General features: G+C 36.6%; 42 protein-coding genes, 1 pseudogene and 1 riboswitch (1 of these 44 cut by a window edge). Of the genes and pseudogenes, 24 read left to right on the forward strand and 19 right to left on the reverse strand.

Annotated elements, in window-relative coordinates; all coding sequences use genetic code 11:
* The 4 genes from AB8P06_RS11570 to AB8P06_RS11585 form a co-directional block, all read left to right on the forward strand.
* Positions 1-340, forward strand: the 3' end of a protein-coding gene (locus AB8P06_RS11570) for a phage tail-like protein (protein WP_369841807.1). Its footprint begins 473 nt before the window's first position; 340 of the gene's 813 nt are visible here — the last part of the coding sequence; the start codon falls outside the window, past its left edge; the stop codon is at positions 338-340.
* Between the two features lie 18 nt (positions 341-358).
* Positions 359-1,222: a hypothetical protein gene (locus AB8P06_RS11575; protein WP_369841810.1), complete on the forward strand. Its 864-nt coding sequence runs from the start codon at positions 359-361 to the stop codon at positions 1,220-1,222.
* Positions 1,223-1,246: 24 nt separating this feature from the next.
* On the forward strand, positions 1,247-2,011 hold the full coding sequence (locus AB8P06_RS11580; RefSeq protein ID WP_369841813.1) for a hypothetical protein: 765 nt from the start codon (positions 1,247-1,249) through the stop codon (positions 2,009-2,011).
* Between the two features lie 143 nt (positions 2,012-2,154).
* Entirely contained in the window at positions 2,155-2,910 is a 756-nt protein-coding gene (locus AB8P06_RS11585; RefSeq protein WP_369841815.1) for an SDR family oxidoreductase, read from the forward strand.
* A 104-nt stretch (positions 2,911-3,014) separates the two neighbouring features.
* Here the strand turns inward: AB8P06_RS11585 and AB8P06_RS11590 are convergent, their stop codons facing one another.
* Positions 3,015-4,313, reverse strand: a complete 1,299-nt coding sequence (locus AB8P06_RS11590; RefSeq protein WP_369841817.1) for a T9SS type A sorting domain-containing protein — start codon at positions 4,311-4,313, stop codon at positions 3,015-3,017.
* A gap of 85 nt (positions 4,314-4,398) precedes the next feature.
* The gene (locus tag AB8P06_RS11595; protein ID WP_369841820.1) at positions 4,399-5,991 is read right to left on the reverse strand and encodes a tetratricopeptide repeat protein; all 1,593 of its coding nucleotides are present in this window, start codon (positions 5,989-5,991) and stop codon (positions 4,399-4,401) included.
* 456 nt (positions 5,992-6,447) lie between these two features.
* Here AB8P06_RS11595 and AB8P06_RS11600 point away from each other — a divergent pair, with 456 nt between their 5' ends.
* The 3 genes from AB8P06_RS11600 to AB8P06_RS11610 all read left to right on the forward strand — a co-directional run bounded on the left by AB8P06_RS11600 (position 6,448) and on the right by AB8P06_RS11610 (position 7,650).
* Positions 6,448-6,726: a helix-turn-helix domain-containing protein gene (locus AB8P06_RS11600; protein WP_369841823.1), complete on the forward strand. Its 279-nt coding sequence runs from the start codon at positions 6,448-6,450 to the stop codon at positions 6,724-6,726.
* A gap of 14 nt (positions 6,727-6,740) precedes the next feature.
* Complete coding sequence (locus tag AB8P06_RS11605) at positions 6,741-6,950, forward strand: hypothetical protein (RefSeq protein ID WP_369841826.1); 210 nt, start codon at positions 6,741-6,743, stop codon at positions 6,948-6,950.
* Between the two features lie 94 nt (positions 6,951-7,044).
* Entirely contained in the window at positions 7,045-7,650 is a 606-nt protein-coding gene (locus AB8P06_RS11610) for a DNA-3-methyladenine glycosylase (protein ID WP_369841829.1), read from the forward strand.
* 9 nt (positions 7,651-7,659) lie between these two features.
* Here the strand turns inward: AB8P06_RS11610 and mug are convergent, their stop codons facing one another.
* Together mug and AB8P06_RS11620 are read right to left on the reverse strand one after the other, a co-directional pair.
* On the reverse strand, positions 7,660-8,166 hold the full coding sequence (mug, locus tag AB8P06_RS11615; protein WP_369841832.1) for a G/U mismatch-specific DNA glycosylase: 507 nt from the start codon (positions 8,164-8,166) through the stop codon (positions 7,660-7,662).
* A gap of 40 nt (positions 8,167-8,206) precedes the next feature.
* Complete coding sequence (locus AB8P06_RS11620; protein ID WP_369841835.1) at positions 8,207-8,668, reverse strand: Lrp/AsnC family transcriptional regulator; 462 nt, start codon at positions 8,666-8,668, stop codon at positions 8,207-8,209.
* 193 nt (positions 8,669-8,861) lie between these two features.
* Positions 8,862-9,045, forward strand: a riboswitch (cobalamin riboswitch).
* A gap of 176 nt (positions 9,046-9,221) precedes the next feature.
* Here AB8P06_RS11620 and metE point away from each other — a divergent pair.
* The 4 genes from metE to AB8P06_RS11640 all read left to right on the forward strand — a co-directional run bounded on the left by metE (position 9,222) and on the right by AB8P06_RS11640 (position 14,646).
* A complete protein-coding gene (gene metE / locus AB8P06_RS11625) occupies positions 9,222-11,525 on the forward strand; it encodes a 5-methyltetrahydropteroyltriglutamate--homocysteine S-methyltransferase (protein ID WP_369841837.1) in 2,304 nt (767 codons plus the stop codon).
* Between the two features lie 808 nt (positions 11,526-12,333).
* Positions 12,334-13,203 carry a DMT family transporter gene (locus AB8P06_RS11630; protein ID WP_369841839.1) on the forward strand — a complete coding sequence of 290 codons (870 nt, stop codon included), beginning with the start codon at positions 12,334-12,336 and terminating at the stop codon, positions 13,201-13,203.
* 93 nt (positions 13,204-13,296) lie between these two features.
* Positions 13,297-14,109, forward strand: coding sequence for a DUF6597 domain-containing transcriptional factor (locus tag AB8P06_RS11635; protein ID WP_369841841.1), 813 nt, complete (start codon positions 13,297-13,299; stop codon positions 14,107-14,109).
* Between the two features lie 66 nt (positions 14,110-14,175).
* Positions 14,176-14,646 carry a DUF6265 family protein gene (locus AB8P06_RS11640; protein WP_369841844.1) on the forward strand — a complete coding sequence of 157 codons (471 nt, stop codon included), beginning with the start codon at positions 14,176-14,178 and terminating at the stop codon, positions 14,644-14,646.
* A 106-nt stretch (positions 14,647-14,752) separates the two neighbouring features.
* Here the strand turns inward: AB8P06_RS11640 and AB8P06_RS11645 are convergent, their stop codons facing one another.
* The 3 genes from AB8P06_RS11645 to AB8P06_RS11655 are packed head-to-tail and all read right to left on the reverse strand — an operon-like array spanning position 14,753 to position 16,795.
* On the reverse strand, positions 14,753-15,172 hold the full coding sequence (locus tag AB8P06_RS11645) for a very short patch repair endonuclease (RefSeq protein WP_369841847.1): 420 nt from the start codon (positions 15,170-15,172) through the stop codon (positions 14,753-14,755).
* On the reverse strand, positions 15,165-16,190 hold the full coding sequence (locus AB8P06_RS11650; protein ID WP_369841849.1) for a DNA cytosine methyltransferase: 1,026 nt from the start codon (positions 16,188-16,190) through the stop codon (positions 15,165-15,167). Before AB8P06_RS11650 ends, AB8P06_RS11645 begins: the two co-directional genes overlap by 8 nt.
* Positions 16,190-16,795 (reverse strand): hypothetical protein, encoded by a 606-nt coding sequence (locus AB8P06_RS11655; protein WP_369841852.1) that lies wholly within the window; start codon positions 16,793-16,795, stop codon positions 16,190-16,192. Before AB8P06_RS11655 ends, AB8P06_RS11650 begins: the two co-directional genes overlap by 1 nt.
* Positions 16,796-16,999: 204 nt before the next feature.
* Here AB8P06_RS11655 and AB8P06_RS11660 point away from each other — a divergent pair, with 204 nt between their 5' ends.
* The 5 genes from AB8P06_RS11660 (at position 17,000) to AB8P06_RS11680 (ending at position 19,902) form a co-directional block, all read left to right on the forward strand.
* A complete protein-coding gene (locus AB8P06_RS11660; RefSeq protein WP_369841855.1) occupies positions 17,000-17,464 on the forward strand; it encodes an SRPBCC domain-containing protein in 465 nt (154 codons plus the stop codon).
* Positions 17,465-17,597: 133 nt separating this feature from the next.
* Positions 17,598-18,176: a YdeI/OmpD-associated family protein gene (locus AB8P06_RS11665; protein ID WP_369841858.1), complete on the forward strand. Its 579-nt coding sequence runs from the start codon at positions 17,598-17,600 to the stop codon at positions 18,174-18,176.
* 19 nt (positions 18,177-18,195) lie between these two features.
* Positions 18,196-18,585 carry a DoxX family protein gene (locus AB8P06_RS11670; RefSeq protein ID WP_369841861.1) on the forward strand — a complete coding sequence of 130 codons (390 nt, stop codon included), beginning with the start codon at positions 18,196-18,198 and terminating at the stop codon, positions 18,583-18,585.
* Between the two features lie 50 nt (positions 18,586-18,635).
* Positions 18,636-19,187: a DUF4256 domain-containing protein gene (locus AB8P06_RS11675; RefSeq protein ID WP_369841864.1), complete on the forward strand. Its 552-nt coding sequence runs from the start codon at positions 18,636-18,638 to the stop codon at positions 19,185-19,187.
* A gap of 214 nt (positions 19,188-19,401) precedes the next feature.
* Positions 19,402-19,902 (forward strand): hypothetical protein, encoded by a 501-nt coding sequence (locus AB8P06_RS11680; protein ID WP_369841866.1) that lies wholly within the window; start codon positions 19,402-19,404, stop codon positions 19,900-19,902.
* Between the two features lie 44 nt (positions 19,903-19,946).
* Here the strand turns inward: AB8P06_RS11680 and AB8P06_RS11685 are convergent, their stop codons facing one another.
* Positions 19,947-20,981, reverse strand: a complete 1,035-nt coding sequence (locus AB8P06_RS11685) for a threonine aldolase family protein (RefSeq protein WP_369841869.1) — start codon at positions 20,979-20,981, stop codon at positions 19,947-19,949.
* Between the two features lie 86 nt (positions 20,982-21,067).
* Between AB8P06_RS11685 and AB8P06_RS11690 the strand changes: the two genes are divergently transcribed.
* The 3 genes from AB8P06_RS11690 to AB8P06_RS11700 all read left to right on the forward strand — a co-directional run bounded on the left by AB8P06_RS11690 (position 21,068) and on the right by AB8P06_RS11700 (position 24,474).
* On the forward strand, positions 21,068-21,721 hold the full coding sequence (locus AB8P06_RS11690) for a metal-dependent transcriptional regulator (protein WP_369841871.1): 654 nt from the start codon (positions 21,068-21,070) through the stop codon (positions 21,719-21,721).
* A gap of 266 nt (positions 21,722-21,987) precedes the next feature.
* On the forward strand, positions 21,988-23,649 hold the full coding sequence (locus AB8P06_RS11695; RefSeq protein ID WP_369841873.1) for an FAD-binding dehydrogenase: 1,662 nt from the start codon (positions 21,988-21,990) through the stop codon (positions 23,647-23,649).
* Positions 23,650-23,670: 21 nt separating this feature from the next.
* A complete protein-coding gene (locus AB8P06_RS11700; RefSeq protein WP_369841875.1) occupies positions 23,671-24,474 on the forward strand; it encodes an SDR family oxidoreductase in 804 nt (267 codons plus the stop codon).
* Positions 24,475-24,549: 75 nt separating this feature from the next.
* Here the strand turns inward: AB8P06_RS11700 and AB8P06_RS11705 are convergent, their stop codons facing one another.
* Genes AB8P06_RS11705 through AB8P06_RS11715 form a run of 3 tightly spaced genes read right to left on the reverse strand, consistent with a single transcriptional unit; the run spans position 24,550 to position 27,598 of the window.
* Positions 24,550-25,689, reverse strand: a complete 1,140-nt coding sequence (locus AB8P06_RS11705) for a hypothetical protein (RefSeq protein ID WP_369841877.1) — start codon at positions 25,687-25,689, stop codon at positions 24,550-24,552.
* A gap of 35 nt (positions 25,690-25,724) precedes the next feature.
* Positions 25,725-26,627: a TssN family type VI secretion system protein gene (locus tag AB8P06_RS11710; protein WP_369841879.1), complete on the reverse strand. Its 903-nt coding sequence runs from the start codon at positions 26,625-26,627 to the stop codon at positions 25,725-25,727.
* Positions 26,628-26,680: 53 nt separating this feature from the next.
* Positions 26,681-27,598 carry a type VI secretion system baseplate subunit TssG gene (locus AB8P06_RS11715; RefSeq protein WP_369841881.1) on the reverse strand — a complete coding sequence of 306 codons (918 nt, stop codon included), beginning with the start codon at positions 27,596-27,598 and terminating at the stop codon, positions 26,681-26,683.
* A gap of 564 nt (positions 27,599-28,162) precedes the next feature.
* Between AB8P06_RS11715 and AB8P06_RS11720 the strand changes: the two genes are divergently transcribed.
* The 5 genes from AB8P06_RS11720 to AB8P06_RS11740 all read left to right on the forward strand — a co-directional run bounded on the left by AB8P06_RS11720 (position 28,163) and on the right by AB8P06_RS11740 (position 33,576).
* The gene (locus AB8P06_RS11720) at positions 28,163-28,954 is read left to right on the forward strand and encodes a S1/P1 nuclease (protein ID WP_369841883.1); all 792 of its coding nucleotides are present in this window, start codon (positions 28,163-28,165) and stop codon (positions 28,952-28,954) included.
* 322 nt (positions 28,955-29,276) lie between these two features.
* Positions 29,277-30,650, forward strand: coding sequence for a PQQ-dependent sugar dehydrogenase (locus AB8P06_RS11725; RefSeq protein WP_369841885.1), 1,374 nt, complete (start codon positions 29,277-29,279; stop codon positions 30,648-30,650).
* 178 nt (positions 30,651-30,828) lie between these two features.
* On the forward strand, positions 30,829-31,695 hold the full coding sequence (locus AB8P06_RS11730) for a sigma-70 family RNA polymerase sigma factor (RefSeq protein ID WP_002979276.1): 867 nt from the start codon (positions 30,829-30,831) through the stop codon (positions 31,693-31,695).
* Between the two features lie 165 nt (positions 31,696-31,860).
* The gene (locus AB8P06_RS11735; protein WP_369841892.1) at positions 31,861-32,454 is read left to right on the forward strand and encodes a hypothetical protein; all 594 of its coding nucleotides are present in this window, start codon (positions 31,861-31,863) and stop codon (positions 32,452-32,454) included.
* A gap of 3 nt (positions 32,455-32,457) precedes the next feature.
* Positions 32,458-33,576, forward strand: a complete 1,119-nt coding sequence (locus AB8P06_RS11740; RefSeq protein WP_369841895.1) for an FAD-dependent monooxygenase — start codon at positions 32,458-32,460, stop codon at positions 33,574-33,576.
* 191 nt (positions 33,577-33,767) lie between these two features.
* Here the strand turns inward: AB8P06_RS11740 and AB8P06_RS11745 are convergent, their stop codons facing one another.
* From AB8P06_RS11745 to AB8P06_RS11780, 8 genes and pseudogenes are all read right to left on the reverse strand, one after another.
* Complete coding sequence (locus tag AB8P06_RS11745) at positions 33,768-36,530, reverse strand: multicopper oxidase domain-containing protein (protein ID WP_369841920.1); 2,763 nt, start codon at positions 36,528-36,530, stop codon at positions 33,768-33,770.
* Between the two features lie 113 nt (positions 36,531-36,643).
* A complete protein-coding gene (locus tag AB8P06_RS11750; protein ID WP_369841897.1) occupies positions 36,644-37,117 on the reverse strand; it encodes a DUF3347 domain-containing protein in 474 nt (157 codons plus the stop codon).
* A 109-nt stretch (positions 37,118-37,226) separates the two neighbouring features.
* Positions 37,227-37,604 carry an HYC_CC_PP family protein gene (locus AB8P06_RS11755; protein ID WP_369841899.1) on the reverse strand — a complete coding sequence of 126 codons (378 nt, stop codon included), beginning with the start codon at positions 37,602-37,604 and terminating at the stop codon, positions 37,227-37,229.
* Positions 37,605-37,967: 363 nt separating this feature from the next.
* Positions 37,968-40,202, reverse strand: a complete 2,235-nt coding sequence (locus AB8P06_RS11760) for a TonB-dependent receptor plug domain-containing protein (protein WP_369841902.1) — start codon at positions 40,200-40,202, stop codon at positions 37,968-37,970.
* Between the two features lie 44 nt (positions 40,203-40,246).
* Positions 40,247-41,056 (reverse strand): 3-deoxy-8-phosphooctulonate synthase, encoded by an 810-nt coding sequence (gene kdsA, locus AB8P06_RS11765; protein ID WP_369841905.1) that lies wholly within the window; start codon positions 41,054-41,056, stop codon positions 40,247-40,249.
* A 91-nt stretch (positions 41,057-41,147) separates the two neighbouring features.
* A complete protein-coding gene (locus tag AB8P06_RS11770; RefSeq protein WP_369841908.1) occupies positions 41,148-41,675 on the reverse strand; it encodes a DUF1697 domain-containing protein in 528 nt (175 codons plus the stop codon).
* A 199-nt stretch (positions 41,676-41,874) separates the two neighbouring features.
* The gene (locus AB8P06_RS11775) at positions 41,875-43,362 is read right to left on the reverse strand and encodes a DUF8728 domain-containing protein (protein WP_369841911.1); all 1,488 of its coding nucleotides are present in this window, start codon (positions 43,360-43,362) and stop codon (positions 41,875-41,877) included.
* Between the two features lie 92 nt (positions 43,363-43,454).
* Positions 43,455-45,314: pseudogene (locus AB8P06_RS11780) on the reverse strand (DUF2723 domain-containing protein); the annotation flags it as partial.

Below are 45,314 nucleotides of genomic sequence, written 5' to 3' on the forward strand. Positions count from 1 at the left end.
TGCCGTAGGTTTGTATAGAATTACCTACCGATCTAATGCAGCTTTCGGTGGTTTCAGTACACAGGCGATCAGATTAAGGCTGCAGAAAGCCAATGCTGCTACACCTACTGCTTTCACCACACTGGATGAGCAATCGTTTACCAATGATAATGATAATCTTGGATATACCACCGTTTTTAACGGCTCTATTGTTACTCAGCTGAATGCAGGTGACAAAATACGCCTGGAAGGTTCTATGCAGGCCGGAGTTTCGTTTCCCGTTTCTTCTACGGCCACTTTCCAGAATTCTAGTGGTTCTAACGGGATCACTGAGCTTATTTTTGAGAAAATAGTATTGTAACCTCTAAAAACTTAAGAAATGAAAATAAAAAAATATTTCTGCCTCATCATTGCCTTATTATCAGGAATTTCAGTTTCAGCGCAGGTTTTAATATCTACAACCGCAGGCTCTCCACACATCAATGCTTTACTGGATATTAAGAACCCGGTAAAAGGAGCCATATTCACCAAAGCCAATATGATAAGCAATTTCCCTTTATACAATGCGGCGGCTGATGACTTTTTCGATGATTCCGCACCTCTTGAAGGCGCTCTTTTATATAACCGGGAAGATAAGCAATATTATAAATACGATGGAACGGTATGGGTTCCTGCACTGCAGTTGGGAGGCTTTCACAATCCTTTTGAAACCCGCAGAAGGGCAGGAGGTTCGGAAAGCTGGACCTGTGTCTCACTTCTTGGGATCAATACCTGTGATTTAACCCAGTTATTCGGGAATAACAATACAAAAGTGATCCCTGTTTCCAATGTTGACAGCCGTCCTCAGTTGTTGGTTAATAATCTCAATCTTGTTACAGGTACTGATTATGTAACAATCCCCGCTGCCGGTTTATATCATATTTCCGGTGTTGTAGGATTTTCAGGAACAAGTATTTTAGGGCTGGGGCAGGACGTATCTTATTGGGTCAACCTGGATGTGAGTTATGATAACGGGACTTCCTGGTCTACTTTGGCATTTAAGGAAACCTTGCAGTATGGCGGAATTTTCATTGATATCGGGCAGGCAGGAAATAAAAGTGCCAGTGTTTCTTCTACCGTTACATTGCCGGCCAACAGCAGAATCAGATTAGCGGCTTCGGTTTCTACAAGTTCGCTCATTTCTACGTATTCCAATTCTACGGATCATAAAGACACATTCATTAATGTACAGAAATTAAAATAATCTTTTAAGTCTAAAACTAAAACAATGAAAAAAAATATATTCTTCGGTATCTTCATAAGCAGCATACTGAATGCACAGGTCATTATAGGAGGGGGAAACCTCAGCAGTTCCTACACACAACTGGAGCTCCAAAATACAAACGGGCAAAAAGTACTGATATTACCGGCGGCGGCCAATAACACAGCCCTCCCGAAATACAATCCATCCCAGACTGACGAATATGACGATGATCCTACGATGGAAGCCATGCTGATGTACGACAAGAATACAGCGTTTACAAAAGTATATGACGGTACAACATGGAATCATGCATTCTTCCCACAGGGCAAAGCAACAACCTGGAGCCGGGCAAGAATTGAATCTACTTCTATCGGCTGTATTTCACTGTTATGCAGCTCAAATAATTTACCCTTGTCTTTTCCTTCCAATAATTCTCAATTTTCAGATTATTTATCAATCCGTCATTCCGGGGATACTTTCCGTATAAGGCAGAAGGGGCTTTACAGAATTAATTTTAATGTACTGTTCAACGGGATTAATGTAGGATTTACCGGTACAAGAATTAACGTGGCCATCGTAGTTAATGGTGAAGAAAAAGCATATATGTCTTCCAATGCGGCCTTCTTTAGCATCAACAGCTTTTTGGCCTCTGCCGACACGGTTTTATTCCTTGATATCAATAATGATGTCAATTTCAGAATTACCATTGATAATGAAGGATTTTCCTTATCCGGTTATACATTCGGGGGAACACCTGAAAGCAATGTAAGCCTTGAAAGAATCCTTTAAAATAACAGCTCAGGAAACCAGACGATTCTCCTTATCAAAACATGTATGAAATTCGGAATTGATCACAAATTCCCGGAAAGTTCACCATATTTAAATGGTTTTCATTGCCCATTTTTGTACTACAACATTTAAAAATTTTAATAATGTCAACACACAATGTAAAAGGAAAAGTAGTATTAATTGCCGGTGGTGGTAAAAACCTTGGCGGATTATTAAGTAGAGATTTTGCAGCAAAAGGAGCAAAATTAGCCATACACTATAACAGCGAAAGCTCTAAAGCTGAAAGTGAAAAAACGTTGGAAGAAGTACAGGCTTTAGGAGCTGAAGCATTTTTATTTCAGGGTGACTTGACCAAAGTAGAAAACATCACCCGTTTTTTTGATGAAACAATTACCCGCTTCGGTGGTATCGATATCGCCATCAATACGGTGGGGATGGTCTTGAAAAAGCCGTTTACCGAGACTACGGAAGCTGAATATGATACGATGTTCGGGGTTAATTCAAAATCGGCGTATTTCTTCCTACAGGAAGCCGGTAAAAAAGTGAATGATAATGCCAAGATCTGTACGATCGTAACTTCTTTATTGGCGGCGTACACCGGATTGTATTCCACATATGCAGGTGCCAAAGCTCCGGTAGAGCATTTTACAAGAGCGGCTTCCAAAGAATTCGGCTCAAGAGGAATTTCTGTAACAGCCGTTGCGCCGGGCCCAATGGATACTCCTTTTTTCTACGGTCAGGAAACTGAAGATGCAGTCGCTTATCATAAATCAGCTTCAGCATTAGGCGGATTGACCAATATTAAAGACATCGCTCCGTTGGTAGAGTTTTTAGTCACTGACGGATGGTGGATTACCGGGCAGACTATTTTCGCCAACGGTGGGTATACAACAAGGTAGGCCTGAAAAACACAATGAGTCAATAAAATGGTAACTGGTTTAGTCCGGTTACCATTTTTTATTTAACGCCAAAAATAATTAATAGAGTAGTGTGTTTGCTGAATCTATTTTTTGATCAACTTAAATGTTTTTATACCTCCTTTATTTAAAACGATACTTCCCATATATACGCCTGTTTTCAGCATGGATACATCAATTGTAATGTTCTTGTCATTGATTGAAAGATCACTTTTAACCAGTTTTCCGCTTGGGTCATAGATCAGCAGGGACTTTATTATTTCTTCACCGGAAATATGGAGTACATCCTGCACCGGGTTCGGATAAATATTAAATGGAGGATTTTTTACAGCATCGGTTGTGTCCAGTATATTGTCTAATTTAGCCACCCATCCTGCAGCAAAAATAGGCGGTACCGAATTATCAAATCCACAAATGTACTTCCCGTCCGGCGAAATCCCCATTCCTGTACCGAGCTTTCCGTCAAAAGTGCTCACAGAGATATTCTGAGAAGCCAGAAGACTTGTCAGTAAAACCGGCGTGCTGCCTAAAGAAGGATGATAAATAATCACTTCACGGTCTCCGATCATTCCACAATATCCTACTGCAGCACCATTTTCTGCAACGGATACAAAAACGGCATCGGTATATCCTGCAGGTGCATCAAATGCCTGGTAAACATTGGTGTTTGTATTATAAATAAAAGCTTTGCTCCCTTTATAGCCTACGACCAGTCCGGCATTATTCACATCATTTGCTTCCCCGTATTCGGGAGTGCTGAAATCAATATAATGTAAAGTTCCTGTAGCATCAAAATAGGCGGGAACCCTGAAAGTTCCGGTTCCGAAAATATCTTCCCGGTCTATCCATCCGGCTACAACTCCATTATCATTTACGTCAGCCCCGCGAGCGTTGGTATACAGAAGGTCTCCGGTAAGTTTGGTCAGTGTTGCGGTTTCTGTGTTATAAATAAAAGGATAGCTGCTTCCTGCACCACCGGATGTCATTTGCCCAGTGACATAGACGCTGTTGGCCGAGATTCCTTTTGCATCTCCGAACCAGCTGTTTCCGGGGATATCTCCGGGAAAATATCCGATCGCGGTCCAGGTTCCGTTTTTCCGGTAAGCTGCCTGGCTCAGGCTGGAGCCGTCTGTTGCTGCAAAAGGCATACTTCCCACGATGTTTTCTGCATTATTCAGCCTGTTGGTAGCATCAGCCACGGGTTCTATCGGAGTACTCATATCTGTGGAATAATTATAATACCCACCGGAATGTACAGCATTTCCATTGCTGTTGATGTCATACAGACGGGTTCCCCAGCCGGTAAGTAATCTGAATTCAGATTGTGCATTTACACCTATACTGCTTAAAACCAGGCAAACAGAAATAAAGTAATTTTTTTTCATGTGATGATCAATTTAAGTTTATACCACGAAGTTGTTTTCTTTTCTAAAGCCATGCAAATACTTATCGTGAGAATATCTGAATTCATTACACATATTCTTCGCTGGAATAGTCTTTTTTCAGGTTATTGATAAAGTACGAAGGGGTAACTCCCGTTTCTTTTTTAAATATAACGGCAAAGACTTCCCTGGAAGAAATTCCGCAGGCTTCAGCAAGATAGCTGATTTTGTATTCTCTGTACACCGGATTTTCATAGAGCTTATTGGTAATATAATCTATTCTTAAACCATTGATATAATTATTGTAGTTCTTTCCCTTATACTGCTTTATGATCTCGGAAAGATACCGGGTATTGGTATTTAATTCGTTGGCAAGAGAGGTAAGACTCAGGTCTTTCTTGATAAACTTCTGGGATTTCTCGAATTTTTCTAATTTAAGAAGTATGATTTTAACGGTATCATCGGTGATATTGATTCCTTTTTCTGTGGAAATATGGGATGCTGCTGAAGTATGAACAGGATCTTCATTTTTTGTTTTCAGACCTTCAATCATCGTTTCATATTTTTTATGAAGCTTAGCCTGGTTCCTTTTCCAGAAAAACAAACCTGCCAATAGCAGAACAACGGCAATACAGGATATAATGATGAGTATTTTCTGAATAGTATGGATATGAATTTCTCCCTGCTCAGCCATCAGATGTTTTACGGGTGTACTGATCGTCTTTTTTTCAGCATTGATAAGGCTGTCGTTGAGTTGGGTATAGAGATTCATATATTTTTTTGAATCCTCTTTTTTACCTTGCTCTACATAGGATTTGAAATATACTTCATAAATATCCCTGCGGATATAGGGTAACCTGATCTGTTTTTCAATTTTTTCAGCCTGTTCTGCATATGCTACCGCTTTATCATATTTTTTCTGATCATAATAAAGCCAGGAAAATTCGTTAAGAACCGTTACCTCAAGGTCTTTGCCTATTGTATATTTCTCATTCCGGCACAGGTCTAATGCCTTTAAAAAATACATTTCCGCATCCCGGGTATTGTGCAATGCATTGCTCGTCATTCCCAGATTAATATAGGCCAAAGCCAGGGTATGGTGTTTTTTATTAATAAAATCTTTGTGATCATCTACTTTATTAATGATTTCCAGAGATTTTTTCTGATAATATACTACAGAATCTATGGGAGCATTAACATGAGCAGAATAGCTGGCCAATCCATTATATATAAGTGCCTGCTGATAATATTTATAATTTTCTGAGGTTAGTTTCCCGGTAATATCCAGGGCTTTTAAAAACTCTTTGCGGCTGTTTTCATTAAAACCCAATTCTGTATAAGATGCACCTCTAAGCCTGTAGACATTGGAAAGCTGTTCATTATTTTTAGTTTCTACAGCCAGTTTTTCGGCTTCTTTACTAATCTCTATGACATCTTTAAAATTCCCTCTGTCAAAATACTTGGCCATAAGTATCGTATTGCTTTTCAGCATTCCTTCCTTATACCCCAATTCTTTAGATGCCCGGTAAATATTTTTACAAAGCTCTATCGTTTTTTCGGGATCATTTGCAGAATTTTCTTTTGCTTTTTCTATTTCAATGTCTACTTGTGCTTTATTACTTATCTGAGCATAAGTAAAACCGAAAATCAGGGAAAAGAATAAGAGTATATATTTTTTCATAAAGTGTGTTTAAAGCATGCAAATTAAGCACTAATTTAAGGATTAACATTTAAATATAATGTTAATAATTCGGAATTAATGGTATTATTTTAACATTCAAAACACTGATAAAGAATATATTAAAAGTTTTCATACCGGTCAGATTAAAAGCCTTGATATATATTCAGAAATCATCACATACACTGTTTTTATTTCACTCTGTAAACCCGTAATGTTGCAGAAACATTCAGATAGTTTCTAATCCCTCATCTCAAAATCAGGCAATTTTAAATACATTCTAATAACACAAATCAAGAAAAAGTAATGGTCAGAATCTGTAATCCCCTCAATTAGAGGTTTTGGCCTTATTGCTTTTGTTTACCCTGTTCCGAATGATGAAACTCTCATTAAATATCCAACCGAAACTGATCATGAAAACAACACCGGATTATAAAAGAATTTATACCGATTTAATCAATGAAAAATATCCCGAAAAAAAAAGAGGAATACCTATCGCTGTTGCCCAAAGAAAATTTTTCGGTTTTAGAAGTGATTAGTTTCAACCAGCTGCTCTTCAGCGGATATGATCAGAAAGCACATGATTTTAACCAGAAACACCGCTTTTATAACAAACAGGCTATCCTTGAAATTTTAGATTACCAGAAAAAGCACAAATACAATAATAAGCAGTTAGCCCATCATTTTAATCTGAGCAGGAATACAGTAACCCGATGGAAGAAGCTGTTTTTGATCTGAACCCCAGGAAAACTATGCATCATAAAAACTTTAATTTTAATATCCTCGTCGGAAAAAGCATTTCAGAAGCAGAAATTATTTTAAAAGGATACAAAATCAAAAAGCTGCAGCCCGTAGAATATGTCTGCTTTCTTAAAAGCTATTGCTTTGGACTGATCAGGACGAGACTGTATTTGTATTGTATTGATAATAAAATTCAGGATTATTATATCATCACTTATTAAAATTCAATACCGGCTTTTATTTTACTGATTGATTTTTTAGTGGTATTTTAGAACTTGAATTATTCTAAAACCATCACGATAAAAATAAATCAATTTGAAACTCAGATCATCATATTATCTTCATCAGGATGTAATTTTTCTGGCCAAAGATCTTTTGGGTAAAGTTCTTTTCACCAAAATCGGCGATGATATCACTGCCGGTATTATCGTAGAAACAGAAGCCTATTTTGGAATTCAGGATAAAGCATCTCATGCATATGGCGGGCGGCGCACCAACAGAACGGAAACACTTTACAATGAGGGCGGAACCTCCTATGTTTATTTGTGCTATGGCATTCACCATCTTTTCAATATCGTAACCTCTGTGGAAGATGATCCCAATGCCGTACTGATAAGGGCGGTTGAACCTCTCATCGGTAAAGAAATAATGGAAATGAGACGAAATATGCCAGCCTCAAAACCTGCTATCTCATCCGGACCCGGCTCTGCTGCGAAAGCTTTGGGAATAAATGCTTCCTTCAATAAAAAAGAGCTGACCGGGGAAGAGGTCTGGATTGAAGATCACTCTATTCGATATACTTCTGATCAAATCGCCGAAGTTCCTCGTGTTGGAGTAGGATATGCTCAGGAACATGCCCTTCTGCCATGGCGTTTTTTCGTAAAATCTAATCCATACGTAAGTAAACCCAATAAAATTTAGTTTCAGAGTTTACGAAGGATTATTGATCATATGATAGAAACCCGTGTAATTGGAAACAAGATTTTCCAGTGTAAATCCACGGTTCAGTCCGCTTGTATTCGGTAAAACCCAGACTTCTGCACCACAGAGATTTTCCGCTTGCTGTCCCCATAAAATTTCCTTCTTTCCGGAAAAAGCTTTATAGGCTGCCTTACCCAGGAAAGCAATATATTCAGGTTGAAATTTTGTCATTTTTTCTTTAAAAGTTTCAAGAGCATGATCAAATTCCTCTTTTGAAAGCTCATCCGCTCTTGAAGTTGGCCTTTCCACGGCAGTAGTCAATCCGTACCCAAACATTAAGATCTCTTTATCATTGACAGCTTCAATCTGATAAGGCGTAAAACCTGATAAATACAGGACTTTCCAAAACCGGTTACTTTTTCCTGAAAAATGATGCCCATCTGCAGCGGATTTTAAACCGGGATTAATTCCTACGAAAATAACTTTAAGATTTTTAGCAATGATATCTGAAAACATTGTTTTATAAATATGTTTTTAATTGGTGGAAGAGGACGTTTTATATGGTCAATCCATGCGTATTTTTTACTTCAGCCATTACGAAAGTGCTGTGTGTGCTGCCGATAGAATCTACAGATCCCAGTTTATTAAACACAAAGTCCTGGTAATGCTTCATATCCCGGACCTGAACTTTCAGAAGAAAATCAAAATCCCCGGAAATATTATAGCATTCCGCAACTTCTTCAATTTCCAGGATTTCATTGACAAATTCATGTCCCACAGACCGGTCATGGATTTTTAATTTAATCTGGCAGAAGACCGTAAACCCTCGGTTGAGCTTTTCGGCATCCAGAATAGCACTGTATCTTTTAATATACCCTTCCTGTTCAAGACGTTTTGCCCTTTCAAAAACAGGTGAAGGCGAAAGATTGATTTCTTTGGCCAGCTCTTTAACGGTCAGTTTTGCATTTTTCTGAAGCAGTCTGAGCAGCTGCATGTCTTTATCATCAAGGTATTCCACAGAATATTATTCTTTTAAATTTAAAATCAAACGAATATACAGAATTATATTCTTTTAAAGTCTTATTCTAAAGTTTTATTAGCTTAATTAATACGAAACTAATATTGTTTTATTCTGTATGTTTATTTTTACACAAAATTAAAATCTGAAACCAATAGTATTGGTCAGGATTTATAAAGAACAGTTCTTTAATTCTTCATCAAACAGGAAAGGTTTTACTTAAGGTAGATTAATAGGGAATCGTGTGAAAATCACGGGCTGTCGCGCAACTGTAAGTAACATACCAAAGTTTTTGTCTTTGCAATCCACTGCCGGAAGCGGGAAGGATAACGAAAACCGTTACAAGCCAGGAGACCTGCCTTTACTGAATGACAATGCTTTCGCGGTCTGAAGCTTTTGGGTCATGCAGATGATATATTTTTCAGTACATTTTATCAGGGGATGAAATTGTACGGTCCGGATATGTCATTATTTTCCAGAAACATCTTTATCGCAAGGCATTACGAAGCATTTCAAAGAGCTTAAAAATCAAGTTTAATTTAAAGGTTTAAAAATGCAAACACACATTCTTGGCTATCCGCGGATTGGCAGCAAAAGAGAACTCAAAAAAGCCTGCGAGCAGTATTGGTCAGGCAAAATCGTTTTGGAAGAACTTCTGAATACCGGAAGGAATATCTGCAATCAAAACTGGAATATTCAGAAAGAAGCAAGAATAGACCTGATTCCGTGTAATGATTTTTCTTATTATGATCAGGTGCTGGATATGAGCTTAACAGTAGGAGCCATTCCCGCACGTTATCATGAGGTTATTCTCAAAAAAAACAATTCTGAACTCGATCTTTATTTTGCCATGGCAAGAGGTTACCAAAAAGAAGGACTGGACATTACTGCCATGGAAATGACCAAATGGTTTGATACCAATTATCATTATATCGTTCCTGAATTTCACAAAAATCAGCAGTTCAGACTTACTTCCAATAAAATTTTCAATGAATTTGCCGGTGCAAAACAGGCAGGAATCAATGCAAAACCGGTTATCATCGGGCTCGTTTCCTACCTTCTTTTGGGAAAAGAAAAAGAGCCGGGATTTGATAAGCTGGACCTTGCTCAAAATCTTCTTCCGGTTTACATTGACATTTTAACTCAACTTCAGGAACAGGGAGCTGAATGGATCCAGTTTGATGAGCCTTTCCTTGCACTGGATCTGTCTGAAAAAGCAAAAGAAACCTATCAATTGATTTACCAGGAAATCAGGACGCAATTCCCGAAGCTGAAATTCATTATTGCTACTTATTTTGAAGGATTAAAGGATAATTTATCGCTTGCTACTGCGCTTTCTGCAGATGTTTTACATATTGACCTGGTAAGAAATCCTGAACAGCTGGAAGAGGTCTTGCATTCTATTCCTGAAAATTTAAGTTTATCATTAGGAGTGGTAGACGGAAGAAATATCTGGAAAAATGATTATGAAAAATCTTTGACATTCATTAAAAAGGCTGTTGAAAAATTAGGTACAGAAAGAGTTTTTATAGCTCCGTCCTCTTCATTGCTGCATTCTCCTTGTGATTTAGACTTTGAAACAAACCTTCCTGCTGAAATTAAAAACTGGCTGGCCTTTGCCAAACAGAAAGTCAAAGAAGTGGTAACACTTAAAGAACTGGCTACCGGAACAGAGGATGAAAATATTTTGACACATTTTGAAGAAAACAAAAAAGCCATTGCAGGCAGAAAAACATCTTCATTGATTCATCATGAAAGTGTAAAACAAAGAGTAAGTGCTATTACTGAAAAGGATGCCCGAAGAAAAAATCCGTTCAAAACCCGTAAGGAAGAGCAACAAAAAATGTTACAGCTTCCGTTATTTCCAACCACGACGATAGGCTCATTCCCACAAACTGCAGAAGTAAGAAACTGGAGAGCCAAGTTTAAAAAAGGGGAATTAACGGCAGAACAATATGATACTTTGCTGAAAGAGGAAACCCGGAAAACCATTCAGTGGCAGGAAGAGATCGGGATTGATGTATTGGTGCACGGTGAATTTGAGCGTAATGATATGGTTGAATATTTTGGGGAACAGCTGGAAGGGTTTGCCTTCACTAAAAACGGTTGGGTACAGAGCTACGGAAGCCGTTGTGTAAAACCTCCGGTGATTTTCGGTGATGTTTTCCGTCCTGATCCGATGACGGTTTATTGGTCTCAATATGCCCAGGCTCAAACAGAAAAATGGGTAAAAGGAATGTTGACCGGACCTGTCACCATTTTGCAGTGGTCTTTTGTACGGGATGACCAGCCCCGTTCCGAAACCTGTAAACAGATTGCGTTGGCTATACGCGATGAAGTTGTGGATCTGGAAAAAGCCGGAATAAGAATCATTCAGATTGATGAGCCTGCCATAAGGGAAGGGCTTCCTTTAAGAAAAAACAATTGGCAGAATTATCTGAAATGGGCGGTGGAATCTTTCAGGATTTCAGCCAGTGGAGTGGAGGATTCTACCCAGATCCATACTCATATGTGCTATTCGGAATTCAATGATATTATTGAAAATATTGCAGATATGGATGCCGATGTGATCACCATAGAATGTTCGCGTTCCCAAATGGAACTTTTAAATGCTTTCGCAGATTTTAAATATCCGAATGAAATTGGTCCGGGCGTTTATGATATTCATTCACCAAGGGTTCCGTCAAAAGAAGAAATGATTGAACTTTTAAGGAAAGCCCAGAATGTAATCCCGGCCGGCCAGTTATGGGTAAATCCTGACTGTGGCTTAAAAACAAGACATTGGGAAGAAACAGAAAAAGCGCTGATAGCCATGGTTGCAGCAGCTAAGGAAGCTTCGGCTGAGTATGCTTTTTGAGTAATAAATAAAAGAATAATCCGGCCCAAAATTTCATTTCGGGCCGGATTATTCTTTCTAGGCTTCATACTTTTCCAAAAACTAGTTTTGAATTCTCAAAACTTAGATATAATTCTAATTTATCCACACGACAAATTATGTCATATCAAGTCTTGAATTTCTAATATTTTTATTATTTTCAAATAGACTTACATTAATTTTCAAGATTTTGTTTAATTATAATTCTCTAATTTGATTTTTATTTGCAACAAAAACGCACTTAATCCAGTATCAGAGCATGTTTTATGTAAATGTGGAAAACTTTTCAGGTTAAAAGTCAATCAATTAGTACTTGTATCTTTTAAAATCAGTTCTTTTTCTCGACCTTTGTTATACAAATAAACTCGAGATTGAGCCCTCGAGTTTATAATTTTCCAAGATGGAAGAATCAAATCAGTTCAAAAAAAATTGTATGAAAGAGTTTAAATTATATTAAATCTCCCAAATCGATGGAATTTAAATGGAAAGATTTTTGAAAATGAACAAAATAAACAGCCTGTACAATTTAACATAATATAAATTATAGGATTTATTTTATCCATTACAGAAGAGTACTACTTTGCTTCGTATTTCCATTTTTTTCATTACATTTACTTCATTCAAAGTAAATATGAACCACACGAGCTGTCTTCCTCCACCAAGATTTTAATATTTCAATTCGTTTGAAGTATGATTAAGTGTCGATAAAATTTTATCGGCTTATTTTTTAATACTTCAGATTCTGATAAAATATTAATTACAAATCTTATTTACATACAGTTCATTCTCAATGAAAAAATCATATTTATTATTGCATCTGGCCGTAATACTGGCCGGATTCACAGGTGTATTCGGAAAATTAATCTCACTTAATGAAGGCTTACTGGTTTGGTACAGACTTTTATTCTCAACCATTATTTTATTCTTATTGCTAAAGCTGCTGAGAATCCGTTATACGATCTCTAGCCCGGAAAAATTGGCTATAGCCAAAATTGGATTACTCCTTACCTTGCATTGGTTGTTTTTCTATGCGAGCATTAAATATTCAAATATTTCAATCGGCGTTGTATGTTATTGTCTTACAAGTTTTTTCACTGCCATATTTAAACCGTTGATTGATAGAAAGAAATTCAAAATTTCAGAATTACTGCTCAGCACTTTGACACTCGCCGGAATAAGTTTAATCTTCCATTTTGATGCCTCTTATCAGTTGGGAATTGGCTTAGGTGTTGTTTCATCAGCTTTCGGAGCGCTTTACACCATTTACAATGAACGTCTGGTAAAAAATTACGACAGTAAAATTATCAATTATTACCAGATGATCAGCGGAACCGTTTGTTTAGGGGCTCTCCTGCCGGTTTATCTGTATTTTTTCCCGGTAGAAAGCTTTATTCCGGGGATAAAAGATACAATTTATCTGGTCTTTTTATCTCTGTTCTGTACCGTTGGCCTGTACGTCACTTTTGCAGAAGTATTAAGAAAAATCCCTGCATTTACCGTTAACCTGACGTTTAATCTCGAGCCTGTTTATGCTATTATCATGGCTTTTTTATTCTTTAATGAAAGCAAGGAAGTCAATATTGCTTTTTATACAGGACTTTCACTGATCATGATTTCCGTGGTTGTACAGACCTTTATTTCTGTCAGAAAAAAATCTTAACTTGTTATCTTAAGCCTCTTGTGAAATATTGCAGGAGGCTTTTTTATTAAAATTTCCGAACTTATATTTCATAAAATTTTATATTTGCTTCCTATGAATTATCAAACATTTCACCCCCATCAGGATCTGGTATCATTGATAAAATGCTATTGGACACTGGAAAGCCCGAAGGAAGAAAATCCGCAACGGCAAACTATTGTTCCGGACGGTTGTATGGAAATGATTTTTCATTACGGTGATTTATACAAGCAATATATGGATAATGGAGATGGTATTGTACAGCCGAGAAGCTGTGTTTTTGGCCAGCTCACCCAACCTCTTGAAATAGAACCGACGGGTATTACAGGTATTTTTTCCGTTCGTTTTCATCATGATGGCTTCATTCCGTTCGCGACAATTCCTATCAAAGAAATGGATAACAAAGCCGTTTCCCTAGAAAAATTATTCGGGAAAGATGGAATTGAACTTGAAAAAAAAGTGTTAAGCTCAGAAACTATAGAAGAAAAAATAGTTGCTGTCGAATCCTTCTTATTACAACGTTTAAATACAGAAACCATTGACAGGATCGTACAATCAACGGTAGATACCCTTCTGACAGCCAACGGACAGATTTCTGTAAATGAACTTTCAAAACAGATCAATATCAACCGCAGACAGTTGGAACGCAAATTCTCGTCTGCAATTGGACTAAGCCCGAAACAGCTTTCCAAAACAATCCGGCTTCAGAATGCACTTAAACTTCTTTTGAATAAAGAATTTACCAGCCTCACTGCATTAGCCCATGAAGGTGAATATTATGATCAGGCTCATTTTATTAAAGATTTCAAAGAGTTTACCGGACTTACACCCAAGGAATTTTATGGGGAAAATCTCAAAATGTCCACTCTATTTTACGGAAGCAATTAGCCTTGTCGCATTTTTACAATTTTGAATTTCACACAATTCTGAACTTTGTTATCTAATAAAAATAAAATGAAAACAAAGTTGATCCTTTCCATTATTATTTTGTGCAGCTGGACGTTACAGCACAATCATCATGAACTTAAAAAAGCAGAATGGCTTATCGGAACCTGGGAAAATAAAACCCCGAAAGGAAGCCTTTATGAAACCTGGACTAAAAAAAATGACACTGAACTTCTGGGAAAAAGCTATTATCTGAAGGACAAAGATACAGTTCTGTTTGAAAACATCAGGCTGGTAGAAAAAGAACGCAAGCTCTATTATATCGTACCCACAGAACATCAAAATGATAAACTGCCTGTCAGTTTCACTTCAACAAGTGTTTCGGATACAGGTTCAATGATATTTGAAAACTTACAGCATGATTTCCCACAAGTTATTTCCTATACCAAAATCGATGAAAAATCTCTTATTGCTGAAATTTCAGCCACAAAAAACGGTAAAAAACATAACCAGACATTTCCGATGAAAAAGATAAAATAAATGATTATAACCCTATTACCCCTACTTTCATGTTCAATCCTGTTGACATATTCTAAAGCAGGGAAGTTAATAAATAGAAAGTATTTTTTCCCTTCATTATTTTAACTTATGTAGCTCTAAGTAATTTTTCAATCTCTTCAATTTTTGTAGAAAGCTGAAGCTTATTACTCATTTCACATTGCCAGACTACAATAATATTCCAACCATCATTATGTAATTTTTGATAATTTTTTAAGTCACGTTCTTTATTTTTAGCGATTTTGTCAGACCAAAACTCTGTTCTTGTGCTTGGTAACACTGCTTTTTTACAACTATGTCCATGCCAAAAGCAACCATTGATAAAAATAACTGTTTTGTATTTAGGTAATACAATATCAGGTTTACCAGGTAGCTCCTTAACATTTTTTCTATAGCGAAAACCTTTAGCAAATAGCTGTTTTCTTATTAAAATTTCCGGTTTCGTTTCTTTACCGGCAATTTTAGACATGATTTCAGAACGTTTCTTATGATCAAAAATATCAGCCATTAACATGTTTTTCTAAATGTTCATGTATGTTTTTTGATTGGTAATAACTGAATTTCGGTGGTAATGCGTTTCCTATAAGTAATGCTAATGCAGTTTTCGATATTGTTGTAGGAAATTGATAATCTTCAGGAAAAGACTGTAATAACGCTGCTTCTCTTGCAGTAATACATCTATCTTCCTCAGGATGTAAAAATCTTCCTTTTGATGGATTTAAGCAGCCTCCCGTTATCGTTGTTGAATAATCATCCCATCTCAACCTACCATACACATCATTAAACCCAATATTTTCACTGCTATGACATTTTAATTTATACTGTTCCGGTAAATCTCTCCAACTACCTCCATTTTTAGGAGTTAACTTTATACGTTCCATTACTTTAGGAGTATGAGAGGCTACAATTTTATGAACAGGATCATCCGTCTTTTCCGTTGATTCTAAACTTCCAATAACATCTTTTACTGTTACTTTTTGTCCTGTAGGTCCAGCTATAGTAATATCTCCTAATAGAGATCCTACCATGATCATTCTTTTTCTTTTTTGCGGAACTCCATAATCTTTTACATTAACTACTTCCACATTAGGATTATAGCCTAATTCAGCTAAGCGCTTAACCACATTTTTGAAAAGATAATAATCTACAAGGCCTGGGACATTTTCCATCATTATGGTCATAGGTCGTAGCTCTTCTACCAAACGTAAGTACTCCAACACTAAAGAGTTTCTATCATCTCTTACACTCTTTTTTCGATTTAATCTTCTAATGGAAGAAAAACCCTGACAAGGCGGGCAACCAGCAAGAAGATGCAAAGGCTCGCCATTTAATTTTTCTCGTATTTCTTCTGCGGAAATCAATCTGATATCTCTTTTAATGACTTCCGTATCTTTATGATTCATTTTAAATGCCAAAACGGCATCGTCAACTATTTCTATTGCGACTTTAGTATCAAAACCCGCTTGGTGAAGACCTTCTGTTTGGCCTCCGCAACCCGAGAAAAGATCTATTGCGTTGTATTTCATTATGTTAGCTTTTTAGCTTTAATAACTTCTTGTAAATTAAATGGATAATCAGGTGAGCCATACCCAGAAATATTATTAAGAATAAACTGTATCAAAGGAGTTCTAAATGGCTCATTGAGATTAATCCTACTTTTTCCTTCTTCTACAACTTTAGAGCCAAAATGTGAATATAGAAGTCTCAAATTTCTTATCATATTAATGTTATCATTATTAACTTCAAAAGGTGGTGGAACATTAATCGTAATAATTTCTTTTGGAAATATTACATAATCTTTATATTCTAATAATGTATCATTTAAAACAGGAATGCTGGAAACTATACTTAATGATTCTTGAATCCAACTATTGCTGATAGATGTTACTCGTGAACTTTTTTCATTATATTTACTAAGTCCCGCATTAAGTTTCAATTTGTTTTTTAGATTTACATTTTCATTACACTTCTCGTACATGGGAACTAATGTGAGATTACCAAAATTCTTTTTCCAAAAGGACAAAAGGTGACAGTCTGCAGAGATAACTAAATATTTCGTATATTCATCACCGTCAACAAGCTGTATTATATCTCCTGTTCGAACTAAATCATCATTTGGAAAATAATACATCCTATAAGACCATAACCTACTAATATCATCAACAGATACATTAGAACAATCAACAGGCGTAATCTCTTTTTCTGTAAACTCGATATTAGTAAGAGTGGGACGACAGATTCAATACATTAGAAAATGTTATGAAAGCTTATCAAAAGAAAAGCAATCAATGATTGATAGAATACTAAAACACACTAATATCTAAATATACTCACAATGGAACTTAAAACAAAAATTCACGCCGAAGACGGCAAACAGGAAATATTCATTACCAGAGAATTCGATCTGCCGGTAGAGCTGTTATTCAAAGCATATACAGAAGCTGAAATTGTTGAACAATGGATGGGAACAAAAGTTCTGAAACTTGAAAACAGACAGCATGGCGGTTATCAGTTCGAAACAACAAATCCGCAGGGAGACGTAGTATTTCGTGCAAACGGAAGCATCCATGAAATTGTTCAGGACCAGAAAATAATCCGCACCTTTCAGATGGAAAACACCCCATTCCCTATCCAACTAGACTTTTTAACATTTGAAAAACTAACGGATGAAACCAGTAAAATAACCATCCAAACCATTTACCAATCCATTGAAGCCAGAGATCAGATGCTGAAATTACCTTTCGCTCAGGGTCTCAATATGGCACATAACAGATTACAGGAAGTGGGTAATTCGCTATAAGAAATTAGGCTGGAAGATGGAAGCTGGCTGGAAGTCAGTTATCAAACGACTAAATTACATTTGTCCATCCGCCACAAACTCAAAACTCAAAACTTATAACTCATAATTTATAACTCAAAAACTCTCAAACCTCATGAATCCAAAAGTTGATTTCTTTTTTGATAAAGCCAAGCAATGGCAGAAAGAATTTGAAAAATTAAGAGCAATTGCAGCAGATACAGGACTTGAAGAGGAACTAAAATGGGGATGCCCGTGCTACACCGATCATGGGAAAAATATTTTCTTAATCCACGGATTTAAAGAATATTGTGCCATTCTGTTTTTTAAAGGAGCATTACTGAATGATACTCACAATATCCTGATCCAACAGACTGAAAATGTGCAGGCGACAAGGCAGATCCGTTTTACAGATTTCAAGGAAATTGTTGACCTGGAAAAGATTATTAAAACTTACATCTATGAAGCGGTTGAAGTTGAAAAAGCAGGCCTGAAAGTAGAGATGAAAGAAACCAGAGAATTTGAAATGCCTGAAGAATTTCAAAACCGACTGGATAAAAATCGCGAATTAAAAGAGGCTTTTGAATCTTTAACCCCAGGAAGACAAAGAGCTTACCTGCTCTATTTTTCTTCCGCCAAACAATCTAAAACACGGGAATCAAGAATTGAAAAATATATTCCACAGATTCTTCAGGGTAAAGGATTAAATGATTAACACTTAAAAACAATATAAAATGGAAACACCGGATAAATCACAAAAAAGAAACAAAATCATTTACTGGATTTTTACCCTTTGGATGGCATTGGGAATGATTTCAACCGCCATCGTACAATTGATGAAAAATAAAGACGAAGTAGAAAATTTCACAAAACTGGGCTATCCTATTTATTTAATGTCCATCATTGCGATCTGGAAAATTCTGGGTGTTATTGTAGCATTAATTCCGAGATATCCATTGTTAAAAGAATGGGCTTATGCCGGATTTTTCTTTGCAATGTCAGGAGCGGTGATCTCTCATTTATTTGTCGGAGATACGATCGGAAAAACTTTTCCGCCCCTATTACTTCTCGTGATCAGTATTATTTCATGGTATTTCAGGCCGGCCGACAGGAAATTGATTTAATTAATTTTGAATAATTTTAACTGAAAATCTTCGTACCCAATTTAAACTATATGAAAAAACTATCTAAAGAACGAAATCAAGAGCTTCTAACAATCCTTAAAGCTCGTTTTGAAAAAAATAAAACCCGTCATCAAGATCTGGATTGGGAAAAAATTCAGTTGAAACTGGAAGCTCAGCCTGAAAAACTCTGGTCATTAAACGAAATGGAAGAAACCGAAGGCGAACCCGATGTGGTCGGTTATGATAAAAAAACGGATGAATACATATTCTTTGATTGCTCACCCGAAAGCCCGAAAAGAAGAAGCCTTTGCTACGATTATCAGGCATGGGACTCAAGAAAAGCCAATAAGCCGGAAAGCAATGCGATCGACAGAGCCTCAGAAATGGGAATTGAAATCTTAACGGAAGAGCAATACCGTGAGCTTCAGGAATTAGGAAAATTCGATCTGAAAACCTCAAGCTGGGTAAAAACTCCGGCCAAAATCAGGGAACTTGGCGGTGCCGTCTTCTGTGACCGCCGGTACAACACAGTTTTCCTGTACCATAACGGTGCTGATTCCTATTATGCAGCAAGAGGATTCAGAGGCTGCCTGAAAGTTTAAAAGAGTGATGAGTTATGAGTTATGAGTTATGAATTATGAGTTATAAGTTAAATAAATCTACAAACACTCATCATTTGAAATCTCACTTCTTTATCTTCTCCTTCCTGCTTCCATCTCTCCAAACTCTCAACTTATAACTTATAACTCATAATTCATAACTTTTATTTCATTAATTTAGCATTATTCAAAATTTGATTTAACATAATAATAAGGTATGAAGAAATTAATTTTAATCAGTTCATTCTCGGTTCTCCTGATGAACTGCAACAAAAAAACAGAAACTGTAACACCAACAGTTGAAACAGATTCTTCAGCAATAGCAGAGACCGTGGTAGATACACTGGGACCAAAATCATATTGCTATGTCGGAGCAACGGGTAAAGATTCTGTTTTTGCTAGTATTGACGATAACCTGGGAACCATTACCGGGAAACTATCTTATAAAAATAATGAAAAAGACAGTTCTAAAGGAGATATAGTTGGCTTTAAATCCGGAGATACCCTGAAACTGACTTATGAGTTTGAGTCTGAAGGATCAAAAAGCAAACGTGATATTTTCTTTATTCAGAAAGGAAGCACTTTAACAGAAGGAATCGGTGATCATACAGAAGAAAGCGGACAATCGAAATATGCCAATGAAAAGAAGATCACTTATAAAGACGGCCCAAAACTGGAGGCCGCTGACTGCAGCATTGTTATGAAAGCCTTAAAATAAAAACAATATTATAAAAAAGCAGCCTTATCAAGGCTGCTTTTTATTTATGGTAACTCTTTTTTAATAATTTCAATAAAATTATCTACGGCTTCATCACCCGTATTCCAGGATGTGATAAGGCGAACTGCAGAGAAATTTTCATCTATTTTTTTCCAGACAAAAAATTCAAATTTTTCCAGTAAAATCTTGATCAGGTCATTATTCAGGATAGGAAAAATCTGATTGGTATAAGTATCTGAAAGAAACTCCACTCCCCTTTCCTTCAAAGTATTTTTAATCTTCATAGCCTGTTCATTCGCATGTCTGGCCAGGTCAAAATACAGATCATCTTTCATCAGTTCCAAAAACTGAATTCCCAGCAATCTTCCTTTAGCCAGTAAAGCTCCTTTCTGCTTAATATTAAAAGCAAAATCTTCCTGAAGAGAAAGGTTGTTAATCACAATGGCCTCTCCTATCAAAGCTCCGTTTTTAGTTCCGCCGAGATAAAAAATATCAGTTAATTCCGCTACTTTTTCTAGCGTCAGGTCACTTTTTTCAGACATAATTCCATGCCCCATTCTTGCTCCGTCTATAAACAGATAAAGGTTGTTTTTCTTACAGAAACCTGAAAGCTCTTCCAATTCATTTGTTGTATAAATGGTTCCCAATTCTGTAGAATTTGAGATATAAACCAGTTTCGGCATTACCTGATGTGGAACATTACTGTGATTTTCCAGCACCGGAATAATATCTGATGTCCTCAGTTTTCCATCTTCAGTTTCAATACTTAAAATTTTGTGTCCGGTCGCTTCAATAGCACCTGTTTCATTATTTAAAATATGTCCTGTAGAAGCGGAAATAGCACATTGATAGGGTTTCAGAACCGAAGAAATAATAATAAGATTGGCTTGTGTTCCCCCCGAAACAAAATATATATCAGAATCCTGTTTATTGATTTTTTTCCTGATTAATTCCTTAGCCTGTAAAGAATATTCGTCTTCTCCATATCCTGCCTGCTGATCGAGATTATATCGTAAAAGAGCCTGCAGAATATTAGGATGGCAGCCCTCTGAATAATCGTTTTTAAATGAAAATTTCATAGGACAAAATTAAAAAAAAGTTTATCCAACAAGGGTAAAATTTCATTAATATTTTGTTAGATTTGTATATAAAACCATCTAACATTTTGAAAACAACCCTTACAGAAGAGAATTATCTTAAAGCCTTGTTTCATTTGGTTGATCAGGAAGGAAAGGTAACGATTAACGAGCTCAGCAAGTTTTTAAATGTAAAAATGCCGAGCGTTAACAATATGATGAAGAAATTTGCTGAAAAAAGCTGGGTGATTTATGAAACCTATAAACCTCTGAGAGTTACCGAAAAAGGAAAAAGAGAAGCTGCCTTGGTCGTACGTAAACACAGGCTTACAGAAATGTTTCTCGTTAAAAAAATGAATTTCGGCTGGGAAAATGTACACGAAATTGCAGAACAGCTGGAACATGTTCACTCCCAGGTTTTCTTTGATAAAATGGATGAAATTTTAGATTATCCTAAGTTTGACCCGCACGGTGAGCCGATCCCCGACAAAGATGGAAATATCATCGCCCTGAATCTGCATAAGCTAAGCAGCTGTGAGGTAGGTGAAAAAGTTATTTTCGCTTCCGTTACCCTTTCTGATGACGCCTTTTTAAGCTATCTGAATGAAAGAAAACTTCTTCTGAATACCAAAATAAAAGTAATAAAAGTAGAAGATTTTGATAAGTCGATGACCATTGAAATCGGAAATAAAAAAGAAATTCTCAGTAAAAAAGCAACTGAAAAAATACTGGTCAAAAAATAAACGAATGAGTGAAAATAATTTCTACTCAGACACTCGATAAAAAGTATGCTTCATAACAGATTTGCTGCTTTTCTTTACTTTTATTAAAATATAACAGTCAGATTTCAAAAAGCTTTGCGTTAATAAAAAATGTTTGAGATTCTTCATTGCATTCATTCAGGAACCTAAGATTCGACGTAATCAATAACACTTTTGAACAACTTCATTTTTATATCCTTAAAATCTACTATCTTAGTTATATAATTTTAGGCTGACAATCAATAAAAATGGACAACACATTTCAACCTGACGCCATCATCATTGGTACCGGATTAGCAGGGCTTACTGCTGCTATGGAAATCACCAATGCCGGAAAAAAAGTAGTATTGATCGACCAGGAGACTGAAGAGAATATCGGAGGACAGGCATTCTGGTCTTTTGGAGGCCTTTTCCTGATCAATTCACCGCAACAGCGCAGATTGGGAATAAAAGACTCTTATGAGCTGGCCAGACAGGACTGGATGGGTACGGCAGGCTTTGACCGCGAAGAAGATTATTGGCCGAAGCAATGGGCCGAAGCCTATCTGAAGTTCGCTGCCAACGAAAAATACAATTATATTTCTGAAATGGGAATCAAATTGATGTTTCTTGTCGGATGGGCAGAGCGAGGCGATGGATCAGCTGATGGACATGGAAATTCAGTTCCGCGCTTTCATGTCAGCTGGGGTACCGGTACGGGAGTCGTTAAGCCTTTTGTAGAAAAAGCCTACGAAGCCAAAAAGAAAGGACTGCTTCAAATGAAATTCAGACACAGGGTTACTGATTTATTAATGGAAAATGGCAAAGTCACCGGTATTGCAGGCGACATCTTAGAAAATGACCATAAAGAGAGAGGACAGGAAACCAACAGAATTGTTGTATCACAGTTTAAATACCACGCCCCACATATTATGATCGCATCGGGCGGAATCGGAGCAAATCACGAGCTCGTCCGGAAAAACTGGCCGGAAAGATTAGGCAGAGCCCCGGAAAATATGGTATGCGGAGTTCCGGCTTATGTAGATGGAAAAATGATTGGTATTGCTGAAAATACAGGAGCCCATATTATCAACCGCGACCGGATGTGGCACTACACAGAAGGTATTCAGAACTGGAATCCAATCTGGCCTCACCACGGTATAAGAATACTTCCCGGCCCTTCATCCCTTTGGTTTGATGCCAATGGTAACCGGCTTCCGGCTCCTTTCCTGCCGGGATTCGATACTTTAGGAACCCTGAAATACATACAGGAAACCGGATTTTCCTATTCATGGTTTATTCTGACACAGAAAATTATTAAAAAAGAATTTGCCCTTTCCGGATCCGAACAAAATCCTGATATAACGAACAAAGATTATACTCTGTTTTTAAAAAGAATTTTCGGTAAAAAAGCACCCGGGCCGGTAGAAGCTTTTAAAGAACACGGAAAAGACTTTATTGTTTCTGATAATCTTCAGGATCTGGTGCAGAGAATGAACGAACTTTCAGGTGATCACCTTTTAGAATATGAAAAAATAAAATCCCAGATTGAATCGAGAGACCGGGAACTGGATAATCAATTTTCAAAAGATACTCAGATCAATTATATCCGAAGTACAAGAAAGTATATCGGGGATAAATTGGGCAGAGTCGCAACACCACATAAAATACTCGATCCTGAAAACGGACCGCTTATTGCCGTAAAGCTTAATATTTTAACCCGGAAAACATTGGGTGGAATCAAAACTAATCTTAACAGCCAGGTTCTGAAGGAAGACGGAACTGTCCTCGAAGGGCTCTATGCTGCAGGCGAGGTAGCCGGATTTGGCGGCGGCGGTATGCATGGCTATCGTGCTTTGGAAGGCACTTTCCTGGGTGGATGCCTGTTTTCCGGAATGAAAGCCGGGAAATATATTGGCGGACTGAAATAAAATGAAATCAATATGTAAGATATGAGCACCTATTTTAATGATAAAACAGTATGGATTACAGGAGCATCATCCGGAATAGGTGAAGCCCTTGTCCTGGAATTAGCAACAAAAACCACCGCTAAAATTATTCTGTCATCAAGAAAAGAAGATCAGCTGGAGGCCATTGCACAAAAAGCCGGACTTCCACAGAATCGTTATGCTGTTTTACCATTAGACCTTTATGAGTATAAAAGTATGGCGGATATCGCTGCAAAAGCAGTTGCAAAATTTGGGAAAATTGATATCCTGATCAATAATGCCGGCTTATCTCAACGTTCTCTGGCTATGGAAACCGATATTGAAGTGGATAAACGTTTAATGGAAATTGATTATATAGGAACTGTAGCGCTTACTAAAGCAACAGTCCCTTATATGATTAAAAATGGCGGCGGACAAATTGCCGTAGTATCCAGTCTTATGGGCATATTCGGAGCCCCGATGCGCAGTGGGTATGCCGGAGCCAAACATGCTTTACATGGATTTTTTGATGCTCTCCGCGCCGAATTGTATAAAGAAAATATTTTGATCACCATTATCTGTCCCGGGTTTATACAAACCAATATTTCAATGAATGCCATGACGGGCGACGGATCTCCACAAGGAACAATGGATGACGCTACCCGAAAAGGGATGCCCGTTCAAATTTTTGCCGGAAAAATGCTTAATGCCATCGAGAATAAAAAATATCAGGTTGCCATAGGAGGCCGGGAAGTTATGGGGATATTCCTGAAAAGGTTTTTTCCTTCGTTACTCGCAAAGATCATCAGAAAGGCAAAGGTGGTTTAATTACAATTCCTGTCTTTATCCAATAAAAAATCCCGGAAAAACCGGGATTTATATTTTATGAAAGTTATTTTAAACTTAATCTAGCACACTCCAACCTCTCTTCGGATTTGTGTTTGAAGAAACTTCCTGTTCATTAACGATAATGTTTTCTTTTCTCTGACCGATGTAATCAAGCTCACTTAATTTAGAGAAAATAATTTCCAGGCTTCTCAGCATCTGCTGGATATACAAAAGCGGTTCACCACAGTTATGGTGATCGTAATTAGTTTCAGCTACGATGGATAATTGGTTTAATAAGGTATGAGGGGCAATTTCGCTCCATTCTAAACTGTAATTCAGCATTTCTTCCAATTCTGCAGGCACCAATACCTGGGTTGAATTGTACATGCGAAGGGCTAATTTTGCAAAGGTTTCAATTAAAAATACCGGCGGTTGCCATGGAATAATATTTCTGAACTGGAAATACATGTCTCCAAAAGTATTAACCAGAGTATTGCACAAAAACTTTACATTTTGAGCTAATGCCGTATTCTGGTTTTTATGGGAAGCTTTCTGAATAATTTTAAAAGAATACTGCTGCAGGTTTCCAATGGATTTTGCGAAACTGTTGTAATAATCAATTAAAACAGGATGGCTTTGAATGGAAGTACAAGGTGGAATAAAATTGGAATCTACCTGTGCAATGTTCCCTTTAAGATCCACTTTTCCTACTACCAGATAATTTCCTCCGGAAAAACTGCTGTTCAGGGAAGTTACCGGAAGCAGTTCAATATGATAATTAGGCTGTGCATTCGGATGGCGGGGCGGAATCTCTTCCGGATCAATATCCCCGAAAGGTACTTTATCAAAAGGATTTACAGAGATCAGAATATAATATTCACCGTCAGCCTGCTCTTCATTCATTGACTTGGCCAATGATTTTACACTTACTCTCCTGTCATTCAGTTCAATTCTGTATCCGGCAAGAGTAACTGCACTGCAGCGCTTTATCACCAGCTGAACGTCATTCGTAGCGGTATTGTGAACGTCAAAGATCGTTTTGTCTGTAAACTCGTTTGAAATAGGTAAAAGTCCGTAATTATATGTAGTGATGGCCAGTGAGTTGGCATCTCTTATCGTATCAATTAAAAAATTATCCTGATCATTAAGGTGTCTCTGGGAAACTTTCATCCCGTCTACCCAATTGATCGCAAAATGTTTATTAGGCTGTATCATATTAAATACTTTTAAAATTTGTGTGTGTGTTCTAATTATGCTCTTCTCGCTACTCCTTCTTCTTCGTGCTGGATAACTCTTTTACAAATAACCACTTCATTCTCGGAAATGCTGTTTGATGTAATATCCTGGTCGAAGTCAATATATTTTCTAAAACTGAAAAACGATTTTTTGGTGTAAAAGATCCAATAATAAGGTTCTCTCTGCTCGTCCGAAAGATGAATGATAGATTTTGGGTTTTTATGGTTGTAATCATCTACTACCCTATAAAACCAGTCTCCAAAAGTCACTCCCGTAGGTAACGTTTTCGCTTTAATTCTGAATCTGTTGGTATCTTCCAGATTTTTACTCAGCTCGACATTCAATACCATTAACCTATCAAAATCCGCGCCTTCAAAATCAGGAAGCCTCTGATCCGGTGAATACCTCCATGTTTTATAGATATCAACCGGAATACTGATAAACTGAATATAACAATAATGAAATACCATCGGAACAAGAAAGACAATCGCACTTGTTGCAGACATTATAGGATAACCGAGCCCTTTGCTCATCCAGTTAAAGATAAGGACAAAAAGATAACCTCCGAAAGCAATACAGGTCAGAGAAAGTATAGATTCAAATAATATACTCATCGATAAAGACTCAATATGCTTTTTAAAATATTTATCCAATAAATTAACATGAATGATCCCAAAAATCAGATAAATAATCTGTGCGATAAGGTACCAGTACGGATTAAATAAATTTCTGGCAAATCCGAAAAAACCGGGCAATGCCAGACACAAGCTGCATAGCAGAAAGTAGATGACAATAACTTTAATTTTGATCGCAGGTTTATTTCTCCTGATTACACCCAGTATAATCATCATAATAACCGCTACCAGAGGCATTAAAATATATCTTAAGAAGATTCCTTTTACTGAAGAGATTTCCATTAGTTTTTTTTCAATTTTATATTCTGTTGGGCATGTAAATATAGCAAAATATTTTACAGAAAAGTAGAGTATCCAAGGCGGTTTGCATTTCTTTCATCATCTTCCAGCATGAATGAATATTCCTTTTTTTCTGTGATAAAATTCTCTTCCACATCTACTGTTACAGGAAGAAAATAATCATATAATCCCTGAAGTACTTTTCTGAAAGGGCTTCCGGGGATATACTTTTTCATATTTCCATAAGGAATAGGCCCGATATTCACTACCCAGTTTCTCTGTCCGTCCATATGTCTTCCGCTTGGAATATAGGTAACCCCCAATCTGGAATTTCCGAGTAACATAGAATCATCATTTTCTTCTATATCATCAATGATATTCGGGGTGAAAGTTACTTCTACAGGTACCTGCAGAAAAGCGGTCATACATCTCTCAAACCATCTTTTATCGCCACGGATCTGGTGAAAGAACGGCAGGATATGAATGAAAATATAGGCATTCTGCTTATCGAGAGATTTAATGAGCGGCCAAAGTTCGCTTACCGTTTCATACAGAGTATCCGTATCACTTGAAATATCAAAATCAAACTCTTTGAGCAACGCGCTGATCTCAGTAAAGAATATCTCCAGTTCAAACGGCCGGAAAAATTTCCGGGCATCATCTTCTACCCTTTTCTGTTTGCGGATTTCTTTAACTACACTTTCAACGTTCTTTCTTGAAGTGCTGAGCGACGGCGGATGAAACAGGCCTTCCGGAAGATAATCATATATCCCTTCCCGGTAAGTTTCTATTGTAAATACCTCTTCATCAAATCCGAGATAATTGCTCGAAATACTTTTGATATCCTTTAAATAAGCCCTGTCATTGATGCCGATACGCTCAACGAAAATATTGCTTACGGCTCTGTGGTATTTCAAAAGGTTCACTGCAACAGCTTCAGCCCTGAAATCTGTCTGCAGTTTATTGTAATCCATATCTACAATATTATTCTCATACATAGTGTTTCCTGTGATTATGACTTGTAAAGATAATATATCTCTTTTTATTGAAAAAAAAAATAGGTGACAATTTTCAGAATTCAGAGATTATCTTATTATTATCCTAGTAAAAGTATAAATTTTTCATCTTGAATCGAATCGTAAATGAATAAAATTTAAAATAAGTTATGATATGCATAAAATATAATTAAAGTTCCGTTCACCTGTCAGCCTTGAGTGTTTTTACAATGAAATGAAAAATGTTTCGGTACATTTTACAACTAACTTCTCAATGCGGCTGAAAGTTAATCGCAAAGACGCAAAGTTTTATTTTAATAATTATAATATTCTTAAGGCGCAGGAAAATCAAAGATTTTCATTTGAAATATGCATGCTTTAAAATTTAGCCTATTTGTACCAGACAAATCTGATGTGATAATTATATCGTCTATTTCTATTGAAATTAAATTTTATTAACCGTCATTACCCTAGAAATTAATATTATTTAATACGAATTAGAAAAACCTGATCTATCTTTGCAGACTGAAAATGTTATTTACAATGAAAAGTATTTATTCTAAAATTCTAATTTTAGCATTCATTACCTCTTCTCTTTATTCTTATGCATGGGGATTAACGGGGCACAGAATTATCGCAGAAATTGCAGAAAATCATCTTTCCGGAAAAGCAAGGAGAGAAATCAGAAAAATCATGGGCAAAGAACGCCTTGCTTACTGGGCAAACTGGCCGGATTTCATCAAATCTGATACAACAGGAGTCTGGAAGCAGGCATCAGCATGGCATTATGTAAATATAGATCCGCAAACTGATTTTAAAGCATTTGAACAAAACTTAATTGCACAGTCAGGACCAAGTCTTTATACACAGGTGAAAACTTTATCGGCTCAGGTAAAAGATGAAAAAACTTCTGAAAAAGACAGAAAAATTGCCTTGATATTCCTGATCCATATTATGGGTGACCTTTCTCAGCCGTTGCACGTGGGAAGGGCTGAAGATCTAGGAGGAAACAAAATCAATGTAACCTATTTCGGGGATAAAACCAATTTACATTCTGTATGGGACGGAAAACTGGTAGATTCCCAGAAATACAGCTATACGGAATATTCAAAACTACTGGATATCAAATCTGATGATGAAGTAAAACAGATCCAGTCCGGAACACTGGAAGACTGGTTATATGATTCTCACAAAATCGCCAATAAAATTTATGCACAGACTCCCAACGATTCAAAACTGTCTTATGACTATCAGTATAAATTCAATGATACTCTTGAAAGACAGCTTTTATACGGAGGTTTAAGGCTGGCGAAACTATTGAATGATCTTTTTTAGTTGAGAGTTGATCGCATGAATTTGCTCAATTTTCAACTCTTTATCCTGACAGTCAATTATTCCGGGGAAATAAAAAGGCGAAGCTTCAGCTTCGCCTTTTTTGTTTATGAGTCTTTTCCTAAAAAAAAATTAAATTAAAAAAAAAAGAACAATCAATTAAATAGATAATAAAAAATGAGGTTTTTATAAATAGAAATTCTAACTTTCAGAAAAACTATAGAATAAAATAAATAACACTCTGTAAATCAATACTTAAACAAATTAAAAAAGCCTTTTTGTATATGTTTTTTTATCTAAATTTGAATAATAAATATTTAAATGAATGATAAAATTTTTTACTCTTGCTATTGCTGTATTTATTTTTATTAATGTTCAACTTTTTGCACAAACAAACGATTATTCCGTAAGAGAAGTCAAAGGCGGATTATATATTCCGTGGGAAATGGTGAGTGCACCCGATGGTAATATTTGGTTCACACAAAGACACGGCGCCATTTCAAGACTCAACCCGGTTACCGGTGAGATAAAGCAGCTTATCTTTGAACAGGATGTGTCTATCAATAACGGTGAAGGAGGAATGCTTGGTTTAGCCCTGCATCCTGATTTCCCTAATACCCCCGAAGTATTCTGCTCTTACAATTATTTGCTGAATGGGAATGATTATCGTGAAAAATTAGTGGTATATGAATATAATCCGGTTACAGATGTACTTACCTTTCAAAGATTGATAAAAGATGGTATTGAGGCCAATGTCATTCATAATGGCAGCCGTTTACTCATTAGCAATAACAAATTGTATATGACTACAGGTGATGCAAATGATCTGAGCTTTCCTCAGAATACATCATCGCTGAACGGTAAAATTCTCCGCTATAACCTTGACGGGACTATCCCGAGTGACAATCCTATACCCGGCTCAGCAGTATGGAGTTTTGGGCATCGTAATCCGCAGGGACTGGCTATAATGGGCACTAAACTTGTTAGCAGTGAGCACGGTCCCAGCACCGATGACGAGATAAACATAATAGAAGCTGGCAGGAACTATGGCTGGCCTAATGTCGAAGGTTATTGTAATTTACCTGCAGAAATCACTTTTTGCAACACTAACAATGTTTATGAACCGGCCAAGTCCTGGACGCCAACGATTGCGGTATGTGGCATTGATTTTTATACTCATCCGCTCTTCCCTCAGTGGCAAAATAAATTACTCTTGGCTTCACTGAAAAGTCAAGCTTTATATGTGCTAACTTTCAATACCAATCAAGACACTGTAATTTCGCAAGTGGATATACCTGAGATAAATTTTGGGAGAATAAGGGATGTATTGGCTGCACCTAATGGGAAAATTTATGTCAGTACCAGTAACTCAAACAGTGTGAACAACAAGATTGATAAAATTTATGAAATATATGATCCTACTCCCAACAGTTTAAATATAAACGAAGCAATTTCTTTAGAAAATAATTGGATGGCAAGTCCCGTTCCTACAAATAATAATATTACCATACAAAACAAATCAAATAATGGCACTGCAGAGATTGATCTGGTAGATATAAGCGGAAAGCTCATAAAGCAACTACATTTTAAAGGAAAAGAAATGCAGATAGATATTACCGATTTGGTAGCAGGATTCTATTATTTGAAGATAAAGGAAAACGGTTCTGTATCACAAGTTTTAAAAATTCAAAAACGATAAATAACATTCCATCACGATCAGTGTAATTAGATATTTTATTTGAGTACCTGTCTGAAATCTTATATCTGATGTCAGGTGTCTGTATACCCAAAAATTAAAAAATAATTAAAACTGGTGTAACCTTTTCAGTCTCTCAAGCGTATAATATATAGTAACTCTATTTTTGAGGATAAAATAAATGAGACAATTAAAAATTACCAAGCAGGTAACCAACAGGGAAACTGCTTCATTAGACAAGTATTTGCAGGAAATTGGTAAAGTGGAACTGATTACTGCGGACGAGGAAGTAGAATTGGCACAAAGAATACGTGCAGGCGACAGAGCTGCACTGGAGAAATTAATCAAAGCCAACCTTCGTTTCGTAGTTTCCGTATCTAAGCAGTACCAAAACCAAGGTCTTTCTTTACCCGATTTAATTAACGAAGGTAACTTAGGACTTATGAAAGCTGCAAAAAGATATGATGAGACCAGAGGTTTCAAATTTATCTCTTATGCGGTTTGGTGGATTCGTCAGTCAATTTTACAGGCTTTGGCAGAACAGTCGAGAATTGTAAGATTGCCATTAAACAAAATTGGTTCAATCAATAAAATTAATAAAGCATACGCTCACCTTGAGCAGGAAAATGAAAGACCACCTTCTCCGGAAGAATTGGCTGAAGTTCTTGACATGAGCGAGGAAGATATCAAAGAATCTATGAAAAACTCCGGTAGACACCTGTCTATGGATGCACCTTTAGTAGAAGGTGAAGATTCGAATCTTTATGATGTATTACGTTCAGGAGAATCTCCAAGCCCGGACAAAGATTTAATGCTTGAATCTCTTCAGATTGAGATCGAAAGAGCATTGAACACTTTAACTCCAAGAGAGGCAGATTTGGTAAGATTATACTTCGGGTTAAACGGAAAACATCCAATGACTTTAGAAGAAATCGGTGAAACTTTTGATCTGACAAGAGAAAGAGTTCGTCAGATCAAAGAAAAAGCGATCAAGAGACTGAAACATAATACCAGAAGTAAGATTTTGAAATCTTATTTAGGTAAATAATTTTAGCGTAAAAATGTATTAAGCGGAGTTTGATTTTTCAAGCTCCGTTTTTTTGTAACATTCTGTAAAGGATCTTCAACTAATCATTCAAATCCTGTCATTCTGAACGAAGCATAAACGAAGTGAAGAATCTCAAAATATAAACCAATCAAAAAATTACCCTATATGAAAAAATTATTTCTTACATCTTCTCTTGCCCTGTTGTTTTTTTCATGCAGAGAACCAAAATCTGAAAATCCTGCAGCAGTAGAAAATGCCGTAGACAACACGGAATCATCCATATCAGGCTCTTTTAAAAGCTCCCGTGGCGGCAGCATGGTGGATCAGATCTATTTTGAGCTCATTAAAAACGATAAAAAGCTTAGAGCTCTTGATGATAAAATAAGAAAGACCGAAGAAGATTTCAACAAGGTGATTTCCGGGTATGATGAAATTCTTTCCAAATCCCAGTCTTATTACCGTGATGCCAACTATCAGGGCGGTACAATAACCGATTCGCTGTTGAAAAAGGAAGTTATTGATCAGATTAAAATAAGCTCAGATCAATATGATGTAAAAATTAAGAATATAAAAGACTTAATCTCTTTAGCCAATAAAAACCAAGAGAAAACAAACAATTTATATACAGCCTTTAAAATCAGAAAAACAATTCCCGAGATTGAAAAATATCAAAAGGCTCATCCTCTGAAAACGGATAGCTTAGAACATTTCATCAAAAAGCAAAATCAATTAATGAACGAATTGAAAAACTTAAAATAACGGATGAATTCAATCTCAATCATCGGAGCAGGAATTAGCGGACTGACCCTTGGAAATATCCTGAAACAACATGCTCTGGATTTTACTATTTATGAATCAGTCCCGGAAATAAAACCTGTCGGGGCAGGAATCATGATGGCAATTAACGCCATGCAGATTTTCGACAGATTAGGCTTAAAAGAAAAAATTGAAAACGCAGGAAATAAAATTCACGGAATTTCTATAACTGATGAAAATTTAAAACCGATTTCCAAAACCAATGTTCTTGAGCTCGAAAAGAAATACAATTCCTGCAACGTTGCCATCCACAGAGCTGAACTGCAAAAGATTTTAGCTGAAAATATAGGTTTTGAAAATATTAAACTGAATCATTCTTTAAGCGAAATTCATAAAAAAGAAAATTATACCCTCAACTTCGAAAATGGAAGCGAAATTGAAAGTAAAATCGTTTTCGGAGCAGACGGAATAAAATCAAAAGTCCGGGATCAAATAATAGAAACCGGTAAAATCCGGAATGCAGGACAAAAGTGCTGGCGTGGATTGGTAGAATTTGACCTGCCAGAAGAATTTCATCACGAAGCGTTTGAAGCCTGGGGAAAAGCAAAACGTTTTGGTTTTGTAAAAATTTCAGATAAAAAGGTATATTGGTATGCTTTGATTAATGAGGGAAAGCATGAACGCTGCCCTACTTTAGCTAAAAATTTTCAAAGTTTTCATCCATTAATTATAAAAATTCTCGACGCAACTCCGAATGAAAATATGATTCTGAATGATATTACCGATTTGTCTCCTATCCCGAAATGGTATGCTGAAAACCTTTGCCTGATCGGAGATTCTGCTCATGCAACAACACCGAATATGGGACAAGGCGCGTGTCAGGCAATAGAAGATGCCTATATTATCGGAAAGATTTTAGAAAATAATAAAGATTTTAATTCTGTTTTTGAGAAGTTCCAACGCATCAGAAGGAAAAAAGTAGACTATGTTGTCAATACAAGCTGGAAAATCGGACAAATTTCCCAGTGGGAAAAAGGAAATTCTTTACGGAATTTCTTCCTGAGATTAATTCCTGAAAGTGCCAATCAAAAACTGGTTGAAAAAATCATACAACTGGAAATGTAAAATCACACAATCCTATTAAACATAAACATCTATGAAAATCTGTGGGAATAAATTTTAATGAAAAATAATTTATTCAAACTAATATTTTCTAACTACAGATGACACAGATTTTCACAGATGATTGAGAATAATGTGTTTGAATATTGTACACGAAATCAATAAAAAAGGCTGTCTTAGTGACAGCCTTCTCTTTAGTAGGTAAGGGTAATTCCAGCTCCCCAACCCATTTCATTATCGTAATTTCCGGAAATGGAAAACCATTTCTGAACAATATATCTTAATCCTGTTGTAAACTCTCCGTCAGAATTAAGGCTAAAGTTGCCTCTGATCCTTCTGGAAACAGGAATATCTTCCCTGCTCAGTTCTAACAATACTTTTCCGTTCTGATCTACACTTGCATCAGCTGTAATCAGCATCGGTAGAAGATACTGCATCCCAACCATAAATGCATACCTGTCTTTTGATGCCGTCTGCTGACCAAACCAGTTTTTTTTGCCATGATAGGTCATTCCCATATCTTCAGCCATCTGTCTTTCCATGATTTCATGATTTTTCTGGACTCTGAAACCTGCATATGGCAACGCCCATTGAAATTTCCCAAGGAATCTTCCTACTTTCGTACTTCCTTCAAAATGATCGAAGTTCCAGTTGGAATGGAATTCATTTAAATTTGCCCATCTTGGTCCGAACATCGTCATGGTTTCAGCATGCATTTTATTGCTGGCGATATCAAGCATGGCCATTGAACTTATCATCCTGTTGTCTTTAATAAAATTTTTCCAGGCTAATTTCCTGTTCGGAAGCTGAGGATTGGGTTTTGAATTCTCATAACTGAAAACCCTTCCCATTCCGGCCATCATGTGGTAAAGAATATGACAGTGAAAAAACCAGTCGCCGTCCTGATTGGCTGCAAATTCAATCGTATTGGTTTCCATCGGCATAATGTCCACGACATTTTTTAAAGGTGAATATTCTCCTTTTGAATTGATCAACCTGAAATCATGCCCGTGTAAGTGCATCGGGTGACGCATCATTGAATTGTTGTACATGGTAATCCTGAGGATCTCTCCTTTCTTAACCAGAATTTTATCGGTTTCCGTGACTGTTTTATTGTCCAGGGTCCACAGATAATGATTCATATTTCCTTCCAGCGTAAATTTTAATTCTCTCACTCCTTCTGTCGGAAGAATTGTTTTTTCAGGAGATTTCAGAATATTGTAAGACAATCGTTTAATTGTTTTTTCCTCTTTCATATCCATTCCCTGATGTTGGGAATGATCTTCTTCTTTTTTATCTTCTTTCGTTTTCACTCCCATCATCTCATTCATATGCTTCATTGTCATTTTCCGCTGACTTTCCGGGATTTCAGGATACATCACTTCATTCATATCCATCATCTGATTTCCCATCGTCATATTCATCGGTTTCATATTTCCGCTCATTTCCATCATCCCGTTCATCATTTTCATCCCTTCAAACAGCATCAGCCTTGGTATATCGGGAGCATATGCTTTCTCTCCGGAACCCAGCCAGAGTGAGGCATGCCCAACCCTGTCTTCGGAAGTTGCCCGAAATTCAAAGCTTTTATTTTCAGGAATGGTTACTTCAATATCATATGTTTCCGAAACTCCTACGATCAGACGGTCTACTTCTACAGGAACCACGTCATTTCCATCATTTCCTATCACTTTTATTTTCCCACCGCCATAGTTGAGCCAGAAATAAGTAGAGGATCCGCCATTGGCTACGCGAAGCCTTACTTTATCCCCGGCTTTCAGATTTGAATATTCTGAGCTTGGAATACCATTGATGAGAAATTTATCATAATACACATCACTTACATCCATTGCTTCCATCCTCTTCCATTCATTCAGGGCTTTTGTTCCGAAGTTTCCGGATTTTATAGCTTCCCAATAACTTTGAACTGCATTTTTTTTAATGGCATACCAATCTGTATTGGCCATGTGAAGCCTTCTGGCGATCTGCATAGGATCATCATCGCTCCAATCACCTAAAAGTACGGGAATTTCCTTTGTATATTCCGTTTTAGGCTCACCTTCTCTTTTCCGGAAAACCAGGATGCCATTCATCCCGATCTGCTCCTGAAGACTTTCATGGGAGTGATACCAATAGGTACCGTTCTGAGAAATTTTAAATTTGTATAGATGGGTTTCTCCCGGCTTTACAGGTTTTGTAGTAAGATAAGGTACTCCGTCGTGTTCATTGGGAAGAATAACGCCATGCCAGTGAAAACCCGTGTTTTCTTTCAGCATATTATGGAGATAAATTTCCGCAGTGTCTCCTTCCGTGAAATAAAGGGTCGGAGCCTGTAATTTCCCGTTGACAGCAATTGCCCGGCGGTTTTTTCCCGTAAAATTCACAATGGTATCTTTTACATATAAATCGTAACGAACGGTTTTACCTCCAAAAGTCACTTTCCCGTTTTCGGAATTTCTTTTTAACCCTGAATTTTGCTCAGGCTTATTTTCAGTAGCCGTTTGATTTTCCTTTTCTACCAGCTCCATTCCGCATTTTGGGCATTTCCCCGGTTGATCTGAAGTGATCTCAGGATGCATCGGGCAAGTATAAATTTTCTGAGAATCTGAGCGTTTAACGGTATTAGCTTTAGGTTCAGTTTTAGCAACTATCTTTTTATTATTTTTAGTCTCCGGCTTCGGGCTCGTTTTCGGTTCCACTTTTATCTTAGCCTTGCTTTTGACATTTTCATTTTTCTTTATATTCTGAACTTTTATTTCTTGTTTTGAAACCGGTTTTGCTTCAGGCTTTGAAACAGTTTTAGGTTTGATTACTACAGTCTTTTTAACCAGAGTCATTCCGCATTTCGGGCAGTCACCCGGTTTTGAGGAAACCACTTCCGGATGCATCGGACAGGTATAATACGTCTTTGTAGTTTGTGCAAAGTTGAAAACAGAGAATAAAAGGATCAGAAACATTATTATTTTTTTCATAATATTTCAATTTTTTCAAGTTGGATAACATGATTATTCTTTTAAATTTAATTTAATTCAGATCATCCAACTTATTATGTTTTAAATAATTACGGCAATTATTTAATTTCTGACTTTACACTACCACATGAAAGCATTTTGCTTCCGTAATAAGGGTTTACAATTTGCTTTTCATTGCTCAGCCAGCTTCCGTCTGCCATCGGGCAATACTGAACAAATACAGGATTCTCGGAAAGTTTAAATTGTTTTGTTAAAGCAATCATATTATCTGAGAGATTAAAGAAGGTCTCTCTTTGTGCATCAACAGTTCTTGCTTCAGAAATAGTAGTAGCATCTTTTCTCAAAATATTCAGATTTCCTTCTGATAAGACTTTATAATCCACAGCCGATGCTGTTTTAATAAATTCTGTTGCCGCCTTGGAAGCTTTATCTGCATCATCGGCGCTTAAAGCCGTTTTAATAGAAATATAATTCTGATACAGTTTTGAAACCTGAGCATCTGTTTTTGACTGTGCTGATAAAGAAAGTGTTGAGAATACAGTGAATACTGCTGTAATGATATATTTTTTCATTGTTTTAAAATTTAGAGTTAAAATAATTTTGATAAGGCGTGGTATTGAAATCACCTTTTGTTACAAGACCTGTCATTCGTTATGATAAGAAACCAAACGAAAATTAATTCTAAATTCTGAAGTTACAATGAGTAATGAAAATGGGAACGGAAGTAATTTCCGGAGGCCCATTGATTCTGATCTGTGAAAATTTTGCTGCCGAAAAAGATTGGTCTGTAAAGAAAAACTCGTGCGCTTTAAATTCTGTGACCTGTTTCAGAAAATCAATTTTCAGAAGATCTGATTTTTGCAAATCATCAACTTTTACAATTTTGATTTCCGTTTTACAGCAGTCTTTTTTTGTTTTTACACCGCATTTACTGCATAAATCATCTGTTTTCTGGCTTACGGAAATCATTTCCTGCATACAGTAATGAATACTAAAGACTGCCCCGGACGAAAACCCGAAGTAGAAAATAGAAAATACTATGGCAAGAATCTTTTTCATATGCTGAAGCAAAGTTAAAAATATCTGTGAGATGAATGTTATATAATTTTGGGATGTTGTTATAAAATTCGGAAAGCAGTTTATAAAAACTCCTGAAATCTTCAAGAGTTTTTTTTTATTTTCTCGCGGATTAAGCAGATAACACTGATTTTTATTTTCGGGCTATTACTTACTTCCAGCCTCAAGCTTCTAACTTCCAGCCTCTAGTTTTCTTACAGATGAAATACAAGGACACAAAAAAACTCCTGAAATCTTCAAGAGTTCTTTGTTTTTATTTTCTCGCGGATTAAGCAGATGACGTTGATTTTAATTTTTCCGGCTATTATTTACTTTTTACCTCCGGCTTCTAACTTCTAACCTCTTCTATTTAATCTTAAACTCAAGTTTTACATTGAAGAATCGCCCGGTAAGACGTACGGGAACCGGATACATAAAGTTGGTATTGGCATCTGTGATCCATTGGTTGGCAACGGTATTCCTGATATTGAATGCGTTGAAAACCTGCACTCCCAGAGTCAGTTCTTCAAAATTTCCCCAGAAACCATAGACTTTATTTTTGCTTTTCGGATCTATGAAAACTTTGGAAAGTCCGATATCCACTCTTTTGTATGAAGGCAGTGTTCTTTGGTACTGATAAGGCGCATATACATCAGGTGCTCCATTTTGGTCCAATATAATGGGGGATCCTGTCGGAAGTCCCATTGCATATACTAAAGTAAGATTTACCCTCATTGAAGGAAATTTAGGCATATAATCCTGATAGAACATCGCAAACCTGAATCTCTGGTCGGTCGGTCTTGGAATATTTCCTCTTCCGTCGATATTTTCATAGACTCTGGCATAGCTAGCAGACAACCAGGAATCTACTCCGGGAACAAATTCCCCGAACAATCTGGTATCAATTCCGTAAGCATAACCTGATGCATTGTTTTTACCGGAATAACGGATTCTTACATTATCCATATAATAAGGAATAAGGTCATCCATTTTCTTGTAATAGGCTTCAGTGGTTAATTTAAACGGCCTGTCATACATCTGGAATTCATAGTCATTAGCCAGAATCGCCTGAATGGAACGCTGAGATTTTATATTTTTATTAAAATTACCGTCTAAGTCTTTGATTTCCTTATAAAAAGGAGACTGATAATATATTCCTCCGGAAAGCCTGAACAACATATCGGTATCCCAATCGGGTTTGATAGCAAACTGTGCTCTTGGTGAAAAAATCGTTTCATCATTAAAACTCCAGTGAGAAACCCTTGCTCCTGCATTTACAAATACTTTATTGCTTCCCCAGTAAAACTTCTGAGAATATTGGGCATATGCAGACATTCTCGTAGGCTCGATGTGATTGGCTCCTGCAATTCTGTAAAATAAATTCAGATCCCCCGGAGTTCCGAATCTTGGGTCATCAAGAGGTCTTGGAGTACTGTAGCCCGCAGAATCCACCAGCTTCCATTCGTTGGTAAGGTCCTGCAAATTTTCTTTTTCGTATTTAAATCCTAGTTCGATATCTGTATTCACATTGGGTGAAAACCGCCCTCTGAACTGTGCTCCATACGTTCTTACAAACAAATCGTTTCTGGCATGCTCAATCTGGCCTCCTGTATCATAGGAAGTTACAGGTGCTCCCGTAATAGGATCAAAAGTCTGTAAAATATAGGCTGAAGCAATAGAATAATATTCTCTTTCACGGTTCTGATAAGCAAAGCTGTCCAGCGTAAATCTCCATTTATCCGATGGTTTAAAATTCATCGATAAAGTTCCCATCATGTTTTTATACTTATCATCTTCCCTACCATTGTAAAATACGGTAAGATTAAGCGGTCTCTGAAGACTCCCGAAATCAACACTTCTTTCTTTCGGCACCATTTCATAATCGTTTTTGGAATAATATCCGATAAATGAAAGGCTGAATTTTTCGCTGATATGATAATTGATATAGGACTGGAAATCCCAGTACACAGGGTTAAAATCCGTATCTTCTTTCAATGTATTAAGAACCAGATTGGTATTCCTGTATCTTCCGGAAAATAATGCCGTCAGTTTTTTATTTTTTGAAGCTAAACCGGCTGTTAATCTTCCGCCTATTAAGCTTGCTTCTCCTGAAAGCTCGGATTTTTCCGGCTCACGGTAATAAATATTTAAAGCCGAAGACATTTTATCTCCGTACCTGGGCTCAAAACCTCCGGCTGAGAAGTTAACTGTAGAAACCATATCGGGATTAATGATACTCAACCCTTCCTGCTGAGAATTTCTGATCAGAAACGGCCTGTAAATTTCTATATCATTAATATAAATAAGGTTTTCGTCATAGTTTCCACCACGAACCATATATTGTGAAGAAAGCTCTGTATTGGAGTTTACGGAAGGTAAGGTTTTAAGGATTCCTTCAATACCTCCGGAAATACTCGCTACATTCTTAGCATCTTTGGCTGAAATTTTTACAGTAGTGATGTCGCTTGTTCTTCCCGTTACTTTTTTCTGGAAGATGACTTCCTCAATATCTGTAACTTTCGTTGTCGTATCTCTTTTTTTATTTTGAGAGAATACAAGCATGGGAACCATAAGGCTTAGTGGTAAAACTAGTTTTTTCAAAAGAAATGTTTTAAGAATTTCTAAAATTAAGTATTTTTTAACAACTACAAAATCGATTCTCTAATTCTTGTCAATTTTTGTAACAAATCTTCTAATAAATCTAATCTTAACATGTTGGCTCCATCAGATAAAGCGGTTTCCGGTGTAGGATGTGTTTCTATAAAGATTCCGTCTGCTCCTACCGCAATTCCTGCTTTGGCTACGGTTTCAATAAGATCGGGTCTTCCACCGGTTACTCCAGAACTTTGGTTGGGTTGCTGTAAAGAATGCGTCACATCAAGGATTACGGGGGCATATTCTCTCATGGTAGGAATTCCTCTGTAATCTACAATCAGATCTGTATATCCGAAAGAGTTTCCTCTTTCAATGATCGCTACTTTCTGATTATCCGAATCAGTTACTTTCTGCACGGCAAATTTCATTGATTCCGGGGAAAGGAACTGTCCTTTTTTCAAAGTGACACATTTCCCTGTTTTAGCGGCAGCCACCAATAAATCGGTCTGACGTACCAAAAACGCAGGAATCTGTAACACATCTACATATTGAGCAGCTAAAGCAGCATGCTCATTTTCATGAATATCGGTTGTAGTCGGGATATTGAAAGTCTCACCTACTTTTTTAAGGATTTCCAGAGATTTTTCTTCCCCGATTGATGTGAAAGAATCTACCCTGCTTCGGTTGGCTTTTTTAAAGCTTCCTTTGAATATATACGGAATATTGTATTTGTTGGTAAGCTCAATTACTTTTTCAGCAATTCTTAATGCCATATCTTCCCCTTCAATAATACAAGGTCCGGCAATAAGAAAAAAGTTTTTTGAATCTTTGTGTTGAATATTATCTAAATACTGAATCATTTTATTGTAATTAAAAAGTTCAGTAAAAATACTTATAAAGTTTCACAATCCGAAATTATTATGGGCTCAATCAATACTGAAATACTTTAATTCAGTTCATTTTTTTCAGGATCTTTTCAAAAGTATTGATATTCCTGCTGGTCAGCTGATCTTTCAGGCTTTTCTTTCCCAGTATTTTTCCAAAAGAGGAATCCAGGGTATTTCCTTTCGGAACCTGCCAGTAAAAAATATTGTTGATGATTTCACCTTTTTCGTTATCGGTTTTAGAAGCAGCTTCAAATTCTTTCATCAAAAAATTTTCCACCTCTTTACTTCCTACAAAAGCATACGTGTGGAAATTATCATCTTTCTCAAACGGATTGCTGTTCCAGAAGGTTTCTGTTTCTTTTTGATTTTTTACGAACAGAAATGCCTCATAAGAGAAATGGTCTGACATTGCCTTTTCCAGTATTTTTTTTAAATCTTCCGCTTTTTTATCAGAAGAAAAAACAATATTTCCGGAAGCCAGCACCGAACTTACGTCCTGCATTCCTGCTTCTTTAAACACCTGGCAAACGTCTGCCATTTTCATATTGGTTCCTTTTACGTTGACACCACGAAGAAAAGCACAGTATTTCATAGTATAAATGATTATTGATGGTTATGAGTTATAAATTATGAGTTATAAGTTATGAGTTGTGAGTGGGAAGCCTGAAGCCTGAAGCTGGAGGCTGGAAGTTATGGCAGTCTTTTATTACCACTACTTATTACTTATTACTTATTACTTATTACTATTATTATTCATAACTTATAACTCATAACTCATAACTTAAAAAAAGCTACCTCACTCTTATATACAAATTATAATCCGTTCCCGAAGGTTTCAGTTTGTAGATTTTTTCCAGGATCTTATTATCACTTTTTAAATGGTCTTTAATCCTGTATTCTTTCAGCAGCTGATAATGCGTTCTGTAATATCCGCCATCTTCCCCGGCAAATAAATCATTGTAAGAAAGCAGGTATTTCGGTTTTCTGTTTTTTACGGTATTAATCCAGTAATGCTTTTTATCTTTTCTGATCTCATCCTGAATTTTCTTATCAACCAATCCAACTTCATCAATCGTTTTTAACCCTGAAAAATAAGGGACATATCCGGCAGGCTCCAGTAAAATCCATTGGTTTTTATCTTTTTCATAGCTGTTTAAAAATACTCCGATTGATCTTCTGTAATTCCATTCTCCGTTTCCTGTAGCAATCGAATGAATGGTTTGAAAAGCAACCATAGGAAGGATATAAAATACGATCAGCAAAGACAGCCAAAGATTTCTTTTCACTTTCTGCTCTAAAACAAAAATCAGTACCGGAACAAAAAGTAAGATCTGCGGAACCCAGTAATACCAGTCGAAGAGGCTTTTCTGGGAAAGGAAGATCAATTGTTTTGCCCATGCAAAAAGGAAAATCATCCAGAGAAAGTAATTTCTTTTCTCATGCTGTCTGATCAGAAATATAAAGCACAACAATTCAAAAATAAGAACAAGGACTGTAAACGGATTAAAATCGCCCGGAACTTTCAGCATTCCCCAGAAGTTTCCGTAATTCAACCTGAAATACTCGATATCCTGACTGAGTGTGAAATTTTTATCGTACAAAAGCTTTTTAGCTGTAATCGTATTATTGACCACTTCACCAAAATACAGCCAGTTGAAAGCCAACGCAAAACAGATTCCCAATGCTCCGCCTAAAATATAGTTCCAGCGAATTTTTTTATTCCGGAAAATATCTACCAGAAATACAATTCCCAGGAAGATCACAGTATCGATTCTTGTAAATAAAATCAATATGGGGAGAATAATGAGTGCCCACTTTTTCTCTTTTTTAAACCCATAATACAGCAAAGCCATTTCTAAGAAGAAAAGAATCCCGTATTCCATTCCCAAAATAGAAATCTTGACGGAAGGTGGTAAAATTCCGAACAAAAAAATAAAAATTGCTTTATGCCAGGGGTTTTTGAGTAATAAATGAGACAGAAACAAGCTTCCAATCGTAAAAAGGATTGAATTAAAAATAAGAATCGGCTCAATAAAATATTCTTTCCCGAAAATGAGATTGAACAGATAGGAAACAAATACATAGAGATGAGTGGTAGACGCTGAAATTTTGGTATCGCCATTGAACCCTATCACTCCATAATCCATTAAATTCTGAGCAACCCTCCAGGTAATAAATGCATCTTCCTGGATATGATGGGTCAATAAAAATAAGAGCTTGAAAATCACCGTAAAAATGACGGCATACATCGGGAGTTTATGGTTATTGGTTTCAGCCATTTGTTTTCTTCATGTTGTTTCGCAAAGATAATCTTAAAATTGATGATTGCAATAATAAAAAACGGAACCGAAGCTCCGTTTTTCAAATATATTTATTGGGTTGCCCGCATCATCGCTGTAGTAATCTGATTTTCTTTTTCTTTGGAATAAGTGGAATCATAAGGCTGCATAATATCAAATAAATACTGGTAAAATGGTGTGATCTTCTGTATATTTTCAGATTCGGTCATTGCTTTTTCTTTCCCCATCTGCTGAAGGTTTTTTATAAACACATTAAATTTCTTATCAATAGGTTCAATTGATTTCACCAGGTAATCATAAGCTTTATCTTTTCTGCCGATTGCGGCATAAGCATTGGTAACCGAAGATACAACAAGGGAATATTCCATAGGTTTTGAAGCCATCTGCCTTCCTGAATATTTCCGGTCGGCCGGTGGAAGGTTTACATAATAATCATATTCTTCGAAGATTCCTTTTTTAAGGGATTCTGCCAGTTTCAATCCTTTCTGTTCCTGTCCGGCAACAATATATCCGTAAACTATTGAGCTTAATGAGCGTGGATCGTTGTATTTTTCCATTGGAATTTCTCTGGCGGCCAGATCCAATAATTCTACGGCTTTAGCTTTTTGTCCGTTTAACGAAAGTGCTGCAGCTGCTCTGCTCACTGATGATCTGTAGCCGATAATATTGGATGTTGCCGTTTCATTATAATAATTACTGAGATCTTTAAAATTACCCCATCTGAAATTTTTCACCACATTATATAAAGAATTGGCATCTGCCCTTCCCATTTCTCCATCTGAGCTTGGTGGCGTATGAACAGGAATCAGCCTGTAGCTGAAACCGTCAAACTGAAGATATTCATCAAGATAGAAAATATTTTCGCTATCGTAAACACCTCCTGAAGAGAAATTGATCGGCCTCTTCCAGTCGAAGTTTGCCAGAATATCAAACATCATCAGATTACTTTTATAAAGGGTATTGGCTTTATAATCAATCATGATCTCATCCACAGTATTAGGTAAATCTGTCTTATTGATGATTCCTGCTTTTACAGCATTCTCCTTATTCACAGGCAGGATAAATTTATTGACCGGAAGGAAGTTGTATTTTTCATAATGTTCTTCCCCGAAAATCATTTTTAAAACTTCATCTTTTTCAGGAGATTTAATTTTAAGGAAATTAACCGCTTCTTTCAGCGTCATTGAATCCTGGATAAGGTATTTTCTTAATGACTGCATTTCCGTTGCCGGAGCTCCCTGCTGCTGAAGGTTATCAAAAATATTCTGCCAGTCTTCTTTTTTCATTAAATAAATCTGATCGTTAACTCCGTCTTTGTAATCTTCATGGGTTAATTGTCCGGGAACAGACATTGCATTATAGGTTTTTCTTTTAACCTGGTCAATATACCAAGGGGTAGCAAGAAGGGTGAAGTTTACTGTTTTCACATCATCACGGAATCTTTCTGTTTCCTGAATCGCCCAAACCGGGAAAGTATCGTTATCACCATAAATGAGAATAATATCATCCTTGGGTAATGACTTCAGAAAGGAATAAGCATAATCATGCGCTGCAGATTTACGGCTGCGGTCATGAGAAGTATAATTCTGAAAGCCCATCATAAAAGGTACTCCCAATAATATAACACCTACTAAAATATTAGCTGCATTAGATTTAACTTTTGACTGTAAAAACCATAAAATAGCTCCCGAACCCAATCCGATCCAGATCGCAAAGGCATAGAAAGATCCTACCATTGCATAATCTCTTTCTCTCACTTCAAACGGCTTTACGCCTGTATAAAAGACAATTCCCACACTGGTAAGAATGAACAAGGACAACAACGCATAAAATCTTCCGAAATCCCTGTTCAGCTGGAAAAAGAATCCGATCAAACCTAGGATCAACGGTAAAAAGTAAAATGCTACCGTACTTTCGTTTTTGAATTTCGC

Source organism: Chryseobacterium tongliaonense (assembly GCF_041224435.1).
In the GTDB taxonomy this organism is placed as follows: Bacteria; Bacteroidota; Bacteroidia; order Flavobacteriales; family Weeksellaceae; genus Chryseobacterium; species Chryseobacterium tongliaoense.

What these genes read in the sequence shown, in the direction of transcription:
- AB8P06_RS11735 (WP_369841892.1), top strand. Translation starts at nt 31,861, where the DNA reads ATGAAAAAATTATTTCTTACATCTTCTCTTGCCCTGTTGTTTTTTTCA.
- AB8P06_RS11670 (WP_369841861.1), top strand. Translation starts at nt 18,196, where the DNA reads ATGGAAACACCGGATAAATCACAAAAAAGAAACAAAATCATTTACTGG.
- AB8P06_RS11720 (WP_369841883.1), top strand. Translation starts at nt 28,163, where the DNA reads ATGAAAAGTATTTATTCTAAAATTCTAATTTTAGCATTCATTACCTCT.
- AB8P06_RS11580 (WP_369841813.1), top strand. Translation starts at nt 1,247, where the DNA reads ATGAAAAAAAATATATTCTTCGGTATCTTCATAAGCAGCATACTGAAT.
- AB8P06_RS11710 (WP_369841879.1), bottom strand. Translation starts at nt 26,627, where the DNA reads ATGGAAATCTCTTCAGTAAAAGGAATCTTCTTAAGATATATTTTAATG.
- AB8P06_RS11590 (WP_369841817.1), bottom strand. Translation starts at nt 4,313, where the DNA reads ATGAAAAAAAATTACTTTATTTCTGTTTGCCTGGTTTTAAGCAGTATA.
- AB8P06_RS11675 (WP_369841864.1), top strand. Translation starts at nt 18,636, where the DNA reads ATGAAAAAACTATCTAAAGAACGAAATCAAGAGCTTCTAACAATCCTT.
- AB8P06_RS11715 (WP_369841881.1), bottom strand. Translation starts at nt 27,598, where the DNA reads ATGGATTACAATAAACTGCAGACAGATTTCAGGGCTGAAGCTGTTGCA.
- AB8P06_RS11680 (WP_369841866.1), top strand. Translation starts at nt 19,402, where the DNA reads ATGAAGAAATTAATTTTAATCAGTTCATTCTCGGTTCTCCTGATGAAC.
- AB8P06_RS11655 (WP_369841852.1), bottom strand. Translation starts at nt 16,795, where the DNA reads ATGTATTATTTTCCAAATGATGATTTAGTTCGAACAGGAGATATAATA.
- AB8P06_RS11745 (WP_369841920.1), bottom strand. Translation starts at nt 36,530, where the DNA reads ATGTTTCTGATCCTTTTATTCTCTGTTTTCAACTTTGCACAAACTACA.
- AB8P06_RS11750 (WP_369841897.1), bottom strand. Translation starts at nt 37,117, where the DNA reads ATGAAAAAATATATCATTACAGCAGTATTCACTGTATTCTCAACACTT.
- AB8P06_RS11640 (WP_369841844.1), top strand. Translation starts at nt 14,176, where the DNA reads ATGAAAACAAAGTTGATCCTTTCCATTATTATTTTGTGCAGCTGGACG.
- AB8P06_RS11605 (WP_369841826.1), top strand. Translation starts at nt 6,741, where the DNA reads ATGCATCATAAAAACTTTAATTTTAATATCCTCGTCGGAAAAAGCATT.
- AB8P06_RS11595 (WP_369841820.1), bottom strand. Translation starts at nt 5,991, where the DNA reads ATGAAAAAATATATACTCTTATTCTTTTCCCTGATTTTCGGTTTTACT.
- AB8P06_RS11685 (WP_369841869.1), bottom strand. Translation starts at nt 20,981, where the DNA reads ATGAAATTTTCATTTAAAAACGATTATTCAGAGGGCTGCCATCCTAAT.
- AB8P06_RS11755 (WP_369841899.1), bottom strand. Translation starts at nt 37,604, where the DNA reads ATGAAAAAGATTCTTGCCATAGTATTTTCTATTTTCTACTTCGGGTTT.
- AB8P06_RS11665 (WP_369841858.1), top strand. Translation starts at nt 17,598, where the DNA reads ATGAATCCAAAAGTTGATTTCTTTTTTGATAAAGCCAAGCAATGGCAG.
- AB8P06_RS11695 (WP_369841873.1), top strand. Translation starts at nt 21,988, where the DNA reads ATGGACAACACATTTCAACCTGACGCCATCATCATTGGTACCGGATTA.
- AB8P06_RS11600 (WP_369841823.1), top strand. Translation starts at nt 6,448, where the DNA reads ATGAAAAATATCCCGAAAAAAAAAGAGGAATACCTATCGCTGTTGCCC.
- AB8P06_RS11630 (WP_369841839.1), top strand. Translation starts at nt 12,334, where the DNA reads ATGAAAAAATCATATTTATTATTGCATCTGGCCGTAATACTGGCCGGA.
- AB8P06_RS11705 (WP_369841877.1), bottom strand. Translation starts at nt 25,689, where the DNA reads ATGATACAGCCTAATAAACATTTTGCGATCAATTGGGTAGACGGGATG.
- mug (WP_369841832.1), bottom strand. Translation starts at nt 8,166, where the DNA reads ATGTTTTCAGATATCATTGCTAAAAATCTTAAAGTTATTTTCGTAGGA.
- metE (WP_369841837.1), top strand. Translation starts at nt 9,222, where the DNA reads ATGCAAACACACATTCTTGGCTATCCGCGGATTGGCAGCAAAAGAGAA.
- AB8P06_RS11740 (WP_369841895.1), top strand. Translation starts at nt 32,458, where the DNA reads ATGAATTCAATCTCAATCATCGGAGCAGGAATTAGCGGACTGACCCTT.
- AB8P06_RS11585 (WP_369841815.1), top strand. Translation starts at nt 2,155, where the DNA reads ATGTCAACACACAATGTAAAAGGAAAAGTAGTATTAATTGCCGGTGGT.
- AB8P06_RS11660 (WP_369841855.1), top strand. Translation starts at nt 17,000, where the DNA reads ATGGAACTTAAAACAAAAATTCACGCCGAAGACGGCAAACAGGAAATA.
- AB8P06_RS11650 (WP_369841849.1), bottom strand. Translation starts at nt 16,190, where the DNA reads ATGAAATACAACGCAATAGATCTTTTCTCGGGTTGCGGAGGCCAAACA.
- AB8P06_RS11725 (WP_369841885.1), top strand. Translation starts at nt 29,277, where the DNA reads ATGATAAAATTTTTTACTCTTGCTATTGCTGTATTTATTTTTATTAAT.
- kdsA (WP_369841905.1), bottom strand. Translation starts at nt 41,056, where the DNA reads ATGATTCAGTATTTAGATAATATTCAACACAAAGATTCAAAAAACTTT.
- AB8P06_RS11575 (WP_369841810.1), top strand. Translation starts at nt 359, where the DNA reads ATGAAAATAAAAAAATATTTCTGCCTCATCATTGCCTTATTATCAGGA.
- AB8P06_RS11700 (WP_369841875.1), top strand. Translation starts at nt 23,671, where the DNA reads ATGAGCACCTATTTTAATGATAAAACAGTATGGATTACAGGAGCATCA.
- AB8P06_RS11645 (WP_369841847.1), bottom strand. Translation starts at nt 15,172, where the DNA reads ATGGCTGATATTTTTGATCATAAGAAACGTTCTGAAATCATGTCTAAA.
- AB8P06_RS11775 (WP_369841911.1), bottom strand. Translation starts at nt 43,362, where the DNA reads ATGGCTGAAACCAATAACCATAAACTCCCGATGTATGCCGTCATTTTT.
- AB8P06_RS11770 (WP_369841908.1), bottom strand. Translation starts at nt 41,675, where the DNA reads ATGAAATACTGTGCTTTTCTTCGTGGTGTCAACGTAAAAGGAACCAAT.
- AB8P06_RS11635 (WP_369841841.1), top strand. Translation starts at nt 13,297, where the DNA reads ATGAATTATCAAACATTTCACCCCCATCAGGATCTGGTATCATTGATA.
- AB8P06_RS11730 (WP_002979276.1), top strand. Translation starts at nt 30,829, where the DNA reads ATGAGACAATTAAAAATTACCAAGCAGGTAACCAACAGGGAAACTGCT.